Origin of the sequence: uncultured Sphingosinicella sp., from assembly GCF_963974575.1 — a bacterium.
Taxonomy (GTDB): domain Bacteria; phylum Pseudomonadota; class Alphaproteobacteria; order Sphingomonadales; family Sphingomonadaceae; genus Sphingosinicella.
Genome location: NZ_CAXBBQ010000005.1, coordinates 284,590 through 337,170, shown reverse-complemented (window position 1 = coordinate 337,170; position 52,581 = coordinate 284,590). Strand labels below are relative to the sequence as shown.

The window sequence follows — 52,581 nt, the reverse complement described above, 5'->3', positions numbered from 1 at the left end:
CCTCAACCTCGCCGCCGTCCGCCTATGGCTGAAGTCTTTTGTCAACGCGGCCTAATCTCCTCGACGCCGCTCGCGGCACATGAGGAAAATTCCCCGTTGCTCGCACCCGGCGAAGTTCTGGCCCAAGTCTTGGGCTCGGGCTCTGTACGTAGCCAACCCGAAGTCGCACGCTTTCGTCTCGTCGTTTCGGCACGGGGCGATAACGCCGCTCAAGCCGTCGCCACCCGCGATGCTGCGGTCCAAAGTCTGTTAAGCAAGCTGCGTGCTATCGGCGTGCCAGACTCCGCGATCAGCATTCAGCCCGAAGACATGGTGCGGATGGGATTTATAAGCAGTCCACCCGACTCAGATCAGGATGCGTTTGACGGCTCCGGCGTAGCAGCGTTGCTCGGCGCAAGGTCCAGGGGAAAGGTCGCGACCGTCGGGGTGCAAATTGAGCTGACCAAAATGTCTCATCTAGCGACCGTGCGCAAAATCGTGTTCGAGCAGGACGAGGTGGACACCCAACGCCCAACTCTGTCCCTTCTAGACGACACCGACGCTCGGCGATCAGCCATCGCCCAAGCCGTCGAGAAAGCCAAACAGGAAGCTGATGCTTATGCAAGTGCGCTCGGCCTGCGTGTCGTGCGAATCACGCGCGTCTTTAATCCGGACACGACCCCAGACCCTCAACTTTGGCCACAGATGATCGCCCTTATGAACGGCGGCAACCAAAATGAGGTTGTTACCTTCGCGCGCGTAGGGCTGGACGTTGTGCTCGCCCCTCGTTGAGCAGGGTTCAGCATCATCAATCCAATATGCCGCGTACGCTCTCTCGTGGTGCGACCGGAAACATCAGACACAGGCCAACTTTACAGCTGCTTCGCCCAATAATCGAACACGCGCTTCTGCAGCTTCGCCACATGCCGCCGCGCGTCCGGGCCTTCCCACACGCCCGTGTACCCTTCGGCCCCGCCCGCCACCCACCAGCCCTGCCCCGGCAGTCTGTCCGACTGGCGCACGACGAGCACTGCCATCTCCGGCTCGCCGCGCCCGCGCGCGTGGGCGTCCACATCGCCGAGGATTACGCACAGCGCGCGCATCTTGGGCCGCGAGAAGCTGTAGCCGAACGCCGCCAGCGCCTCCGCATAGGTCACGCTCTCCCGCGCGCGGGCATGGGCAAGCAGAAGCTCGCGGAGGTCCATCGGGTCGATCATCTCGCCTCGCACCTTGCCAAGTCGCCACGACAACCTAAATTGGTGTTATAGTCAAACGACACACTGGAACCCGCAATGCTGAACCTCATCTCCATCCTGATCGGCCTTGTCGCGCTGATCGTCGGCATCGTCGGGCTGTTTCCCTTCATCGGCATCATCAACTGGCTTGCCTTGCCGATCGCAGCGCTCGGCGCGGGCATCGGCGTCCTGTCGGACAGCAACGGCGGCCGCAACCTCAACATCTTCGTGCTGATTCTTGCGGCGGTTCGTCTTTCGATCGGCGGCGGCATCCTGTAACCCGGTTGCATGACGCAGGGCTGGCAATTCTGGATCGATCGCGGCGGCACGTTCACGGATATCGTCGCGCGCGCGCCCGATGGCACGCTGAAAACCGCAAAGCTGCTCTCCGAAAACCCGGAGCAATACGCCGACGCCGCCATCGAAGGCATCTCTCGCCTGCTCGGCCATGCGCCCGATGCAAATGTCGCGTCGGTGAAGATGGGCACCACCGTCGCCACCAACGCACTCCTCGAACGCAAGGGCGAGCCGACGCTGCTCGCGATCACGCGCGGCTTCGCGGATGCGCTTGCCATCGGCTATCAGGCCCGCCCGAAGCTGTTCACCCGCGCCATCGCCAAACCATCGCCGCTCTATGCGGAGGTGCTGGAGGTGGGCGAGCGCGTGGGCGCGGACGGCGAGATTGTCGAGCCCCTCGACGAGACGCAAGCCGCCGCAGGCTTCGCCGCCGCCCGCGCACGCGGCCTCACCGCCGTCGCCATCGTCCTGATGCACGGCTACCGCTTCCCGGACCATGAACGGCGCCTGAAAAACCTCGCGGAAGCCGCTGGTTTCACGCAGATTTCCGTTAGCCACGAGATCGCGCCGCTCATCAAGCTCGTCGGACGCGGCGATACCACCGTCGCCGATGCCTACCTCTCCCCGGCCCTGCGCCGCTACGTGCGGCAGGTGACGAGCAAGCTCGACCCCGGCACGCGCTTGATGTTCATGCAGTCGAGCGGAGGCCTTGCAGGCGAAGGCGCCTTCAGCGGTGCGAACGCGATCCTCTCCGGCCCGGCGGGCGGTATCGTCGGCATGGCAAAGACGGCCGGGGCCGCAGGCATAAGCCGCGTCGTCGGCTTCGACATGGGCGGCACCTCGACCGATGTCTCGCTCTACACCGGAAGCTTCGAGCGGACGCACGAAACGGTCGTCGCAGGCACACGCATCCGCGCGCCGATGCTCGCCATCCACACGGTCGCGGCGGGCGGCGGCTCGATCTGCCGTTTCGATGGCGCGCGGCTGCGCGTCGGCCCGGAATCGGCGGGCGCGAACCCCGGCCCGATGAGCTACCGGCGCGGCGGGCCGCTCACCATCACCGATTGCAACATCTACCTCGGCCGTATCCAGCCCGCGCACTTCCCGGCGATCTTCGGCCCCGGCGGCGATCAGCCGCTCGACCGCGACGCCGTCGTCCGCCACGTGGACGCTCTCGCAGCCGAGGTCTCCGCCGCCACCGGACACCCCATCACCGGCGCGGCACTCGCGGAAGGCTTCATCGCCATCGCGGTGGACGACATGGCCAAGGCCGTGCGCCAGATTTCCATCCAGCGCGGCCACAACGTCACCACCTGCACACTCTCCAGCTTCGGCGGCGCGGGCGGCCAGCACGCCTGCAAGGTCGCCGACGCGCTCGGCATCGGCCAAGTCTACGTGCACCCGCTCGCCGGGCTGCTCTCGGCGCTCGGCATGGGCCTCGCCGATCTCACCGCCTTGCGCGAACGCACGCTCGGCGCACCGCTGGATGAGGGCGTCGCCTCTGCGGAAGCCCTTGCCGACACGCTCGAAGCCGATGCCCGTGCCGCGCTCGCCGCGCAGGCAAACGACCTCGCGGGCGTTTCCGTCGCCCGCCGCGCGGAGCTTCGCTACGCCGGGGCCGACAGCGGCCTCTCCCTCCCGCTCGCCCCGCCCGAAGACATGCGTGCCGCCTTCGAGGCCGAGCACCGCGCCCGGTTCGGCTACGTGATGCCCGGCGGCGCGCTGGTGATCGAGGCGGTGAGCGTGGAAGCGGTCGGCCATTGGCCCGCGCCGCCGATCCGCGTGGAAAGCGCGTCGCACGCACCCTCCGCCTGCACGATGATCGTGGACGGCGCCTCCGTCGAAGCCCCCGTCCTCGCGCGCGGCGCCCTCGTGCCCGGCGAGGCGATAAACGGTCCCGCCGTCATCCTCGAAGACGGCGCCACCACCGTCATCGATGCAGGCTGGCGCGGCGAGGTGTCCCCCGGCGCCGAGCTCATCCTCCGCCGCGTCGTCCCCCTCCCCGCGCAGCGCGCGCTCGGCACCGACGCCGATCCGGTGATGGTCGAAATCTTCAACAACCGCTTCATGGCCATCGCCGAGGAAATGGGCATCGCGCTCCAGACCACCGCGCATTCGGTGAACATCAAAGAGCGCCTCGATTTCTCCTGCGCGCTCTTCGACCTCGCAGGCGGCCTCATCGCCAACGCGCCGCACATGCCCGTGCATCTCGGCTCGATGGGCGACAGCGTGCGCGCCGTCATCCGCGCGCACGGCGGCCGGATGCGCCCCGGAGACGCCTTCGCGCTCAACAACCCGATGAACGGCGGGACGCATTTGCCCGACGTCACCGTGGTCGCGCCCGTGTTCGCCCGCGCGGACGGCGGCGACATATTGTTCTATACCGCCGCGCGCGGCCATCAGGCCGATATCGGCGGCCTCACCCCCGGTTCGATGCCGCCGGACTCAAAGACGCTGGAGGATGAAGGCGTCCTCTTCGACAGCGAACTTCTCGTCTCGGCCGGTGCGTTTTGCGAAACAGAGACGCAGAAAACGCTCGCATCCGGCCCCTATCCGGCGCGAAATCCGGCCCAGAACATCGCCGATCTGAAGGCGCAGGTCGCCGCCTGCACGCGCGGCGGTGATGCGCTGCGCGCCATGATCGCCGAATTCGGCCTCGATACGGTGGAGGCGTACACGCGCCACGTGCAGGACAATGCCGAGGCGGCCGTGCGCCAGGCCATCGGCGCGCTGACGAACGGCCACTTCCGCTACGAAATGGATAATGGCGCAGCGGTCGAGGTCCGCGTCACCATCGACCATGCGAGCCGCGCGGCCACGGTCGATTTCACCGGCACGAGCGCGCAGTTCCCCGACAATTTCAACGCGCCGCTGTCGGTCTGCCGCGCCGCCGTGCTCTACGTGTTCCGCACGCTGGTCGACGACGACATCCCGATGAACGAGGGTTGCCTGCGCCCGATCACGCTCATCGTGCCCGAAGGCTCCATGCTCAATCCCGGGGCAGGCGCAGCCGTCGTCGCGGGCAACGTGGAAACCAGCCAGGTGATCTGCGACGCACTCTACGGCGCGCTCGGTGTCATGGCCGCCGCGCAGGGCACGATGAACAACCTCACCTTCGGCAATGCCCGGCATCAGTATTACGAAACGATCGCGGGCGGCTCCGGCGCCGGGCCGGACTTCGACGGCGCCGACGCCGTGCAGACGCACATGACCAACAGCCGCCTCACCGATCCCGAAGTGCTCGAGCTTCGTTTCCCGGTCCGCGTCGAAAACTTCGCCGTCCGGCGCGATTCTGGCGGCGCAGGCCGGCACAAGGGTGGCGACGGCGTTATCCGCCGCCTCGCATTCCTAGAACCGATGACCGTCAGTCTCCTCGCCAACCGCCGCCGCGTCGCGCCCTTCGGCCTCTCCGGCGGCGCGGATGCGAAACCCGGCGCAGGCCGCGTCATCCGCAAAAACGGCACGAGCGAGCCCCTCGCCGCTACCGCGCGCGCAGAGGTTCAGTCAGGCGATGCGGTTGAAATCGAAACCCCCGGCGGTGGAGGCTTCGGGCGCGTGTAGCGCACTCCGCTTCGCGAAGTGGATCGTCCTAAGCCGCGAGGCCGAGATACCCCAGTTGCGCGGCCTTGAAGATCGTCTGGCTGCGGTTCACCGCGTCCAGCTTCTCGCCCGCGTTCTGGATGTGGAAGCGCACCGTGGCGTGGCTCCGCGCGAGGATCAGGCTGATCTCCTTGTCGGTCTTGCCGACGGCCGCCCAGCGCAGGCACTCGACCTCGCGCTTGGTCAGCTGGCAGTCCATCGGCAGCCACTTGCGTGTCCGCATCAGCTTCACATAGCCTGCAAGGAAGCGGTGGACCCACACGCCCCATTCGTCGGCAAAATTTTCGTAGACCTCCGACAGGTCGCTCAGATTCCGCGCCGATCCGATGACCGCGACACCGATCTGGCCGAAAGGCAGGTGTACCGGGATCACCACGGCGGCATGGCACATCGCGCGTTTGTCGAAGTTCGAAAGGTCGATACCGTCGAGGTACGGGTTCGGCTGCTGTGTGCGGAAGCCCTCCTCGTTCGCCCAGAACGGCTCGCTTTCATAGCGGCACGCTCGAAGCAGCGGAGAGCTGAGCGCGACGCGGTGCTCGCTCCATTGCCGTTCCTCATCGCTTACGAAGCCGAAGACTTCTGAAGAGAGCGTGTTCCCCTCATCGTCCACCATCGGCCGCTTCGAGCAGATATTGTCGGTGATCGCGACGCGGAAGCTCGGCGCGTTGCGCTCCACCATGTCGCGCAGCGCCTCCGCAGCCGGACGAATATTATCCATGGTGCGCACCGAAACGCGTGCAATATCATCCTGCAACGTCACGTTTCTCTCCCCAGTATGGCCGCTCGATGCCGAGTCGGACTCATTTGAGCCATATTTCAACATGCCACGCACCGGGTGACAAGAGCGTGACGCATACTAAGTATCTGTCGGTTCAAGCCGGGTTCAGCCGTGCGGCTTTCAAGTAACGCTGCGGCAGGCGCCATTGATTTCGGGGACTCCCCGTCGCATGGTCTCTCCGAAGCCGTCAATGAAGCGGGAGATTAAGGTTGATGTTTCGTATGGGCCGGACCGGTTTTGCGGTGTTTTCGATGATGATCCTGGCAGCGACTGCGCACGCGCAGGACGCCAATGCCGATCTGGCGCCGGTGCCCGGAAGCGAGGCCGCCTACGGAACGATGTCTGCCGAAGTGCCGCCGTCCACCGCGCCGGTCGCCGCCGCTCCAGCGACTCCCCCACCTCCGCCCCCGTCCGAGCCCTCCGCGCAAAGCGGCCTGCCCACAGCCCCCGCCTCCACTGCAGCACCCGGTGCGGTGGGTGACGGCGACCTGCAGCCCGTGTTCAGCCAGAGCGAGGTGCTCAGCGCCGCCGAGAACGTCTTCGGGCGCGGCGCGGAAGGCCTCGCCCGCATGATCGAGACGGTTTTCAAGGATCTCGGCCAGCCCAACGCTTATATCGCCGGGCGCGAAGGCGGCGGCGCCATCGGCGTCGGTGTGCGCTATGGCGAGGGTAAGCTCTACCACAAGGTGGAAGGCGAAATGCCGATCTACTGGCGCGGGCCGTCCATCGGCTTCGATGTCGGCGCCGACGGCAGCAAGACATTCATTCTCATTTATAAGCTCTACGATACCGAGGAGCTGTTCCGCGCCTACCCCGCCGCGGAAGGCAAAGCCTACATCATCGGTGGCCTTTCCGCCCAGTATGTGCAGCGCGGCGACGTGGTGATCGTGCCCATCAAGCTGGGCGTGGGCTGGCGACTTGGCGTTAACGCCGGTTATCTGCGCTTTTCGAAGAAGAAGAGCTTTCTGCCCTTCTAGGCTGGATCAGATCGCGCCGCTGTCGACGAGTGCGATGTAGCGGTCCATCGCCTCGGCCGCCTCGTCGGACAGGTCGATGAAGCTCCGGCGTCCGTCCTCGGGATCGCTGCGCCGCGCCAGCATCCCGGCGTCGGTCATACCCTTGATCCAGCGGAGCGCCGTCGTCGTCGGCACCTCGGCGGCGATGCAGAGGCTGGAGACGCTGACCTGCTTGCCTTCCAGCCGAGCGGCGGCAAGGTCGAGCATGATATCCCAGGCCGGATCGGCGAAGAGTTCGGCCGGAAAGAACTGCTTGCGCACCTGCCGCTTGCGGATGATCTCCCGGATACTCCGCGCGGTTTCCGCAGCGCTGCGGTCCGTCACAGCCGCGGGCAGCACGGGTCCATCCTTCATGCTCGCAAGGCGCGCGAGCTGATCGGCAATACGGCTGACCTCATCGCTCAGCATACCGATCTGGACAAAGGCGTCCGGCCCTCTGTCATGGACACCCGCCGCGTACCCCTGCCCGATGTCGATGCGTTGAAGAATGCTCAAGATGTCCTCGGCCTCCAGCGGCCATACGGCCAGTTCGACACCTTCAATATCCATAATGGATATCGCGTCGTCCAACGCATCGTCGTCCAGAATGACTATAACTGGTGCAGTTTTGGATAGAATTCCGATGTCCGCCAAAGGCTGCCCCGTCCCGGCGACAAGACCGGCTTTCCCCGAAACGATCAGCGGCAGCTTTGCCAGCGGCGCCCCGAACAGCGAGGCGGGGTCGATCCGCGCATAGCTGATGCCGACAGCGTCGAGATTGGAACGGAGCGCGGTTTCCGCGATCGATGGCAGCGCCAACTGGAAACGGGGTGGTCCCGCCGCGGCAAAGGTTTCGGCCATACGCTTCCCATAACAGCACACGAGGCGCAGCGCGCGCCCGTCATATTTCCGAACCTGACCAGTGCCGCTGATATCAGTCGGAAGTGCGCAAGGAAATCGTGAATTGACCGGGCAGGTTCAGGGCTGCTTCGTCAGCGCCAGCCAATGCGTAAGCGCATTGCGAACGCGGTCGTTGTCCCTATCCCCGATCGCAGTCGCGGCACCGCGGAGCATCGCACCGTCCAATTTCAGCGCGAGATGCACGAAGTAGCTGTAGCGCCGAACATCGGGGTTCGGGATACGCGCGTTGAGGTCACCGTCGAAAAAGCCCCTCTCGAACCGAGCCTTGGAAACGAGCGTCGGCAACTGGTTGCCGAACGTGGCACGGATCAGCCCGTCATTCTGAAAGACGAGCTCGACCGGCATCTCCGTCTCGGGTGTCGACAACGTGCCTTTCCATGTTCCCACGAGAGCGGGCGTGGGCGAAAATGGCCGTGTTTCCGGTTCTGTCGGCACCGGCGAAGGCTTCCAACCCGGCAGCATGGTTGCGGCGATCTTGTCGGCGATGATGCGCGGCGCCGCGCTGCTGGAATTGGTGAGAACCACTATGGCGACGTTGCGATCGGGAAAAAGCTGCATGATCGTGGCGACACCTGCCATGCCGCCCGAATGCGAGACGACACGGTAACCGTCTTTTGTCCGCACGTTAAAACCAATGCCGTAACCACTTCCCTCCTCACGATCGGCCTGCGGATCGATCGGGCGGTGCATTTCATCGATCATCGCGGCGCCAAGGATCTGCTTTTGCCCCGGCAAACGGTTCTTGAGGTGGAACCCAGCGAAACGAACAAGATCGTGCGCGCTCGAAAAGACTGCCGAGCCGCCGGGATGGTCAAACGTATAGAAGGGGATTGGCTGTCCGTTTTGGTCGTAGCGCGTCGCCGTATACGGTTCGAGACCCGGCCCTATATCCACCGTCGTGCGGGTCAATCCAAGCGGCAGGAAAACCTCCCGACGCATGAAATCCGCATAGCTGCTGCCCGAAACGCGGCTGATGATATGGTCGAGGATGCCGAAGCCGAGATTGGAATACTGGTATCGCTCACCCGGCGCGCTTACCAAATTGGCATAACGCTGAATGGTTTCTCCCATCGGCGGACGGGCAACCGGTTCATCCTCGTAAAAAAACTGATAGTATAGAGGCAGGCCCGCTGTATGCCCCGCGATGCGCCGCACAGTCGCATCTCTCGCGTCGCCGACCCGAGCCGTCAGCTTCGCATTGCCGAGATAATCGTCAGCGGGACGATCGAGATCGATTTTCCCGCCCTTAACAAGCGTCATCAGCCCGGTGGCCGTAATCGGCTTCGAAATCGATGCGAGCGAATACATGGTGTGCGCATCCGCAGCGATCTGCTTTTCGCGATCAGCCCAGCCGAAGCCCTCCTCCCAGATAATCTTGCCGTCCTGCATTACCGCAACGGTAATGGAAGGCACGCCGCTCTCCACAATCTGCTCGCGTATGGCCGTGCGAACCGGATCGAAACGATCAGCGAAGGCAGGGCTCGTCGCGCAAAGCAACGCCAGCACGCCTATCAAGCGGCCCATCCGTACGAACCTCATCGCGCCCTCCCTCTCCCAATCCGGCCACATTTTCAATAATTGAAAATTCTGAAGAGAAAAGAGAAAAAGTCGCCGGCATCGCCTTTGGCGGCGAGGTGGGAAGCCTGGCGCTTCCCGCACGACGTGGCCGGCAAGGCTCGACAACACGCGTGCGCCCTTGAAGCCCGTCACTAAAAACGAGAGTCCCATCCTTTGGACATGAATTGGCAGGCGCGCCTGGGCTGAAAAACGAAAAAGGCGCCCATCCCTGGACGCCTCCCGCTCGCTAAATCCTTTAAAGCGTCAGCGACTGCGAAGCCGGCGCCGGATCAGGCCAAGCCCAACAATTCCAAGACCGAGCAGCGCCAGCACTTCCGGCTCCGGGATGTTGACCGGCGGCTCTTCAATTTTCGGGTTGAAGCGCTTCACGATCGAGTAATGCGAAACACCATGTGAAGTGCTCTTACCCGGCAGGTCGAACGGCGGATCGGTAAACGGCGTCGTCCAATTGCCCGACGCGAATTCCTCGTTGAAGAGGAATGCAGTCAGATGCGTTCCGGCGCCGCTCTTGAACACGAGAATGTAATCGTAGGCTGCGAAATCGATACCGGCGACATTGAACGCCCCCGCTCCGCCGACCCCGGAATCAATCTGCCCCTGACTGTTGCCGACCCAATCGCTGTAGCCGAAGAAGCCGGACGTATTGATGTTGGCAAGGCTGGCAACAGTGCTTTGCGAGGTCGCGTTATCGTACTGGCAAGCTGCCGCGGCACTGTTGCTGCCATTGAACAGCTTGGCGGTGCCGTCCGCAACGAAGCTGGACGGACACGTGATGAGCGCCGCCTGAGCCGGCGCGCTGAACGCCGTCACGGCGCCGAACGCGACAACAGTCGATAAATAGGTTTTCATTCCCCATTTGGAGCACAACACCGCTTAAAAAAGCGTCAAGGACAACATCAAAGCCCCGCCCTGCCCTGCCTCTATCCTTTGTGGTCTTGGGAAATTCCAGGGGGGTGCCGGAACAAGAAAATCCGTTGGTCGGGGAGACAGGATGTGAATCCAACAAGCCCCTTGACACAGAAATCGCAACGAGTCGCGCTTTTTCAAAGGCTTATAGTGACACCTGCTACACGACTTGCTACAGAACTTGCTACAGAGCAAGAGGGCGTAGGCATGATTTCGCGGCACCTGTTTCAGCGTGGGAAAAGAGGAACATGGCACGTGCGAATTGCTGTCCCACGCCAGAGGCAGACCCTTGGAGGTCCACGCGAGCGCATCAAGTCACTTGGCACGACCGATCGCCAGCTTGCCGAGCGCCGCGCCCTCCCCATCATCGCGGCGTGGCGAGCAGAATGGGACGCAGGCGACCGAGTGGACGCACCGACGACCACCGCGATCACGAAGCACACGCCTACGCCTTCCATGCTCCTGATGAACAAGGGGCTTCGCCGCAAGGCTCGCCAGCTGGCGCGCAGCGTGAACGCACTCACGATCACCACCGATCAGCTGGGCCGCGAACTCGACGGCTATGCAGGCGTTCCCTTCGGCATCGTCGAAGAGGATGAGACCGGCGCGGAAATCCTCGCGTTCGACGAGACGCAGGGTTCGTCTAACGTCACCTCTTCGATCTACGCGGTGCGCTTCGGCGCGGACACATTCCACGGCATCCAGACCGCACCGATCAGCGTGCGGGATCTTGGCGAAGTCGATGATAAGCCCGCCCTTCGAACCCGCATCGAATGGTACAGCGGCATGGTCATCAAGCACCCCCGCGCAGCCGCACGCCTCAAGGGTGTTCGCGCCATCTAACCGATACTCGGTGCCCGCGTGCCACGTGGCGCGGGCACGAGGCATCGCCGGAGCGTTCCTCACTCCGGCGTGCGGGCAAGTCAGTAAGTGCCCGTGGGAAACATAACACTGACTGCCGGTGGTGGCCCTCCTAGCCGCGTGACCGGCCTTCATTCCCAAGGCTGGATCAATGTCAGACGAAACCGAAGACGATACCTACGAATACGAAGTCCTCGCCGCGATCGTCGGCGAAAACAGCTACATCAGCGTGGAGGATGCAGGCGAGCTTGCCGAGCAACGCCTTACGTCCGCCGCTTGGGCCGCCGCCGACGCCACCACGTGCGCGCGTGCGCTGATCCACGCGACCGCCCTACTCGACCGCATGAAGTGGCTAGGCCAGCCTGCCACCGAAGCACAGTCGCTGGCATGGCCACGCACCGGCGTCATCCCGAACGATCGCAGCCTGCGAACACTCAGCCTCTTTGCAACACCGACCACACCATCGGCGCTTGCCATCGCAACCGCCGAACTTGCCTTCCACATGCTCGCCAATCCCGAGCCCGCCGACCTCCGCGTGCAGATGCGCCAGATCGGCCCGGCGATGGAAATGTATTTCCCCGACACCCCCGACGAAATCCCCGTGCATGTCCGCCGCCTCATTGAGCCGTACCTCCGCACCCCAAGCGCCTACACGGCGGAGGTGCTGCTATGAGCGCCGATAACGAAATCGACCGCATCGCCGAAGTCGCCGAAAGCGACCTGCTAGCGGTCATCCTGCCGATCTATGAAAACGCCCTCGCGGCGATCGATGCCCAGACCATTGAAGCGGTCCTGAACAACTTCGAAGACGCCGAACACACGAGCGCGCAGCTTTCCGCCGCCCTTGGCTTCTATAACGAAGACTTCGAGCCGCTGCGCGAGCTCATCCTCGACGAAGACAGCCCCACAAGCCCAATCGGTGGCCTCGCCGAACTCTTCGCCGGTGTCGCCATCCTCGCGGCCGCAATGTTCGGCAGCGCCTTCCTCGACAATCACCCCCTGTTCCGCGCAGGCCGCGCCGAATATGCGCGTGATGCCATCCGCCGCCTGTATGCCGATGACTCCACGTTCATGCGCGATGCGATCGACCGCGCGGTCAACTCATCCGGCACCACCACCGCCATCGCACGCCAACTCCGGCGATCAGTCGGCCTCACCACCACGCAGGCCAAGCAACTCGATACAATGCGCCGCTTCCTGCATGACGAGATCGCGGCGGGCACCACGCGACTAAACGGCCAAGCACGCCTTGATGCCGTAAGCGCCCGCGTCCAGCGCCTACGCGGCCACGTCACAGCACCGCAGCGCCAAATGATATTTGCGGCCCTCACGAACCCCGGCAAGTTCACACCCGATCACGCCGACGCACTGCTAGACCGCCACGCGACCGCCCTACGCAAGCACCGCATGAAGGTTGCCGCCGCCATGCACACGCACACCGCAACCGAAGGCGGCAAACTGATCGGCTGGCAAATCGCCGAAGCCCTTGGCGCGGTCCCCGTAGGCACAAAGCGGTTCTGGCGCACCGCTGCCGACGAACGAGTCCGCCATGCCCACGCGCAGGTTCCCCGCATGAACGCATCCGGCGTTGCCCTGAACGAACCGTTCGACACACCCCTAGGCCTCGTGATGATCCCGCCGCTTGAAATCAATTGCCGTTGCCGCGTGTATGTCAGGAAGCCGCAGACATGAGCGCAAGCACCTCCCGCCGCCATATCACCACCGATGACGAACCGAACGCCGACGACCTTGCACCCGAACAGCGACTGTTCCGCGCGGTCATCTGCGAAGCCGTCCGCGATGCGATCGGCGTCCCTACCGAACGTCCAGAGGGCCGCGACCTTGCCAAGCAGCGTGCCCGCACATGGTTTGAACGCGGCGGCGCTGACTTCCGCACCGTATGCGAAGCCGCTGGCCTAAACCCCGATCACGTCCGCACCGAAATGCTCGCATTCTTCTCAGGACAGCGCCCCGTCACGCGCGACCTGTTCCCGAAAAGCAGCCTGTTCCGCAAGCACCGAAACCAGCACACAAGGAAGAAGCCCGCCAATGACGAATGAACACACACCGGCGTTCGAGCTCGTCGTCGCGGGCCGCAAGATCGATCAGCGCACCATGCCCGCGCGCAGGTTCAAGGTACTCGGCAGCGAACTCACAACGCAGCTAGGCCGCGAACCGACCGCCGCCGAACGCATCATGCTTATGAGCGCGGCGACCTTATCGATGCTGCTTGAGCAGGAAACTGCGGACCTGCTTGAAGGGAAAGCAGTGGACCACGAGAACCACCGCAAGAACGTCGCGGCTATGCGTCAGCTGCTTATTCAACTCGGCATGGCGAAGAAGAGCCGCGACATTACGAAGTCAGATGCAACCCCCGGCGATGCGTTCGGGGCTGCTATCATTGAGGCGAATACCAACGGAATTTAGAATGGCACGTCATCCTCATCATTGTCAGCGGGAGCGGGAGCGGGAGCGGCGCTTTCATTCACCGAAGAGCTCTCTAGTTTTCCTATCAAATCAACTGGAATAGTCACACCAGAACTTTTCAAGGACAATACTACATCCGCGTACCGATCTATCCTGTAATCATCTTCTCTTAACATGTCGAAAAAATCTGTTATATCATCGCCATCTATCCAAAGAATCTTTATTCCTTCAATAAAAAACTTCAATATTCTTGGAATTTTTGCCGCATCATAGATTTGATCGTTCTTCGATATTCTATTTAAAACATCCTGAACGTATCTGTCTCGACGAGAAATCATAAAAGGAATAATGAGTTTATCAAAATTATCTTCAGCACCTCTATATGAAGAAGATTCAGACATTACATCCAAGCATACAGGCCAAAATGCCTCATGTGCGCGCCGATTTAGTATACGATTTTTTACAAGATTTGAGCATCTTTTAAATTTATAGACGCCCTCTTTTTGAAACTCTTCTAACAATATACAGTCAAATACTTCGGTATTTTGACCATTTTCTTCATCGAAATTACGTATAAGCGTCACCATTCGTTCATGTGCGGCAGGTGACAATTTCGCTTGTATGTCTGGAAACTCACGGCACCATAAAAAAGCATTGGCCAAGAGTTTCGACGGCGCAGAGTCAATCAATTGACTTGCAAATTGCGAAAAATGCTCATTCCATAACGTTGGGGAATGATCTGCTACGGCCCTACAAATCGCCAATAGAGGCTGCGATGGCCAGCCTTCAGGTAGCTCCTTAAATACGGCCTTTAATACCACGTCTCCGAAATTCTTAATGGAACTCTCGCGCAGCTTGCTTAGATATCTAGAATTAACAAACCGAATAACGCCAGCGCGATCTTTCGGAAACAAATCTCCTTTAATATCCTCATTTAACCTTGATAATATTGCGTTACCCTGAGTTGGGAACTGACATAAAATAATTTTTATTGCTTCAACTATATACAATCTTACGAGCTCGGGTTTTGGAGAAAATAACGCCCCACCCTCCGTAAAGGTTGGATGGGCACAGTAATTTCTATCCTCTTTAAGTCTCGTTAAGTGAATTTCTTCAATTGCATTAATAAATTGAAATTTATCTCTAGCATATTTTATTAAATTTGATTCTATTTCTAATAGCTTTGTCTTATTATTATTTCTTACGTTATTATCAAAAGCGTATATAAATTCACGTGCCTGAGCATCGCCGTCCTCAGATAGCTCCCGTATTTTTTCAAGAATGTCATATGTGACAGCAACCCACGTCGCGACAATCGAAGCTTTTAGACTGCCAGCCCTATACGCCAGTATCGCCTCGTCTATATACTTTCGCGAATAGGGGTTGCGAACACTCAGACGAAGGACGTCGAGATCAACGAGCGCATGTTCCATGCCTGTTTAGTACAACGCATTACGTAATAGAAACAATCACGCGGCACAAAAAATAACCATGCCCGCACGTCCGCCGCGCTCGAAACCCGCAAGCCACCGAACACGCCACCGCCACACTCCGGCGTTCCGATCGCCACACCCTAGCCAAATCCCACAATATAGGACCATTTCGGTCCTATATAACCTCCCAAGCTGTATCGAAAACGGTCCTTATAGATACCCCTATAGATACTGTATCGAAATATAGCCCTTGCACCCTTTATATACACCCGATATAACGATACACACTTTCGATACAGGGGATTCGCAAATGGCCCGCACTTTCGCTTACTGCCGTGTCAGCACCGGCGATCAGACTACAGACAATCAGGTGCGGGAGATTGAGGCAGCTGGCTTCAAGGTCGAAGCCAAGCGCATCATTGCGGAAACCGTGTCAGGGTCCACCCCGGCGATGGAACGCAAGGGCTTCGCGAAGCTGATCGATCGCCTTGAAAGCGGTGACGTGCTGATCGTGACGAAGCTGGACCGCTTGGGGCGCAACGCAATGGACGTGCGGGCAACGGTCGAGACGCTGGCTAAGGAAGGCGTGCGCGTGCATTGTCTAGCCCTTGGCGGCGTGGACCTAACCAGCGCGGCGGGCAAGATGACAATGGGCGTTATCGCTGCCGTGGCGGAGTTCGAGCGCGACCTACTTATAGAGCGCACGCAAGCGGGCCTGAGCCGCGCCAAGGCCCAAGGCAAGGCACTCGGCAGGCCATCAGCCCTTACCGATGAACAGCAGCGTGCAGTGCTCGCCAAGCGCAATGAGGGCGTATCCTTGGGCACGCTGGCGAAAGAGTATGGTGTGTCACGCGCGGCGATCCAGCGCATCGAGCGCAGGGCCGCATAGGCACCACCCGGCAGGGGGACCCCCACCCCCTCCCCCAGGTGGTCAAGGTTATGAGCACAACAAACAAAAATGATTTTTCATTTTCGATTTGGAAAATTCATTCTGAAAATCATTTCGCGCAAAGCGCTGATGAACGATCAAGCAGCGTTAAGACGACACGCCGCGATGCATCTGGCGGGATTGTCGGATGCGGCGAGCGATCGTGCGCGCGGCGTGTTTTGGGAAGCCAAGGCAAAGCAACCGTGAAGTGCAATGCAAGCATTGACCTTCGATCTTTATCTATATCCATTGATGATCGACCAAGTGGGAGGCGAGTTATGACCCATATATAGAAGTCAAGAAGAAACGTACAAACGAATCACCTTGTATTCGCAACGAAATCGAGTCCGAACTTCATTCGGAAGTCAAGCGACCTCGTTTCGAAACGCAGGCGGACGCGGCCCCCACCCTCTCCGGATTTGGATTACGCTCTCATCGGGCCACTTGCTATTAAATCATTGCGATGACGTAATAGCGTTTTGGGGGAGAGAAACATGCTCATTCGAAACTATGGTTTGTTTTGGAGCCGCGACAAGGTGTGGTGGGGCACCGGCGGCAAAGGAAAAGCTGGTTCTTTGCTAGGCATAAAGAGTGGATCAAAGAAGACCCAACCTGTCGATTTCCGCGAGCAGCGCGGCGTTTACGTACTTTACGACTCCAATTTTCGCATCATGTACGTTGGTCAAGCGGGCGGGGCCGCAACACAATGTCTGTTTCAGCGTCTCAGAAACCACAAAAACGACCATTTAGCGGAGAGGTGGCAGCTCTTTAGCTGGTTCGGGACACGTGCCGTTCTGGGCGATGCACTCGACGAGCAAAACAATATTGCACCGAAGCTATCGGAAGCCCTTAACCACATTGAGGCGATATTGCTTGCCGCTGCGGAGCCACCGTTAAATCTTCAACGGGGACGGTTCGGCAAAGCGGTTCCACAGTATATTCAATGCCCTCCTCCAACGTGAGGCACCTACCGCCCCCGGTATGGCTCGCAAGCCACGCCGTCGCCGTCACGATCCAACGCTGGCCTATAACCCGGCTCACCTATGCGTAGCGGCGCAACGCCCGCCGCACGGGCATCGGCGCAATAACGATAGTACGCGCCGGGCTGCGGTGTGTTCGCACGCATGATGCCTTGCGAGACCGCCACGTCTTTCGCGACAGCACCAGCGAACGCCCCTGCCCTCGCAAGAGTGCCTGACTCATGCAGTCCTAGAGCCGAGCCCAACACCACACCCGCAAGCCCGGCACCACCAAGCACCTTGACGGCGAACAAGCCTGCACCTCGGCGTTTCTTCGACCGCGCGTACTCGCCCAGAACGATCGGCTTAGTGCGAAAGGGTTTCTTGAAGCCCATGCCGCGCTTGTATGGTGGCATGGGTAAAGCAAAGCTTGAAAAGCTACCTGTTGACCCAAGCAGCATTGCTCTGGAAAGTCACGCTGTAGATTTCAGATAGGATCACTCGTTGGCCACAAAACCATTCGCTTTCGTTCTGATGCCCTTTGAGGATCAATTTAACGACATATACCACTTAGGCATTAAAGCCGTTGCAACGGAATGCGAAGTAGTCGCAGAGCGCGTGGATGAACAGAGCTTTTCAGAAACAATACTTGAACGTATTTATAGGCAAATCGAAAGTGCAGATTTTATCATTGCGGATATGACGGGTAGAAATCCCAATGTATTCTATGAAGTAGGCTACGCTCACGCGCGAGGTAAGATTTGCACCCTCCTAACACAATCTGCTGACGACATTCCTTTTGATCTAAAACACCACCGACACATAGTTTACAATGGATCTATTCAATCTCTGAAAACAAAACTTAAATTTGAAATAGAATGGCTAAAAGAGGAACTAGAAAAGCAAAACACCAACCCGTTCACTATAGAATTAAACCGAGCACGCGGAGAGTTGATTAAAAAAGACTACTTGGCACATGCAGAAATAGAACTTATTTTTGACATTCATAACAAAACTAAGAAAAAATCCCCGGAAATTGAAGCGATATATTTACATACAAGCAAGGATTGGACATTCAAGCAATCCGCTGATGAATGCCCTTCAGCGCCTCGCGAAGGTGGCAGCGCCGGAATCAGGCATTTTATAAAATCTCCCGTTCCCCGTCTGGCTTCCGGCGCATGGGCACAAGTCAAATTAAAAGGTGAAAAGCTCGTGTGGACAAGATGGAGTGGCGAAGAAATAAAAGAAAAATATCCCATGTCCGGGTTTATATCTCTAGAGATTTACACTTCATCAGGCGTGTTTAGGGAACAAATGAATCTAAACCTCGAAATTGAAGAGGTACCGTTTTAGCTATTCTTAACTTAGAAAAATTTAATGGGTGGCTGTAACGCCACCCACGACCGATCTAATAATCATCTTTCCACCCCTCCGCCTCTAAGCGCGCATAGATCGCATCGGCTTCGTCGTGGTGGTCGGCCCATTCAAGCATCAAGGCGATGGTCGGCAGGGTGCGGTGCAACTCTTCGATAGTGGGCATGTGTCATATCTCCTACCGCGCGATTGCGGCGGGGACGACTCATAGAGCGATGGGTGCGGTGTGTGTCAAACACCATGCACCCTCTTTAATGTTGGGCGCGGCCACCTATGTAAGCGTCTAACAATAAAGGATATCTCCATGTCGATGGCAGTCATTCTGACGAATGAGCAACGTGAAATTGTGGAAAAATGCGGTAAGTTCGCACAGAAATTTACCGAGAATCCCGCCTTACTTGGCAGTGTGTCAGCAATCGATCACGCGCGCGCATTAATCGAAGAGGCATACGCCGCTAAAATTCCTGAGCAGGCAACAAGTGGGCTTCGTATTTACGTGGCTATGCACGAACAAAACCTCATGGCTCCCGAACATCTTCGGCAATTTAAACCGCTTCCCTGACATAATTACAATAACGCCAGCTGCCGCGCCCCCTCCGGCGTGAAGCAGGCACGCGCCATGCGTGCCGCCTCGACCGCGTTACGGTAGTGGACCGTTCGAAAGCGTTCCGCCTCATCGAAGCTCACCGGCGACCAATCATCGCCGGGATAGACGTTCTCAAAGATCGCGCGCGCAGCCGCACGCAAAGCGGTGTCGTGGTGCATCGTCGTACCTCAGCACTTAAAGAATCAATGCGAGGATAAATGTTCTTATTTTGTTCTTCAAGAACAGAGCGCACGATGCGGCGCGGCTCGCCTCAATTCCGTTCATATTTGCTACAGAGGCCGCTACAGAACTTGCTACAGAGCACTCTCTAAAAACCGCAGAAATCAGCCATTTTTAAGATGTGGTCGGGGAGACAGGATTCGAACCTGCGACCCTCTGCTCCCAAAGCAGATGCGCTACCAGGCTGCGCTACTCCCCGACGCCGGGAACCGTCCATGGCCGGACGGCTCCCGTGCGTCAAGGATTTACCAGATGCGGATGCGCTGGTCTTCGGGCAGATAAAGCTTCTCGCCCGATTTTACATTGAAGGTCGGATACCAAGCATCGAGATTACGCACGGCGGTTGGCCGCCAGTTGCCGGGCGTATGGGGATCCGTCGCGAGCTGCTGCCGAAGCTGGGCGTCGCGGTACTTCTGCCTCCAGATCTGCGAGTAGCCGAGGAAGAATCGCTGATCGCCGGTGAAGCCGCCGACCACGGGTGCGGGCTTCCCGCCAAGCGATGCCTTATAGGCGTCGTAGGCGACGGTGAGGCCCGCGATGTCGGCGATGTTCTCGCCCAGCGTCAGTTCGCCATTGATGTGCGCGCCGGGAAGCGGCTCGTAGGCACCGTACTGCGCCACAACCTGATCGGTATAGACCTTGAAGCGCTTCACGTCCTCGGGGGTCCACCAGTCGGCGAGCTTTCCGGTCGGATCATACTTGCGGCCCTGATCATCGAAATGGTGCGTGATCTCGTGGCCGATCACCGCGCCGATCGCACCGTAGTTGACCGCCGGGTCAGCGTTCGGATCGAAGAACGGCGGCTGCAGGATGGCCGCGGGGAACACCACCTCGTTCATCGTCGGGTTCGCATAGGCGTTCACCGTCTGGGGCGTCATGAACCACTCGTCGCGGTCGATGGGTTTGCCCAGCTTGGCAAGGTTTCTGTCATATTCGAACGCAGCCGCGCGCTTCGCATTGCCAAAGGCGTCGCCAGGTTCGATTTCGAGCGCAGAATAATCGATCCACTTCGTCGGATAGCCGATCTTCGGCTTGAACGCGGCAAGTTTGGCGCGCGCCTTCACCTTCGTCTCGGGTGTCATCCACGATAGGTTCGCAATGCGCGCGTCCATCGCTGCGATGAGGTTGCGGACGAGCGCATCCGCCTGCGCCTTTGCCTCCGGCGTGAAGTATTTGGCGACGTAGAGTTCCCCCACCGCCTCACCGAGCGCGCTGTTCACGGAATCGACGCCCCGCTTCCAGCGGGGTTGGATTTCCGGGGTTCCCGACAACGTGGTGCCCTCGAACGCGAAGTTCTCGTCCACGAACGCCTTGGGCAGGAGCGGCGCGGCATCCTTCAGCGTCTTGAAGGCAAGCCAGTCGCGAAGCGTGGCCATGTCGGCTTCGCCCATGATCTTGGCCATGCCCGCAAAACTGCTCGGCTGGCTGACGATGAATTCGCTCTGGCTACCGAGACCTGCCGCGGCGAAGAAGGCGTTCCAGTCGAAGCCGGGCGCTTTCGCAGCGAAGTCGGCCTTCAGCCACTTGTTGTAGGCCTTGTCGGAATCGCGGCTGTCGACGACGGTCCAATGCACGTCGGCAAACTTGTGTTCGAGCTCATAGATCGCAGCGGCCTTTTTCGCCGCTTGATCAGCCGAAACGCCGGAAAGCACGAACATCCGCGCGATGTGCGCCTTGTACTTGTCGCGCGCCTCCACGTACGCCGGATTGTCGACGAGGTAATAGTCGCGGTCGGGAAGCCCGATGCCGCCCTGATAGAAGACCGGCACGTAGCGGTCCGGCGCCTTCTCATCCTGATTGATGTAGTAGAGGAATGGCGACGGGCCGTAGCTGCGCAGCGCTTCGCCGAGCGCGGCCGCAAACGCCGTCTTCGAGTTGATACCGGCAACCGCATCCAACTCGGCCTGCACCGGCGTGATCCCCTTGGCTTCGATCGCCGCCTCGTCGAGGAAGCTCGCGTAGTAGTCGCCGACCTTCTGGCCCACCGAGCCCTTGCCGGCATGGCCGGCGGCGGCACTTTCGATGATGGTCCGCGTCCGTTCCTGGCTGAGATCGCGCAGCTTGGTGAACATGCCGTAGTTCGAACGGTCGGCGGGGATCTCAAGGTTCCGCAGGTAGGTGCCGCCCGCAAAGCCGATGAAGTCGTCGCCGGCTGCGATGTTGCGGTCCATGCCCGCCTCGTCGAAGCCCCAGCTGCCGATTTCCGGCTTGTCGGCGGCAAACGCAGGCGCGGCAAGGAGCGCTGCTGCAGACGCAGCACACAGAAAAATAGTCTTCATAATTGGCAGTCCCTGAAACAGATGAGCATACCGGAAGCCTACTCGCCGCGCGCGCATGCGTGGCTCAACCCTTCGATGAACAGCCGACTCCGTTATACAAACGTTCAACTGTAGCGCTGCTCCAGCCATGGATCGCCGACATTGTGATAGCCGCGCACTTCCCAGAAGCCTGGCGTGTCTTCGACCGTGAAGCTGATGCGCTTCAGCCATTTCGGGCTTTTCCAGAAATAATAGCGCGGGATCACCAGCCGGGCTGGCCCCCCGTGTTCGCGACTGATCGGCGCGCCATCGTGCGTGTGCGCGACGAGGCAGTCCTCTTCGAGGAAATGCGCATATTCGACGTTCGTCGTGTAGCCGTCGTAACTGGTGAAGAGCACGTGCTTCACCCCGCCGAGCGGCTTCACCACATCGGCAATGTGACGTGTCGACACGCCGTTCCAGCGATTGTCGTAGCGAGACCACTGCGTCACGCAGTGGATGTCGGAGACGTCCTCCACCTGCGGCTGTGCGAGGAACGCGTCCCAATCCCACGTCACGGGGTTCTCGACGGCACCGTCGATGACAAGCTGCCAGTCGGTTTTCGGCACATCGGGCTGGATGCCGAGATCGAGCACCGGCCAGTTTTCGACGAGCCGCTGCCCCGGAGGCAGGCGATCGATGCCGTGTTCGGCGGTCTTGCCCGTCAGCAGGCGACCGGCACGCGCCCACGCCTTCTTGGTTTCAACCAGCTTTTCCCGGAACCCGCCCATCACCGTCTCCCGTCCGCCGCGCGTCCCGCTTCCGGCGGGCTTCCATCCGCTGGTGAATCCACAGGCGCCATATACCATGAATGCCGAGGTAGCCGATCACCGCGCCGAACGTCGCGATGACGAACAGGCCGATCGCAAGCGGCAGCGGCGCGTTGGTGACCACGACCATCAGGTCCTCGGCCCAGTGATCAGCCGTCATGTTCGCAAGTAACCCGCCGTCCTGCCGGTTCAGCATCCATGCGCCGATCTGGTACGCCCCGATGGCGATGAAGGGTGTGGTCAGCGGATTCGAGATGAAGGTGACAAACGCCGCAACGGGCAAGTTCGCGCGGCACGGCACGGCGAAGAGTGCCGCTGCGGGCGCCTGCGCGAAGGGGATTGAGAGCCCGAAGAACATGCCGAGCGCCACGCCCCGCGCCACCGACTTACGGTTGAAATGCCAGATGACCGGATTTCCGATGGTATTGGCGAACGGCCGAATCCAGCGGTTTTCCAGCATCGCCTCTCGTGAGGGGCGCTTTTCCTTCAGCCACTTGATGAGCCGCATTCAAAAACCCTAACCGCGATCCCGGAGGATACGCGCCTGATCGCGCTTCCAGTCCCGGTCACGCTCTGTCGCCCGCTTGTCGTGGAGCTTCTTGCCTTTGGCGAGCGCCAGTTCGACCTTCGCACGACCCCGTTCGTTGAAATATATGGAGAGCGGCACCAATGTCATCCCTTGCCGGGCGACGGCACCGTGCAGCTTGGCGATTTCGCGGCTGTGCAGCAGCAGCTTGCGGGGGCGCCGCGGCTCATGATTGAAGCGGTTCCCGTGGCTGAATTCGGGGATATTGGCGTTGATCAGCCACACTTCTTCCCCGTTCACCTCGGCATAGGACTCCGCGATCGTACCCTCGCCGAAGCGCAGCGACTTCACCTCGGTGCCGGTCAGCGCGATACCGGCCTCGAAGACGTCTTCTATCGCATATTCGTAGCGGGCCTTGCGGTTTTCAGCGACGGTCTTGACCTTGCTGAAGCTGCCAGCCCGTTGCGGGCGCACCATCAGCCGATCCCGGCATGGGCCATCGCAGCATCCACAATGCGCCGCGCGGCCTCTCCGGCCGGAACCATCGGCAAACGCAGCTCTTCGCGCAGCTTGCCGAGCTTCGAAAGCGCATATTTCGCGGGGCCGGGGCTTGCGTCCGAGAAGAGACCCACGTGCAACGGAAAAAGCCGGTCCTGAAGCGCAAGCGCATCGTTCCAGCGGTTTTCGCGGCAGGCGGTCTGGAACTCGGCGCACAGGCGCGGGGCGACGTTCGCCGTCACCGAGATGCAGCCCTGCCCGCCCGAAGCCATGATGCCGAGCGTCATGTCGTCGTTGCCCGAAAGCTGGATGAAGTCCGTGCCGCAGGAAAGGCGCTGCTCTGAAATGCGCTGAAGCACACCCGTCGCATCCTTGACGCCGACAATGTTCGGAATCTCGGAAAGCCGCTTCATCGTTGCGGGCGCGATGTCGACGACGCTGCGTCCGGGGATGTTGTAGAGGATGATCGGCAGGCTGGTCGCCTCGGCCACCGCCTTGAAGTGCTGATAGAGGCCTTCCTGATTGGGCCTGTTGTAATAGGGGCTGACAACGAGCGCCGCATCAGCCCCCGCCTTCTCGGCATGGCGGACGTGCGAAACCGCGCACGCCGTGTCGTTGGAGCCGCAGCCCGCGATCACCGGCACGCGGCCGGCGGCGGCTTTGATGCAGGCGGCGGTCACGGCATTGTGCTCGTCGATCGTCATCGTGGCCGATTCGCCGGTGGTGCCGCAGGGCACAAGGCCGGTGCTGCCTTCGGCGATCTGCCAGTCGACAAATGCCTCGAAGGTCGCAAAATCCACCGACCCGTCGCGGAACGGGGTGACAAGTGCCGGAATGGAACCGTAGAATCTCGCTGTCATGCTACTCTCGCCCGTTGCCTCCTCGCGCGCCGCTACTGCACTCTTGCACGCGTCGTTCGCAGTCGGCCTGTTTGTGGCGTCATAGGAGGCTCGGAAAGTCTGTGTCCAGTGTTACCAGCGTTCTTCTGCGATTTGCCCTGCTTTCGGCGGCTGCGCTTGCCGCGCCGCCCGCTGCCGCCCAGTCTCGTGCCGACGCGGATGCGTTGAAAGCGGGGCTGGAAGCGCAGGCCCGCCGCGAGTTCCGCCCCGTCTCCGCAATGGGCGTCAGCGGCTCGCCGACCGCGCAGAAGCTGCTGCTGTGGGACCGTCTGCGGCGCCCGGAATACACGGCCACGTTCTCTGAATTTTCGGAGTTCCTGCGCGCCAACGCAGACTGGCCGGGCGCCGACGATCTGCGCCGCCGCGCCGAGGGCACGATCACCGATACGACGCCGATGGCCGCACGCCTCTCCTTCTTCCGCGTGCTGCCGCCGCTTTCGGGCATCGGCCGCTTCCGCCACGCCGAAGCCCTGATGGCGGCAGGCATGACCAACGCCGCCAATACCGAAGCGAAGCAGGCGTGGCGCATGGGCGGCATCGGTCCAGCGCTTGAAAACCAGTTCCTCGCGGCGTTCGGCGGCATCCTCAGCCGCGACGATCACGTTTTCCGCATGGATCGGCTGCTCTGGCAGGGCGATCTTGCGACCGCGACGCGGATGCTGACCTTCCTGGCAGGGAGCGACCGCACGCTTGCAGAAGCGCGCATTGCGCTCCAGCGGGCAACGGCCGCGAGGGGCGCGGCCGCGGCACCTGCGGCGGTGGACGCCAACCTCGCGATCAGCAAGCTCGGCACCGGCTTCGAAAACAACCCGGGCCTCATCGCCGACCGCAGCGCCTTCCTGCGCGCCAGCGGCAACAGCCTTGCCGCGCGCCAGCTTCTTGCGCGTGCAGAGATCGCGCCCGGCAGCGCGGGAGACCGCAACGCCTGGATGGTCGAGGTTTTGGCGGCGGCGCGAGGCGCGGTGAACGACAATCAGAACAGCCTCGCCTTCGAGATCGCCCATAATCACGGCGGCTTCGCCTTCGACCGCCCGCTGACCAGCTACAGCGCGGCCGAGCGCGACACCTTCACCAGCCTTGAATGGCTGGCGGGGTGGACAGCGCTCCACAAGCTGAACCGCGCACGCGAAGCCGTCCGCCACTTCGAGAACTTCGCCGCCGCCGCGGCGTTCGCGGGCACACGCTCACGCGGGCATTACTGGGCGGGACGCGCGGCTGAAGCGGCGGGACTCACCATAGACGCCAACCGTAATCTCGAAACCGCGGCGCGCTTCCCCCTCACCTTCTATGGCCAACTCGCCGCCGAGCGGCTGAACCGCCCACTCTCGATTCCAACGGCGGCTGATCCCGTCGTGCCGACACCCGAGCGTCAGGCGTTCGCAGCGGACGACCGCGTCGCGGCTGCCCGCCTGCTCGGCATGGCGGGCGACCGGGGGAAACAGACACTGTTCCTGAAAACGCTTGCAGACGGGGCGAAGACGTCGGCGCGCGAATTCCTCGTCAGCGAGCTGGCGCAGCAGCTCGGCCGCGCCGATTATGCGCTGATCGCGAGCCGCGGCGAACTGGTAGACGGACCGCCCGCGATCCTGCGTTTCGCTTACCCGCAGCTGCCCGTCGGCGGCGTGCTGACGAGCAACTGGACGATGATCCACGCGATCACCCGCCAGGAAAGCCGCTTTGATCCTACCGCCGTCAGCCGCGCCGGCGCGCGCGGCCTGATGCAGCTGATGCCCGGTACAGCGCGCGAGACCGCGGGCAAGATGGGCACGAGCTATCGCCCCGAGGCGCTCACTGGGGATCCGAACTACAACGTCCAGCTCGGATCGACCTACTACCTCAATCTCGTCGATCAGTGGGGCGGCAACCACATGCTCGCGATCGCCTCCTACAACGCCGGTGCGGGCAACGTGCGGAAGTGGATCGCCGCGAACGGCGACCCCCGACTGCCAAGCGTCGATGCCGTGCGCTGGATGGAGGAAATCCCGTTTACCGAAACGCGCGGCTACGTGCGCGCTGTGCTGGAAAATGCCGTGGTTTACGACCGCCTCAATCCGACGCGCGCGGGGCAGCCCTCCACCAACACGCTCTCGGCGTGGATGGGCAAGAACCGTCCCGGTTGAGCCGATGGCCGATACCCCCAACTACATTACGCCAGCAGGCATGAAGGCGCTCATCGAGGCGCACCGCGCGCTCTTCGAGGTCGAGCGCCCGAAGATCGTCGAAATCGTCTCGTGGGCGGCTGGGAACGGCGACCGCTCTGAAAACGGTGACTATCTCTACGGACGCAAGCGGCTGCGCGAGATCGACCGTGAGCTGACCCGCATTTCGAAGCGGCTGAAAAATGCCCGCGTCGTCGATCCGGCGAAGCAGCCCGACAAGTCGCGGGTGTTCTTCGGCGCCACCGTCACCGTCGCCGATGAAGACGACCGGCAGCGCACGATCACGATCGTGGGCGAGGATGAGACGGACACGCCGCGCGGACACATTTCCTGGCGCGCGCCGCTCGCCACCGCGCTGAAGGGCGCGGCGATCGGAGACCTCAGAAGCGTCCGCCTGCCGGGGGGGCTGCAGGAGCTTGAGGTCGTCGCGATCGCCTACCCTCAATAGTTGAAGCTGTAGCGGTACTCGTCGCGCAGCTCTTCAACACCGAACCGGATCTCCCTGTCGTTCAGATAACCGTCGCGATCACGGTCTGCGAGCCGGGCGAACTCGCGGTTGGCGCGCCGGGCCTCGTCCTTCGAAAGCTGGCCGTTGCGGTTGCGATCGAAGTTCCACATCACCCAGTGCTTCGCAGCCGGATCTTGCCTGAGCCAGGGATCGAGCACCGCCCAGCCGCTGCCGTACTGCGAGCCATAAAAGCCGTAGCCGGGGCGATACCACGAGCCATAGTCGTATTGGCCGTAGTAGCGGTTATCGAACGAGAAATAGCTCTGGCCCCACCAGTGCGGACGGTAACGATAGTTGGGGCTGGGGCGCACGATCACGACCGGGCGTCGATTGTGGTCGCGCCAGCGGTCGCGATCCCTGTCGTGATTGCGGTCCTTGTCCCGCCAGCGATCACGATCACGATCGCGGTCCCAATCCTTGTTGCGCTCGCGCCAATCCTCTTTGCGATCGCGGTTGCGATCCCAGTTGCGGTTGTCGTTCCGGTCGCGGTTCTTGTCCCAATCACGGCGGTCACCCTCTCGGCCGTCACGGTCGCGGTTGTTCCAGTCACGGCCCCGATTGCGGTCGTTATCACCGTAGCGCTGGTTCTCGCGGCCGATCACCCCATTCATGCGCTTCTGCACAGCCTCCGCCTGCCGCGTTTCCAAACGCGATTGGCGGGGTTCGGGTGTTTCGGTCCGGCGAACCTGAGGGCGTTCTTGGCTACGTTCCGGCGGGGCGACCCGCTGCGGCCTTGCCTCCGGCGCACGCTGCGCCTCGCGATTGACCTGCATTCCGCGTTCGCGCTGCGGGCGAGGTCCGTCGCGGTCACGGTCCTGCGCCATCGCCGGACCGGCGAGGATCGCCGCAACCAGCGTACCCGCCAACAAACCTGTCTTATAAACACGCATTTTGAGCACTCCTGACCCAAGTGTCATGGAGATTGCGACTCGTTCGTTGAACCGCGGCTGAAGGCCGGTGTTAGCCGAGGTTCAGCTTCTTGCCGAACGCGGCCTTCGCCAGCGTCACGATATCGGGCGAAAGCGCCGGGGGCGAAAGGTCGAGCCCGTCTGCAAGCCGATCCGCCACGAGGTTCAGCGCCGTGATGCGCGCCGTCTTCTTGTGCTCGCCGTCGATGATCGTCCACGGCGCATGGGCCGTGTGCGTACGGACAAACATGTCTTCGGCCGCTTCGACATAGGCATCTCGCTTCATCCGGTTGCGGAAGTCCTCGGCCGACACTTTCCAGCGCTTCTCGGGCGTCTCCAGCCGCTCGACCAGTCGCTTGTCCTGTTCCTTCTGGGTCACCGTGAAGAACAGCTTGATGATGATGGTGCCATCATCGGCGAGCGTCTTCTCGAAGGCGTTGATCTCGTCGTAGGCGCGGCGCCATTCGGCTTCGGTTGCGAAACCTTCGACTCGTTCCACGAGTACGCGCCCGTACCAGGTGCGATCGAAGATGTTCACTTCGCCCTGCGCCGGCAGCTTCTGCCAGAAGCGCCAGAGATAGTGGTGTGCCTTTTCTTCGGTGTCCGGCGCCTTGATCGGCTGCACATCGAAGAATCGCGGGTCCCACGGCGCGGTCAACCGCTGGATGAAGCCGCCCTTGCCCGCTGCGTCCAGACCTTCGACGGCGACGATAGCGCGGCGGCTGCGGCCTATGCAGCTCGCCTGCACCGCCGCGAGCCGCTCCTGAACCGTCTTCAGCGCCGCCTCATAGTCCCCGTTCGAGACTTTTTCGAACTTCGGCAGGCGGTGCAGCGACGGCGCTTTCATCGGCTTACCCCGCCTTCGGCTTCGGCAGGTCGAGCTTGATCGAAAGCTCCTTCAACTGCCGATCGGAGACGCTGGCCGGGGCGTTCATCATCAGATCCTCGGCCTTCTGGTTCATCGGGAACAGCACCACCTCGCGAAGGTTCGGCTCGTCGGCCAGCAGCATGACGATGCGGTCCACGCCCGGCGCGGAACCGCCGTGCGGCGGCGCGCCGAACTTGAAGGCGTTGATCATGCCCGAGAAGTTCGTGTCGACCTGTTCCTGGCTGTAACCGGCGATCTCGAACGCCTTGTACATGATCTCGGGCTTGTGGTTCCGGATCGCGCCCGAAGACAGCTCGATACCGTTGCAGACGATGTCGTACTGCCACGCGAGGATTTCGAGCGGGTTCTTGGTCTCCAGCGCCTCAAGCTCGCCCTGCGGCATCGAGAACGGGTTGTGCGAGAAGATGACCTGCTTGGCCTCCTCGTCGTACTCGAACATCGGAAAATCGACGATCCAGCAGAACTTGAAGGCGCCTTCTTCGATAAGGCCGAGATCTTCGCCCACCTTGGTCCGCGCCTTGCCCGCGAGCTTCGCCGCATCGGCTTCCTTGCCGGCCGCGAAGAACACGCCGTCGTCGGGGCCGAGGCCAAGCGCCGCGATCAGCTTCGCGGTCGCCTCCTCACCGTGGTTCTTGGCGATCGGGCCTGCAGGCACGCCGTCCTTGATGTTGATGTAGCCGAGCCCCGCGAAACCTTCGCTCCGCGCCCAGTCGTTCATGTCGTCGAAGAACTTCCGGCTACGCTCGCCCGCCTTCGGCGCAGGGATGGCGCGCACGAAGTTTCCACCTTCCACCATCTTCGCGAAGATGCCGAACCCCGAACCCCTGAAGTGCTCGGTTACATCGACTATTTCGATCGGGTTCCGAAGGTCCGGCTTGTCGTTGCCATACTTCAGCATCGACTCGCGGTAAGGAATGCGCGGAAACGAACCCGCCGGCGTCACCGACTTCCCGTTCGCGAACTCCTCGAACACCCCCGCGAGCACAGGCTCGATCGCGTTGAACACGTCGTCCTGCGTCACGAAGCTCATCTCGAAGTCGAGTTGATAGAACTCGCCCGGGCTCCGGTCGGCGCGGGCGTCCTCATCGCGGAAGCACGGCGCGATCTGGAAATAACGGTCGAAGCCAGCGACCATCAGCAGCTGCTTGAACATCTGCGGCGCCTGCGGCAGCGCATAGAATTTGCCCGGGTGCATCCGGCTCGGCACCAGAAAGTCACGCGCACCCTCGGGCGACGAAGCGGTCAGGATCGGCGTCTGGAACTCGGTGAAGCCCTGATCGATCATGCGGCGACGCAGCGAAGCGATCACGTTCGAGCGCAGCACGATGTTGCGGTGCAGACGGTCGCGGCGCAGGTCGAGATAGCGGTACTTGAGGCGGATGTCCTCCGGGTACTCGGTGTCGCCCGCAACCGGCATCGGCAGCTCGGAGGCGGCGGACTGCACCGTCACGTCCGCTGCCCACAGCTCGATCTCGCCGGTCGGCAGGTTGGGGTTCACAGTCGCGTCCGAACGCGCCACGACCTTGCCGGTCACGGTCAGCACGCTTTCGGCCCGCGCGCCGTCCAGCACCGAAAATGCCGGGGAATCCGTATCGCACACCACCTGCGTCAGCCCATAATGGTCGCGAAGGTCGACGAACAGCAGCCCGCCGTGATCCCGCTTCCGGTGGACCCAGCCTGAGATGCGGGCGGTATTGCCCACGTCGGCCTTGCGGAGGGCGCTGCATTGGTGCGTGCGATAAACGTGCATTCTCACTCGATTCCGGTGTTTGTGGCGGGCCAGACACATACCCGCACACTTGTTTGTCAAGGCGCTGGCATGGAAGCGCCGACCGCCCTAATAGAACCGTCCATGAAAATCCATCCGCTGATTACCGATACCGAAACGCTCGCTGCCTTCTGTGCCCGCCTCGCCGCCGCTGACTATGTCGCCGTCGACACCGAGTTTATGCGCGAGAACACGTACTGGGCCGACCTCTGCCTGATCCAGCTGGCCTCGCCCGACGAGGCCGCCGCTGTCGACCCCAAGGCAAGCGGGCTCGATCTCGCGCCGATGCTCGACCTTCTCGTGGAGGCCGATGTCCTGAAGATCTTCCATGCCGGCGGTCAGGATATCGAGATCATCCACAACATGACGGGCAAGACCCCCTCACCCGTGTTCGACACGCAGGTGGCGGCGATGGCGCTCGGCATGGGCGAACAGGTCAGCTACATCAACCTCGTCGCCTCGTTCACCGGCGCCAATCTAGACAAGGGCGCCCGCTTCACGGATTGGGCACGCCGTCCGCTCGACAAGCGCCAGCTTGATTACGCCATCGGCGACGTCACGCATCTCATCGAGCTTTTCCCGAAGCTGCTCGGCCGCCTGAAGAAAACCGGGCGCGGCGATTGGCTCGACGAGGAAATGGCCCGGCTGACGACGCCAGAGAACTACGTCAACGACCCCTGGACCGCCTGGCAGCGCATCCGCCTGCCGAGCCGGAAAGCAGAAGCGCTCGGCCGCCTGAAGGCGCTCGCCGCGTGGCGCGAGCTGGAAGCGCAGCGCCGCGACCTGCCGCGCGGGCGTATCGTGAAGGACGAAACGCTCGCCGACCTCGCCGCACATCCGCCAGGCGATCAGGAGGCGCTCGGCCGTGTTCGGGGGCTTTCGAAGACTTGGACGACGAACGACATGGGTGCGCGGCTGATGGAGGCGCTGGAAGCCGCCGTGCCTCTGCCCGAGAGCGAAATGCCCGAACGCGACGCGGGCAAGCCGCGCCTCGGGTCAGACTCCGTTCTTGTCGCCGACCTCCTGAAGCTTCTTCTGAAAATTCGCTGCAAAGAGGCTGATGTCGCGCCGAAACTTATCGGCAAGGCGGACCATCTCGAAGCTCTTGCCGCAGGCGTCCGCGAGGGGTTGCCGCTGCTGAATGGCTGGCGTTACGAGGTCTTCGGCCGCGATGCGCTCGCCCTCGTCGAAGGCCGCCTCAGCTTTGCCGTACAGAACGGCAAGCTGCGCATGACTGGGATCGACTAGCCCCTCTCCACGTCGAAGACCGCGACAAGACCCATCGCCGCCGCGAGCGCTTCGTGGCGCCGGGCCACAGCCTCGGCGTAGAGCGGCTGGTAACGTGGTGTCAGTGTCAGAACAAGGCGACCGCCATCGCGGTACACACGGCTCTTTTCGAGCGGCCGTGCCGTCCCCGCCGTCAGCCGCTGGCCAAGCCTCAGTGCGAGTCCCCACTTGAAGGCGCGCGTCAGCTCCTCGCGCGCCGCGAGTCGCGGAAGGTCCGCGATCGCGGGATCGTTCATCGAACCGCCGTAAGCCGCGAACAGTGCCGCGCCAAGCAGCGCGCGCTCACGCCCGTCGATCCCGACCCAGTTGCCGTGCAGTGCCAGCTCTAGGCCCCGCTCCGCGCGAAAGTCCGGGTGCGCGCGCCATGCCGTGTCAGCAAGCACGCAGGCGACGAGACGCAGCCGGGTATGGTCCGGCATCTCTGGCGCGAACATGCCGTTCATCCATTCCATCAGCGCTTCGGCATGGAGCGGAAAACGACCCTGAATCGCGGCTTCCTGCTTCGCGGCGGAGACGAGAGGGTCTTCCTTCTGAATGTCCTTCGGCAGGTCCGCGTAAAGGATGCCTTCGCGAATGCCATAGGACGAGGCGATGACGCCGCTGCTGCCAAGCCGCTTCACCACAGCGCGCAGCAGCAGCGCAGCACCCGGAAGCTGCGGGATACGCGCCGAGGAGAGGCGCGGAATCCCCCGCAGGCGCTTGGGGCTGAGATTGGGCAGCGCGCGCGCCATGTGATCGATCGCGGCGACATCCATCGCATACTGATGAACGACCGGTAGCGGATAATCGGTGAGGTGCATGTGAAGCTGCGCCAGCGCACGCCATGAGCCGCCGACCATATAGAAGGGAAGCCCCTTCCCCTGTCCTGCCCACTTCACCTCGGCGAGCGCCTTCTTCACCAACCCCGCCAGCGAGCGCCCGCTCACCTTGCGTGCGGCATCGAGCTTCAGTGCGCCGATCGGCAGCGAAAGATGACTGTGCGGCTTCCCTTTCTTCACGCGGACGAGTTCCAGGCTGCCGCCGCCGAGGTCGCCAACCACACCATCCGCGTTCGGGATACCGGCGATCACGCCATAAGCGGCAAGCCTTGCCTCCTCCGCACCGCTCAATATGCGTACGTCGAGCGCGCAGCGCTTCTTCGCCATTTCAAGGAAGGCATCGCGGTTCTTGGCATCGCGTACCGCCGCCGTCGCGAAGGCATGAAGGCGATCGACATTCATGTCATCGCACAGCAGGCGAAAGCGTGTGAGCGCGGCGCGCGCGATTTCCAGGCCCTCTGGCGTGATCGCGCCGGTATCGGCGACACCCCGGCCGAGCCCGGCCATCACCTTTTCGTTGAACAGAACCAACGGCGTCCGCCGGTCGCCGCGAAACGCAACAAGGCGAATCGAGTTGGAGCCGATGTCGACAACGGCACTGACAGGAATATCCCCGGCCCGGCGGCGGTCCTTCGTCGTGCTCAGCGCCATTCGCTTGCCCCTGTCGCCACACCCGGTTGCCGTAATGCGCCCGGCAATAACGGCTGGCTTCACATGAGTCTATTCGGCGGCGGCTGCCGGAAGGCCTGTATCCGTGTCAGACAGGTAGAGCCGGGGCACCGGGGCAGCCGCCTTGATGGCTGCTCCGCGACCCGAAAGCGAAGGATTCGTCATGAAATAGCGGTGCAGGTTGAACGATTCCCCGGGCGAGGCGATGCGCTCATATGTCCCATCCGGGTGCAGTTCCCATGACTGCTCCGTGTCCTTGAGGTTCGCGAGCATCACCTGATCGAGGATCTGCGCGTGCACCGTGGGGTTCTCGATCGGCACGAGCAGTTCGACGCGGCGATCGAAATTGCGCGGCATCCAGTCCGCCGAAGAGGTGAAGAGCCGCGCCTTGCGCGAAGGCAACGCGCTGCCGTTCGCAAAGGCGACGATGCGGCTGTGTTCGAGAAAACGCCCGATGATGGAGCGGACGCGAATATTCTCCGAAAGCCCGCGTACGCCGGGGCGCAGGCAGCAGATACCGCGGATCACGAGCTCGATCGGCACGCCTGCCGCGCTCGCCTCGTAAAGCTTGTCGATGATCGCTGGGTCGACGAGCGAGTTCATCTTTGCCCAGATGCCGCTCGGTTGCCCGGCTTCGGCATTGGCGATTTCCGCGTCGATGAGCGCGGTGAGCTTCTGGCGCATCCCCGAGGGCGAAATGGTCATCGCCTCAAGTGCGCGCGGCTCCACGTAGCTCGTCACGTAGTTGAAAATCTGCGCGGCGTCGCGGCCGAGCTTCGGGTCCGCCGTGAAGAAGCTAAGGTCAGTGTAGATCCGGGCCGTCACCGGGTGATAATTGCCCGTGCCGAGGTGGCAGTAGGTGCGAAGGCTGCCGTTTTCGCGCCGCACGACGAGTGAGATCTTGGCGTGCGTCTTCCAGTCGATGAAGCCGTAGACGACTTGCACGCCCGCGCGTTCCAGCGCCGCGGCCCAGACGAGGTTCTGCTCCTCGTCGAAACGCGCCTTGAGCTCGACGACGGCCGTGACGGACTTGCCCGCTTCCGCCGCATCGACGAGCGCGCGTACCACGGCGGACTGCTTGCCCGCGCGATAGAGTGTCTGCTTGATCGCGACCACGTCCGGGTCTGCCGCAGCCTGCCGCAGGAAGGCGAGCACGACGTCGAAGCTCTCGTAAGGGTGATGGACGACGATGTCCTTGGCGCGGATCGCGGCGAAGCAATCGCCACCGTATTCACGGATGCGCTCCGGGAAGCGCGGCGTGTAGGGCTCGAACTTGAGGTCGGGGCGGTCTTCCTCGACGAGCTGGGCGAGGTCGGCGATGCCGATGATGCCGGTCACCGGCGTCACATCCCTGTTGTCGATGTGGAGCGCCTGCTGCACCATCTGGTGAAGGCGCGGCGGCGTCCCCTCCTCGATTTTCAGACGGATGACGCGGCCCCGGCGGCGGCGCTTGATTGCGGTCTGGAAGAAGCGGACGAGGTCTTCGGCTTCTTCCTCGACCTCGATGTCGCTGTCACGGATCACGCGGAAGACGCCGTCACCCATGATTTTGAAGTTCGGGAACAGGTCGTCCGCGAAGATGCGAACAACGTTCTCAAGCGCAATGTAGCGCGCCTGCGGCCCCGGAAGGCGGACGAAGCGGGCAAGCGGTGCCGGGATCATCACCAGCGCAAGCAGCTCCTCGCCGTCCGATTCGCGCTTCAGCTCCATGGTGAGCGCTAGGCCGCGGTTTGGGATGAACGGGAACGGATGCGCCGGATCGATCGCTTGCGGCGTCAGCACCGGGAATATCTGCTCGCGGAAATAGGTTTCGAGCCAGCGCTCGTCCTCGGGGGACAGTTCAGGGCCTTTGAGAACGTGGAAACCGACGGCGGCAAGCTCGATGGAAAGCGCGCGCCACACGTTCTGCTGCTGCCGCATCAGCGCGTCCGCGCGCTCCGTGACGGCGACAAGCTGCTGCGCGGGCGTCACGCCGTCGGGGCTGCGAAGCTCGACGCCCTCCTCCACTTGCCCGTGCAGGCCCGCCACGCGAACCATGTAGAACTCGTCGAGATTCGCGCCAGAGATGGACAGGAAGCGCAGGCGCTCCAGCAGCGGATGGTGTACGTTTTCCGCCTCTTCGAGCACGCGGGCGTTGAAGGCCAGCCACGAGAGCTCGCGGTTGAAATAACGCGCGTTGGTGTTCCCGATGTTCTTGAAGCTATTCCGTCTCGCCACGCTCTTGTCCGTCCGTCGTATCACCCAATCGCAGCGCCTCGCGCACCAGCGGCACGGTCACGGCGCGCTGCCCCGCCAGAGCGGCGGCATCGATCGCGGCGACAGCGGATGCGGCGGCGGCAAAGCTGCGTTCAATCCTTTGTATCATATACTCTATGACAATTGGTGAAACGCGCAGGCCACGTTCACGAAAAGATTTTGCAACGATTTCGGCAAGCAGCGCATCGTCGGGGGCATCGATATGGATGATCCCCGCCGCGCCGAGGCGAGAGGCAAGATCGGGCAGTCGCACACGCCATTCACCGGGCGGCGTCCGCGCCGCCACAAGTAGCGCGGGACCATTTGCCTGCGCGGCGTTCCACGCATGAAACATCGCGTCTTCGTCACGACCGGCCGCGTCGGCATCATCGAAAATGTGCACGGCGCCGGGATACCGCCCCGCAAATAGCCGCAACAGGTGGCTCTTGCCTGAGCCTTCGGGCCCCACGACGATCAGCGTGTGCGATGGCCAGTCCGGCCAGCGGTCGAGCATCGCGACCGCTGCGGCATTCGCTTCCGAGATGTAGAAATCCGCCTCCCCGTCGGCCGACCGGTATTCGAGCGGCAGCGCAAACTGGCTCATGCGGAGACGGTCACGTCCTCTGGCGGCGGCTCGTCGTCAAGAAAAAGTGGGCTTTTCAGATATTCGCCGAGCAGCCAGCGCATGACGACGCCGAGAACCGCGGCGACCGGCACGGCAAGGAACACGCCGAGGATGCCAAGCAGTTCCCCGCCCGCGAACACGGCGAACAGCACCCACAGCGGATGCAGCCCGATGCGGTTGCCGATGAGGTTCGGCGTCAGCACCATGCTTTCGAGGATCTGCCCCACGAAGAAGATGCCGACGATAAGGCCGAGGTGCAGCACGTCCGGCCCCCACTGGCCGAGACCGACGAGAAGCCCGAGACCGACCGAGACGACGACACCAAGATACGGCACGAAGCCGAGCACGCCCGCAAGCGTGCCGAGCACAAGCGCGTAGTTGAGGCCGATCAGGCTCCAGCCCACCGAATAGAAGATCGCGAGTGACAGGCAGACCAGCGACTGCCCCCGCATGAACCCCGCGAGCGCGGCATCCGATTCGCCGAGCAAACGCCGGATCGTCTCCGCATAGCGTGACGGCCACCACGCGTTGATGCGCGTCGTCAGCCCATCGTAGTCGCGCAGGGCATAGAAGGCGACGACGGGCATCATCACGAACAGCGCGAGCAGATTGAAAACCGCAAGGCCGCCGCTAAGAATGCCGCTCGCAAGCGTGCTGAGCCATGCCGCCGCGCGGTGCATCAGGTCGTTGCTGAGCGTTTCAAGTCCCACGACATCCCCTACAGCATTGGAAAGCCGCTCAATCAAAGGCTCCAGCGATTGAACCAGTTGCGGCAGGTTCTGCACAAGTTGCTGGAACTGCGCGACGACAAGCGGCGCCATCGCCAGGATCAGCAGTGCAAAAACACCGAAAAAGCCTACCAGGAGGAGCATCGCCGCCGCCCAGCGCGGCACGCCGCGCCGCTCCAGCCTGTCCGCGACCGGATCGAGCAGATAGGCGATGACGAGTCCGGCGACAAACGGCCCGAGCACGCCGCGCGTCGCATAGGCGAACCACAGGATGATCGCCGCGACGAGCATCCAGCGGATCGGAATGCGCCGCCGACCGCCGAGGACGGCGCCCTCGCTCACCGTTCGTTCTCCGAGGGCATCAGATCGCGCGGTCCACCGCTTTCGGTAACGGCATCGTCGGCAACCGGCAGCGACGGCAGCGTGACCACCGGGCGCGGTAGCGGCGCCTCGCCCTCCGCGCGGCGGCGAAGCAGGCTGCCATCGAGACGCCAACCGCGCTGGTCGAGCGCATAGCGGAGCATCGCGTGATCGACCGCATGATTGATACGAATCTGCGACATGCCGCCGATCGAAAGCCCGAGTAGCGTGACACCATCCACCTCGGGCACACCGCCGAGCGCGCCCTCGATCGCATTCCAGCTCGCCGCATCGGGCGTCGCGACGCTGACGGTCGTTCCCATCGAACCCATCGATTCCGCTGGATCGAGCATCGGCGAGACCGAAACCGGCTCCAGCGCCAACGTCAACGTCGGGTCGGCGCGCAGCACACCGGACTGGAGCGCGCGCGCATAAGCGGAATCGATCCGGCGCACCGCAGTGTCGAGCATCGCATCGAGTTCGCCCGCCGCCCCCGCACGCAGGCGGAACCGCGTCAGAACCGCTGAATCCGGCCCATGCCGCGCAAGGAACGTGCCGACGATAGGCCCGCCCGGATAGGTACGGTCGAGCCAGGCCTCAGCGACCAGAACGTTCTCGGCGCCATAGCGCGACAGGATCGAGCGCCAGAGGCCGCGATTGTCGCGCCGCGCCTGCCACCCGGTGAGCAGCAATGCGTCGGACGCGTTGCCGCCCGCGCGCACATAGGAAATCGGGCTCGAATCCGTTCCGAAGCGCGACCATGCCTGCAGCCACGGCGAACGCCCCTCGTAAACGGAGGTCACACCGCCGTCCGCGAGCACGGGCAGCAGCAGCATCGGCGCGGATTGCAGCACACGCGCATTCGCGGGCAAACGCTCCCCAGCCCGAACACGATCGAACACCACGCCAAGCTTGCCGACGTAGCGCTTGTCCGAAAAATGCTCGCTCTGAACCTCGACGCCGCTCACCATCCCCTCGATCGCGCTGTCGGGGAGCTTGGGCGCGCCCGAGGATGCGACGCCCGTCATCCGCGCATAAAGCTGCGGCCACGCCTGCCGCGCCGCCTCGCGAAACGCGGCGACGCGCGCCGCTTCAGCCGAGCCGGCCACCACGTCGACATCAATGTCACTGACGAGGAATGCGCTCCCCCCGGCTGCGGGGGCTTCTGCGGGTGGTTCCGGGCGATCGCCGTCCTGCGCCAACAGCGGCACAGCGACAGCCACCGCGAGCGCCGCGAGTGCGGCCGCCATCCATCCGTTGAGCTTGCGTTTGAAGGTCACGGCGCCTCTATGCCAAACGCGGCGCGAATTGGGAGTCGAATATTTCTCGCTTCGGCGCTATGGCCGCGCGATGACCACGGGAAAATCGTACAGCTACGCCGACGCAGGCGTCTCCATCGCCGCCGGAAACACCTTCGTGAAGGCGATCTCTTCGCTGGTGAAGGCGACCGCACGTCCCGGCGCGGACGCTGAGATTGGCGGCTTCGGCGCGTTCTTCGATCCGAAGGCCGCCGGGTTCAATGACCCGCTGCTGGTTGCGGCAACCGACGGCGTCGGCACCAAGCTGAAACTCGCCATCGACACGGGACGCCACGACACGGTCGGCATCGATCTCGTCGCCATGTGCGTGAACGACCTCGTCGTACAGGGCGCAGAGCCGCTGTTTTTCCTCGATTATTTCGCAACCGGCAAGCTGGAGCAAGGCGTTGCCTCCGCGGTCGTCGCAGGGATAGCCGAAGGCTGCCGCATCGCGGGCTGCGCGCTCATCGGCGGCGAGACCGCCGAGATGCCGGGCATGTACGGCGCGGGCGACTATGATCTCGCAGGCTTTTCGGTCGGCGCCGTCGAGCGCGGCCAGCAGTTGACCGGCGAACGTGTCGCGCAGGGCGATGTTCTGCTCGGCATCGCGTCCTCGGGCTTCCATTCGAACGGCTATTCGCTCGTCCGCCGCATCGTTGCGGACAAAGGCCACAAGCTCGACGCCCCTGCCCCGTTCGATACATCGCGCACGCTCGGCGAAGCGCTGCTCGCGCCGACACGCATCTATGTGAAGCCGCTGCTCCCGGAAATCCGTGCAGGTCGCATCAAGGCGCTCGCGCATATCACCGGCGGCGGGCTCCTTGAAAACGTGCCGCGCGTGCTGCCGAAGGGCGCGCACGCCCGCATCGATACGGGTGCATGGATGCTTCCGCCCGCGTTTGCGTGGCTCCAGCATGAAGGCAACATAGCCGCCGGAGAGATGGCGCGTACGTTCAACTGCGGCATCGGCATGGTCGCCGTGGTGGCATCGGGCGACGTCGAGGCGACGCTCGGCGCACTCGCCGCCGCAGGGGAAACCGCATACGTGATCGGTGCCATTGATGCGGGTGACACCGGCTGCACGGTGGTCGGCGACGCCGAAACCTGGGGCAGTCGCGAGGCTTGGGAAGCCGTGCATGTCGCCTAAACTCCGCGTCGGGGTGATGATCTCCGGCCGCGGCAGCAACATGGCTTCGATCCTTGCCGCCGCCGAGGCGCCGGACTGCCCTTACGAGGTGGTGCTTGTCGCATCCAACAACCCGGAGGCCGCTGGCCTCGCCTTCGCTAACGCGCGCGGCGTGGCCGTTTGGGCGCACGATCATCGCGGCATGAAGCGCGCCGAGTTCGACCGGTTGATCGATGCGGCGCTGCGTGCCGCGAACGTCGAGATGATTGCGCTTGCAGGCTACATGCGGCTGCTCTCGTCCGAATTCGTCGAAGGCTGGCAGGGCCGAATCCTCAACATCCACCCCTCGCTGCTCCCCAAATACAAGGGGCTCGATACGCACGCCCGGGCAATCGAGGCCGGCGATGCCGAGGCCGGCTGCTCGGTGCACGTCGTGACGCCAGAGCTGGATGATGGGCCTGTGGTGGCGCAGGTACGCGTTCCCATACTTGCGGGGGACACGCCGGAAACGCTTGCGGAGCGTGTGCTGAAAGAGGAACATCGCCTGTATCCTGCAGCGCTTGCGAAGTGTGCCGCCGATGTCCTCAAATCCCGAAGCCCTGCTTGAAAAGGTCCGCGCGCGGGCGCTCGCTCTGCCCGCCGCCGTCGAAAAGCTCTCGCACGGCGCGCCCGGCTTTTACGTCGAAAAGGGCAAGTTCTTCGCCTATCTCAGCGACAATCACCATGGCTGCGGCATCACCGCGCTGCTGGTGAAGACCAGAGGCCTTGAAGAATAGGCGATGCTGATCGAGGCCAACCCTGCCCTCTATTACCGCCCGCCCTATCTCGGCCCTTACGGTTGGATCGGCATCCGCCTCGACCAGGGCGAGCCGGATTGGGAACATGTAAACGACTGGCTCGTGAAAAGCTGGCGGATGTCTGCGCCAAGAAAGCTCGCCGATGTCTTCTGACGTACCCGAAATTCCTGAAACGCATGCGGAGAAGGCCGCCGAAACGGCGCGTATCCGTCGGCGCTGGCTTTCGCTCGGCGAAACCGTGGCGGTCATTGCCGTCGTGATCTCGGCGCTGACGCTGTGGAACAACTACGACGAACGCAAATCGGCGGAGGCCGAGCGGCGTGCAGAAAAAGCCGTCTCCCGGCCGAAATCAATCGGGTTGATCGCAACCGATGCAGGCGGCGCGGGCCTTGCGTTCAAAGCGGCGGACTGCGCGCTGCAAAGCACCGACATCCGCTTCCCAAGCGCGCTTGGAGTCGAGCCCGAAAGCACCGTTCTCGATCATCGCATCGAAGCGGACTGGTTCGAAAGCGCGCTCCTGAAAGCGGTGGACAAGGCCGCGCGCGACGGGCGTCTGCCGGTCATGATCGCCAGCCGCTGCGAAGCAGCCGATGGCCCGCGCACCGAAACCGCGATTTACGACATCGTGTACCACATCGAGCCGCGCGTCATTCTGGGCCGCACGGTCAAGCTTCGCGGGCTGGTACGCCGCGAAAGCGTGGCGGGCGACACTGCCGCCGCCCGCCTCGACAAACTCTGGAATCCTTAGCCGACGATTTCTTCGGGCTTGAAGAAGAAGTCGATCTCGATCTTCGCGTTTTCAAGGCTGTCGGAGCCGTGCACCGTGTTCGCCTCGATCGATTCCGCGAGCGCCTTGCGGATGGTGCCTTCATCGGCATTCGCCGGGTTCGTGGCGCCCATCACTTCGCGGTTCTTCGCGACGGCGTCCTCGCCTTCGAGAACCTGCACGACGACGGGGCCCGAGGTCATGAACGCGACGAGATCGCCGAAGAACGGACGCTCGCGGTGCACGCCGTAGAAACCTTCGGCCTGCTCCTTCGTCATGTGGATGCGCTTCGAAGCGACGACGCGGAGGCCCGCTTCCTCAAGCATCTTGGTGACGGCGCCCGTGAGGTTGCGACGCGTCGCGTCGGGCTTGATGATCGAAAAGGTACGCTGCAGCGCCATGACAGGTCTCCAGATGGGGCGTGGTGTATGAATTCAGGAAGTCGCGCGCCCAATATCCGGGCGCGGGTCCGATTGCAAGCCGCGCGAGGTCCCCGCCACGGCCCGGCGCATCAAAGCCCGGCAATGGCTTTCGGCATCAGTTCCGTTTTGGAGCGCTGCAGGCGGGTGCGTCGCCGGTCCAGTCCGCCCCGTCCTCGAACGGCATCATCGACGAAGGCCTCTCCGCGCCAGCCTGCCGCGAAACAGATTCCTGATACACGCGAGAAACGTTGTTGTTGAATGTGGGAATCGCGTCTGTCGCCAACTTGGCATCAGCAGCACTGATCTCCGGAACATCGATGTGGCTGCTCATGACCGTGCGAACCACATTATTCACCATTCCCGATGCCCGCCAATAGCGCGTGCCACCAAGATAGAGGTTCATCGGATCGGCATAGTAAGTCCAGCGCCATTTCGGGCCTGACACCGGAAGACGGATACTCGTCGCGTAGCATTGATAGCGCGGAAAGTTGGTGAGCCACGGCGCGCTTTGGTCCTGCTCACGTGGACGCCGCCGCACCTCCGGCGCATAGAAACCGGCCCCCGGGATATCGAGGGTGCGGCCCCGCGCCTCATCGCCCTCCCATTCCGGGCGTCCCTCGCCCTCTAACGTAAGGACAAGCATCGCGCGCCTTTCATCATAGCGCCACGAAACCTCACTCGGCTCGGCCCATCGGACCTGCTGCCGCCAGTAGCTGCGAACAGCACGTTCCGCGTCTTCGGCCGACAGCGCGGCGAGCCGCATACGTGTTGCGAACGCCTCGTCCTGGCGCATCACATGCTGGGCGCGCACACTTGCTGGACTCGCAAACCCCTTGCTCGCATCGATATCCAGAACGGTGATCGCCTGCGGGCGCGCGAACGCTGTCGGGGCCACGGCTTCGAGCGCGCCACCGCCGGATCTGACTGGAAGTGCCCAGCGGAAAATCGGTGGGGGCAGCGTGTCGAGGTAGCGGTCCCCAAGCCGTGTACCGTCGAGCCAGTAAGTCTCGCCGTCGATCTTCGCGCGAACGACGACATGGTTGAACACATCGGGCCTCGGCAACCATAGGTCGGACCCATCGCCGCCGTTTATATCGACGAGCACCGGCTCGGCCTCGATCTTAAGTTCACGCAACAGCGCGAGCAGCATCGCGGTCTTCGCCTTGCAGTCGCCGAATCGGCGCTGCCACGTCTCATCCGCAGACACGGGGCGAAAGTTTCCGCCATCGAGCCCGACGTAAACGTATCGGATATGGTCCTGCACCAGGCGCAGCGCGGCTTCGGCGCGTTCAGTCGCGGTTTTCGCGCTGCCAGCGATCTTCGCTACCTCTGCGTGCAGGGCCGATGTGCCGGAAAGTGCTGCAGCACTGTCATATAATGGGAAAAAGTGCCGCGATACATCCTCCCAGCCCCCGAAACTCGAATATTCGACTACGCGTCGGACGTTGTAGCGCACGGGGGCGCCCTCGTTGATGATCGAACTGGTTGGGCTGCGCAGTTCATACATAAGGACGCTCTGTCCATCCGCCTTAGTTGGCAAGGTCTGCGGTAGGTCACGTGTCGCCCGCCATGAAAGCGCCTGCCCCTCCGGCCAGCTCATTCGAAGGCGGAACGCCCCCGGTGTCGCTTGAACCGGAAGCTGGACGGCGCCGAAAACGCGCTCGCCGAGCGTCGGATCGCGTCGAAGAATGGTCGATGCAAACTCGAGCGTATCCCCAACGCGCAAGCCGGGGACCTGCAGCATCGCCGTTAGATAGCCATCGAGGATCGACTGCTCGAGCCCACCCTCGCGCTGAATGACCTGGAACTTCTGGTCCTTGAGCAAATCGGTCACCTGACCGTCACGAACGATGCGGAGGTGATGCACCGTCGCCTTTCCGCTCGAAGGCGCCCAGACGACGGAGACATTCCCTGCAGGCAGTGCCTCCGGCGTCAGGAGTTTCATCCGGTAAGCGAAGTACATCTCCTGGCCCGCAGGACCGATCCGCACTTGGTGATCCATGAAATCCACCCGGACCGGCGCTTCCGGAGGCAAAGCACCGTCGGCGGGGAGCGGCGGAGCCAGCACCCAATTGCCAGGCGGCGCATAGTTAACGTGCGGCGCCTTGGGAGCCGCAAGGGCACTCCCCGTGCCGAGAAGCACCGCGAACGTTGTAAGCCATCGCAACACGCCTTACCCCCTTCAATTTGACCCCCGCCTGCCAATACGCAGCCCCAGCCTTACTGATATTGCAAACGAAAACGTCTCACACCTCCGGCGCGGGCAATGGCCGCCTGAACATCGGCCCGCGCTTTCAATTCGGGCAGTTTCGCATAAGGTCCTTTGAACAGGGGGCCGACGGGCGGCGGGTCGTAGTCGCTGAACTGCAGCAAGGCATCCACGTGCTGGTCGGGACTGTCGAGGCGGCGTATCAAAACCGCAGCCGCAGCATCCATGTCGCCCGCGCACAGCGGCAAGGTCATGGCCGCAGAAGGGCTGTCCTTCTCGTGCGAAGCGGCATAGGCGAGATCAGACTTGGCTGGTTCGGCTCGCCCCACCGCCAGCAGTGCACAGCCCCGTACAAGTCGCAGCACCATTTCACCGTAAGGAGCGATGTCGTGCTTACCATCGTCAAAAACGGAGACCGTCTCCAACGCTTCCACGGGCTTTCCCAATTCAAGCAGAAGGTGGCCAAGATTAAGCGCCTGGCTAACATTCACCCCCCCGCGCTCTGAAATCGCGCCGGCCTTGCGCATTGCCGAGATAGCCTCATCATCGTGGCCGAGCATGGCATAAGTCTTGGAGAGGCTATCCCACCACCAGTTCCGAAAGTCATCGAGATCAGTGAAAGTCACTGCGTGGACACGGTCCGGATGCGCGGCTTCAAGCGTCGCAAGCGCCTCTTCCGGACGGCCCAGTTGGCGCAGATAGTTTGCCAGCTCCAGCACGGCCTCCATCGAACCAGGATGAGCGGCAGCGATATCACGCATCTGTGCCAATCGCGCTTCCACGACAGCGCGGGCATCGAAACCGGGCTTGACCAATGCGCGCAGTCGCCGATCAACGCTTGCATCGATCAGATGCTGTGGCTCCACGACCCGCTCCAAAAGCGCAGTCGCCTGCGCCGTTTTTCCCTGTTCCGCCAACAATTCGGCATAGCTCAGCTTGAAGTTGTCGCCGGTCAAGAAGACATCAACAGGCCGATAATCTCCGTCGGTGAGGACGTGGAGGACGCGCGCCCGAAGCGACGTGTCTCCGTGATCCCGGAGCGTCCGATTCAACCGGGAAAGCCATTCAATTTTCAGCGTGTTGAGCGCGGCACGGTTCGCGCGCGCCATGGTTTCTAGCGTTTCGGCTACTGCGTCATAACGCTTATCATTCATTTCTGATGCGAAACGATTATGCCAGATGTATTCGCTCGCACCTGAGAGGCGCGTCCCTTCCAGCGCATATCGATACTTTGCAGCCTTGTCTTTCGCTTCCGCCGCGCACCACGTCGCAAATTCGAACACGCTTAGCCGTTTTTCTTCCGAGAGTGCCACGAAGGCCTTCTCTCGCACGACTTCGCCCAGCACGGCGAGGCTCGGCGCGCAGCTGTCCTGTTCTGCTCTGTCCGTTGCATACCGTAGGCGCTCGACCAGCGAAGCTTCGTCCGCAAGGGCCGTTCCCGCCGTAAAGGCAATAAGAAGGCCTGAAAGGGCAATGTCTTTGAAATGCACGCGCAGCCTCGCTCCCATCCTTTTCGAACGAGACACATTAGCGCAAGTACCAAACGAGAAAAGCTTTAGAACTATAGTAGAGAATTCGTCTGTTTCTCAAAAACAACGACACCTACTGACCGCGCCTACCCTGCCTTCTGCCAGCCCCCCTTGTCTCCCTGGGTCCAGTAAACCGGCTGAACACCCTCGCGCGCCTTCAGGGCCCGCCAGTGCGCACGCGCCGCGGCGAGCGAGTCTTCGTCGTTGCCGTCGAAGAGATAGAGGACGCGCGCGAACGATGCCGGGTCGCCGGGCAGCTTACCGCCCACCGAGATCAAAAGATCGGCACCGTTCGCGGGGGCGAAATCGTCGGTAAGCAGGATCGGCTGCAGGACCGGATTGTCGCGCCCGTGGGGCAGGAAGCTCCCAGGGTCGTAGGTCCACAAGTGACTATCCAGCGCATCGAGCTCGCCCCCGTCCGCTGAATGGACGAGCACGCGGTGGCCGGCCTCAACCGCCTTGCCCGCAAGGACGGGCACGACGTCGAACGGCCGCGACCGCGTGCAGTGATAGAAGCCGACCGGGGTAAGCGCCTCGCTCACGCCTCCAGCGTATCCTCGACGAAGCGGTCGAGCAGGCGCACGCCGTATCCGGTTGCACCCTTCTCCCACGTCGCGCCGGCCTTCGCGGACCACGCCATGCCCGCAATGTCGAGATGCGCCCATTTTACGCCGTCGTTCACGAAGCGGCCGATGAACTGCGCCGCCGTGATCGACCCCGCATCGCGCGAACCCACGTTCTTCATGTCGGCGATCGGCGAGTCGATCATCTTGTCGTAGGCACTGCCGAGCGGGAATCGCCACAACTTGTCGCCCGTCGCGATGCCCGCGCTGACGAGTTGCTTCGCAAGCTCGTCGCTGTTCGAGAAGATGCCCGCATATTCATGACCGAGGCTGATGATGATCGCGCCGGTCAGCGTCGCGAGATCAACGATGACCTCCGGGTTGAAACGCTTCTGCACCCATGTGATCGCGTCGCAGAGCACCAGGCGGCCTTCGGCGTCGGTGTTGATCACCTCGACCGTCTGGCCCGACATCGTCGTCACGACGTCACCCGGCCGCTGGGCGTTGCCGTCCGGCATGTTCTCCACAAGGCCGCAGATGCCGACGACGCGCGCCTTGGCGCGGCGGAGCGCAAGCGCCTTCATCGCGCCTGCAACAGCGCCCGCGCCGCCCATGTCCCACTTCATGTCTTCCATGCCAGCGGCTGGCTTGATCGAGATGCCGCCAGTGTCGAAAGTGACGCCCTTGCCGACGAAGACGGTGGACGTCTTCGCCTTCCCGCCGGTGCCGTCCCACTCCATCACGAGCAGCCGCGGCGGCTTCGCCGAGCCCTGCGCGACGCCGAGCAGCGCGCCCATGCCGGCTGCCCGCATCTCGCTTTCGTCCAGTACCTCGATCTTGATCCCGAGGTCGGCGAGCGGACGGCAGCGCTCCACGAAGCTCTCGGGGTAGATGACGTTGCCCGGCTCGGCGACGAGGCTGCGGGTGAAGCCGACAGCTTCGACGAGCGGTTCCAGCCGCGCCCATTCCTGCCCTGCACTGCCGGCATTGGCGATGGCGATCTCGGCAAGCGTCGGCTTCTGCTTCTCGGGCAGCTTGGTGCGGTACTTGTCGAACCGCCACGCGCGGAGGGAGGCGCCGAGCGCTAGATGCGCGGCCGCCTTGGGCGTATCGAGCGCGAGATCGCTGAGCCCGCCGAAATCGACCGTGGCCTTCGTTTCGCCCGAGGTCAGCAGCCGCGCGGCGATGGCGCCGCCGATCCGCTCGAACACAGCGGCGTCAGCATGACCGGGTTTGCCGGTGCCGACCACGAGGACGCGCGAGGCATCGGTGCCCGAAGGTGCCAGCAGCTCCACGATCTGCGCGGCGTCACCTTCGAACCGCGCCGTCTTCACGGCATTGGCGACCGCGCCGCCGAGCGCCGCATCCAGCGCCTGCGCCGCCCCCGACAGCACCGCGTCCTTCGCCGCGAAAACCACAAGGGCAGTGCCCGGCGTGTGCGACGTAACCCCGAACTCGATGCGCATCGGATGAACTCTCCTGGATGAAAAAACGATCGGGGGCGTTCTAGCCGCCCGGCGGGCGGACCGCAATTCACGGCGTATCGAAGCGCGCGCCTTGCCGCCGCGGGTGCGGCGCGGGTAAGAGGCGCTATCTGCCTGTCCGGGGAGCGCTTTCTTGTCCCGTTGTCTTGCCGCCTTTCTGCTCTCCACCGCGCTCGCGGGATTTGCCGCGCCTGCGTTGGCGCAGACGGACGCTGCCGCCGTGGATGCCGGCCCAGCGCTGAAACCCGGCGACGCGATCGAGTTCGCCGCAGATACGATGGAATACGACGACGACACGCAGTTGGTGACGGCGCGCGGCAATGTCGTGGTCACACGAGACGGCTACCGCCTCACCGCGAACGAGGTCGAATACGACCGCAAGACCGGCAAGGTCGAGGCGCGCGGCGCGGTGAAGGTGATCGACCCCGATGGCAACGAGGCCTTCGGCGAGCGGGTTGAACTAGACGAAACACTCCGCGACGGTGCGGTTGAGAACATCCTGCTCGTGCTTCGGGATGGAGGGCGGCTTGCCGCCCACGATGGTCGGCGCGAGGCCGGGCGCACCACGGTGAATCGTGCGGTGTATTCACCTTGCGACATCATCGGCGTGGACGGCTGCCCCAAGGAGCCACTTTGGCAGGTGAAGGCGCTGCGCGTGCGCCATGATCCCGATCGCAAACGTGTCTACTACAAGGATGCGAGCCTCGAATTCCTCGGCATCCCGATCTTCTACACGCCGAGCCTGTCGCACCCGGACGGGCCGGGCCGCAATGCGACGGGCATCCTCGTCCCGTCCGTCACCATCGACCGCTCGCTCGGCGTCTCGGTCGAGCTGCCTTATTTTCTGAGCTTTTCCGACCATAACGACCTCACCATCGCGCCGATCGTCTACACAGAGGTCAATCCGGCGCTTTCGGTCGAATACCGGCACCAGACCGCGTCCGGTCCCCTGCGTTTCGGCGGTATCGGCACCTATTCGTCGGAGCTCGACTTCCCCGACCCCGCAGGGACAGGTATTCCGAACAAGCAGTTCCGCGGCTATGTCTTCGGTAACGGCCGCCTCCAGCACAGTCGCAACTGGCGTTCGACGTTCGGCCTTCGCCTCGCCACCGACGACACGTTCCTGCGCCGCTACGACATCTCGCGCGACGACACGCTGCGGAACTTCTACCAGCTCGAGCGCTTCGGCGTGGAAAGCTACTTCGCGATCGAAGGCTGGGCCTTCCAGGGTCTGCGGCAGGCAGACATCGCGGGTCTCACGCCGATCGCGCTGCCGCTAATGAACTACATGTGGTCGCCAAGCGAAACGGTCGGCGGCGGCCGGCTGAAGCTGGCGGCCGACACGGCGGCGATCACGCGCACCGACGGCATGGACACCCAGCGTGCCTCGGCCTCCGCCGAGTGGAAGCGCAGTGCGATCACACCGTGGGGACAGCGCGTGACGGCGACAGCCCTCGTTCGCGGCGATATCTACCACGCCACCGACAGCGCCTTTGCCGAGCTTCCGATCTACGCCGGGCGCAACGGCTGGGAAGGCCGCATCCTGCCCGCCGCCGCGCTCGACATCGAATGGCCCCTCGCCGGCCCCGCCTTCGGCGGCACGCAAACACTGACGCCGCGTGTGCAATTCTCCGTCTCGCCGAGCGACGTGAACGACGACATTCCGAACGAGGATTCGCGCGCCGTCGACCTCGACGACACCAACCTCTTCGATTTGAACCGCTTTCCCGGCGCAGACCGCTGGGAAGGCGGGCGGCGCATGACGTACGGCGCCACATGGCGGCTCGATCGCCCGCGCTGGCATATCGAGAGCGAGTTCGGCCAGAGCTACCGCTTCGACAACGCGCCCGGCGCATTTCCGCAAGGCACAGGCCTTTCCGGCAACTTCTCCGACTTCGTCGGCCGCAACACGCTGCGTATCGGCAGCGGTTTCGACGTGACGCACCGCTTCCGGCTCGACAAGACGAGCCTGAGGCTACGCCGCAACGAGATCGACGTGACCGTCGGCAACAAGCGCACCTATGCGACCATCGGCTATGTGAAGCTCGATCGCGACATCAATATCGAGGATCTGGAGGATCGCGAGGAGGTGCGCGCGGGCGGCCGTATCAGCTTCGCGCGCTACTGGTCGGTGATCGGTTCGGTGATCGTCGACCTGACTTCGCGCGCGGAGGATCCGCTCAACACCTCGGACGGGTTCGAGATGGTTCGCCACCGGCTCGGTATCGCCTATCAGGACGAGTGCTTCGAGTTCGGCGTCACGTGGCGACGCGACTATGTGGAAGACCGCGACTTCCGGCGCGGCAACGCCTTCCTCTTCTCGATCAGTCTCAAGAACCTTGGCCGCTAATCCGCGGTTCAGCCGCGGGAGACTAGCCCTCACGGTAAGCGTAAACGATACGCTGACATTCATCTCAGCGCGTGCTAGGCGGCATGACCTGAGAGGCTACAAGACCGCTCCGGCGCTGCCGGGACGGGGGAGAGATTGATGAGGTTTTCGACGCTGCGCTGGCTTGCTGCCAGTGTCGCAGTTCTTGCTGCAGGGTCAACGTTGGCCCAGAATTCCCCGCTCGCCGGCCTCTCCGATCCCGATATCGAGATCCTCGGTCAGCCTGTCGACCCGACGATCCGAAAGGCGACCGCAATCGTCAACGGCGACGTCATCACCGATACCGACATCGACCAGCGCCTCAATCTGGTGCTTGCCGCGAACCAGGGGCAGATTTCCGATGACGAGCGCACGCGCCTGCGGCTTCAGGTCGTGCGCAACCTGATCGATGAAAAGCTCCAGATTCAGGAAGCCACCGCACAGGAAGTGACGATCGCGCAGGAGGAAATCAGCCAGGCATTCACGCGCGTCGCCTCCAACTTCCGTATGAGCAGCGACCAGTTCGACGAGTTCCTGAAGACGCGCGGCACGTCACAGAATTCGCTGAAGCAGCAGATTCATGCCGAACTCGCGTGGAGCCGCCTGCTACGGCGCAAAGTCGAACCGTTCGTAAACGTCGGCGACGACGAGGTGCAGGCGCTGATCGACCGGCTGAACGCCGCGAAGGGCACCGAGGAATTTCGCATCGCCGAGATCTTCCTGACCGCCACCACCGAAAACGCGGAACAGGTGCGCGAGAACGCGCAGCGGATCGTCGATCAGGTGCGGCAGGGCGGTTCGTTCGTCGCTTATGCCCGGCAATTCTCCGAAGCTTCGACCGCAGCCGTCGGCGGCGATCTCGGCTGGGTGCGTCCGGCGCAGCTTTCGCCCGAACTCGCACCGGTGGTCGAGAGCCTGCCGCGCGGCGACGTCTCCAACCCCATCCAGATCCCCGGCGGCTTCGCGATCATCGCGCTTGTCGACAAGCGGCAGGTGCTCGCAGCCGATCCCAAGGACGCGGTTCTCGCAGTCAAGCAGATCACGGTGCCGCTCGCGGCCGATGCGACGCAGCAGCAGGCGGCCGGACTCGTGCAGCGTCTGCAGGCCGGCACGCAGAGCATGGGCGGCTGCGGCGGCGCCGAAGCCCTGGCCGAGAGTTTCGGCGGCAATGTCGTCGCCAACGATCAGGTCCGCCTCGGCGATCTGCCGCCGCAGCTTCAGCAGATCATGGAACCGATGCAGATCGGCCAGAGCACGCCGCCCTTCGGCACCCGCGAAGACGGTATCCGCGTGCTCGTGCTCTGCGGCCGCGAAGACCCGCCCGCCGCAGGCGCGCCCTCGTTCGACCAGCTCTACGCGCAGATGGAAGAGAGCAAGGTCGCCATGGCGGCCCGCCGCTACCTGCGCGACCTTCGCCGCGATGCCGTTATCGACTACCGGTGATCAGGGCGCGATGATTCCACCGATTGCCGTTACGCTTGGCGACCCCGCGGGGATCGGCCCGGAAATCATCGGGCGGTGCTGGGAACAACGCGAAGCGCTTGGGCTTCCGCCCTTCTTCGGCGTGGGCAACCGCGATTCGCTGGCCTGTGTGTGGAAAGGCCCGGTCTGCCAGATCGAACATCCCGACGACGTCGGCGCCTGCTGCGACGCGCTGCCGCTCATCGAGGTGGCCGACAGCGAAGTGGTCGAACCCGGCAAGCCGACACTGATCGGTGCGCGCTGCGCGCTTGATGCGCTGGAGATCGCCACCGGCCTCACCCGCAGCGGCGCGGCGGGCGCGCTGGCGACGGGGCCGGTTTCCAAGGCGCAGCTTCAGGCGATCGGCTTTACGCATCCGGGGCAAACGGAATTCGTGGGCGAGCGCTGCGGCGTGTTCGCGGCGAATCTTGCGATGATGCTCGTCGGCCCGACGCTGCGCACTGTGCCCGTCACCATCCACGTGGCGCTCGCCGACGTGCCGCAGCGGCTGACCACCGACCTTATCGTCAGCCGCGGACGCGCAGCCGCGAAAGGATTGACGCGGAATTTCGGCATCGAAAACCCGCGCATCGCGGTTGCCGGCCTCAATCCTCATGCGGGGGAAAGCGGGCTTCTGGGACGCGAGGAGATCGACGTGATCGCCCCCGCAATCGCGGAATTGCAAGCCGAGGGCATCGACGCGTTCGGGCCGCTTTCCGCCGACGCAATGTTCCACGAACACGCCCGCAAGGCCTATGACGCCGCGCTCTGCATGTATCACGATCAGGCGCTCGTGCCGCTCAAGACCCTGCACTTCGACGAGGGCGTGAACCTGACGCTCGGCCTGCCGATCGTCCGCACCGCGCCGGACCACGGCACCGCCTTCAACATCGCCGGCAAGGGAATCGCGAGCCACCGCGCGATGGCGGCGGCGATCAGGACGGCGTACGAATGCGCCGCGCACCGCGCGATTGACTGACACACTGCCGCCCGGCCTCGCCGCGCTGCCGCCGCTGCGCGAGGTGATCGCGCGGCACGGCCTCTCGGCGAAAAAGGCGTTCGGACAAAATTTTCTGTTCGATTCCAATCTTCTCGACAAGATCGCGCGCGTTCCGGGGCCGCTCTCGGGCGCACGCGTTTACGAGGTAGGGCCCGGACCTGGCGGTCTGACACGAGCGCTGCTCCGCGCGGGCGCCGAGGTGACAGCCGTGGAGATGGACAGCCGCTGCCTTCCCGCGCTTACCGAACTCGGCGAGGCCGCAGCGGGGCGTCTCACCGTTATCGAAAACGACGCCATGCGGATCGACGAACCGGGCGTCCTCGGCGGCCCGGCGCACATCGTCGCAAACCTGCCCTATAACGTCGGCACCGCGCTTCTCATCCGCTGGCTTACCGCTGATCCGTGGCCGCCGTGGTGGCTGAGCCTCAGCCTCATGTTCCAGAAAGAGGTCGCCGAACGCATCGTCGCGGCGCCCGATACCGACGCCTACGGGCGCCTTTCGGTCCTCGCGCAGTGG

At 62.8% G+C, this 52,581-nt stretch carries 50 protein-coding genes, 1 tRNA gene and 1 pseudogene (1 of these 52 only partly in view); 24 read left to right on the top strand and 28 right to left on the bottom strand.

Features of this window, described 5'->3' with window-relative positions; translation table 11 throughout:
- Positions 1–771 (top strand): SIMPL domain-containing protein (locus AAC014_RS11825; RefSeq protein WP_339708693.1); only part of this gene is annotated, 771 nt, incomplete at its 5' end.
- Positions 772–851: 80 nt separating this feature from the next.
- Here AAC014_RS11825 and AAC014_RS11820 read toward each other — a convergent pair.
- Positions 852–1,196: a ribose-phosphate pyrophosphokinase gene (locus tag AAC014_RS11820; protein ID WP_339708691.1), complete on the bottom strand. Its 345-nt coding sequence runs from the start codon at positions 1,194–1,196 to the stop codon at positions 852–854.
- A gap of 75 nt (positions 1,197–1,271) precedes the next feature.
- Between AAC014_RS11820 and AAC014_RS11815 the strand changes: the two genes are divergently transcribed.
- Together AAC014_RS11815 and AAC014_RS11810 are read left to right on the top strand one after the other, a co-directional pair.
- The gene (locus AAC014_RS11815; protein WP_293778301.1) at positions 1,272–1,493 is read left to right on the top strand and encodes a hypothetical protein; all 222 of its coding nucleotides are present in this window, start codon (positions 1,272–1,274) and stop codon (positions 1,491–1,493) included.
- A 9-nt stretch (positions 1,494–1,502) separates the two neighbouring features.
- Positions 1,503–5,072, top strand: a complete 3,570-nt coding sequence (locus AAC014_RS11810; RefSeq protein WP_339708688.1) for a hydantoinase B/oxoprolinase family protein — start codon at positions 1,503–1,505, stop codon at positions 5,070–5,072.
- Positions 5,073–5,100: 28 nt separating this feature from the next.
- On the opposite strand, the gene AAC014_RS11805 is transcribed toward AAC014_RS11810, so the two are convergent.
- The gene (locus tag AAC014_RS11805; protein ID WP_339708686.1) at positions 5,101–5,871 is read right to left on the bottom strand and encodes a helix-turn-helix transcriptional regulator; all 771 of its coding nucleotides are present in this window, start codon (positions 5,869–5,871) and stop codon (positions 5,101–5,103) included.
- A 230-nt stretch (positions 5,872–6,101) separates the two neighbouring features.
- On the opposite strand from AAC014_RS11805, the gene AAC014_RS11800 reads away from it, so the two are divergent.
- Positions 6,102–6,866 (top strand): DUF1134 domain-containing protein, encoded by a 765-nt coding sequence (locus AAC014_RS11800; protein ID WP_339708684.1) that lies wholly within the window; start codon positions 6,102–6,104, stop codon positions 6,864–6,866.
- Positions 6,867–6,872: 6 nt separating this feature from the next.
- Here the strand turns inward: AAC014_RS11800 and AAC014_RS11795 are convergent, their stop codons facing one another.
- The 3 genes from AAC014_RS11795 to AAC014_RS11785 all read right to left on the bottom strand — a co-directional run bounded on the left by AAC014_RS11795 (position 6,873) and on the right by AAC014_RS11785 (position 10,193).
- Positions 6,873–7,745 (bottom strand): hypothetical protein, encoded by an 873-nt coding sequence (locus AAC014_RS11795; RefSeq protein ID WP_339708682.1) that lies wholly within the window; start codon positions 7,743–7,745, stop codon positions 6,873–6,875.
- A gap of 117 nt (positions 7,746–7,862) precedes the next feature.
- Positions 7,863–9,344, bottom strand: coding sequence for a serine hydrolase domain-containing protein (locus AAC014_RS11790; protein WP_339708680.1), 1,482 nt, complete (start codon positions 9,342–9,344; stop codon positions 7,863–7,865).
- A 282-nt stretch (positions 9,345–9,626) separates the two neighbouring features.
- Positions 9,627–10,193: a PEP-CTERM sorting domain-containing protein gene (locus AAC014_RS11785; RefSeq protein WP_339708678.1), complete on the bottom strand. Its 567-nt coding sequence runs from the start codon at positions 10,191–10,193 to the stop codon at positions 9,627–9,629.
- Positions 10,194–10,496: 303 nt separating this feature from the next.
- On the opposite strand from AAC014_RS11785, the gene AAC014_RS11780 reads away from it, so the two are divergent.
- From AAC014_RS11780 to AAC014_RS11760, 5 genes are all read left to right on the top strand, one after another.
- Positions 10,497–11,132, top strand: a complete 636-nt coding sequence (locus tag AAC014_RS11780) for a major capsid protein (protein WP_339708676.1) — start codon at positions 10,497–10,499, stop codon at positions 11,130–11,132.
- 169 nt (positions 11,133–11,301) lie between these two features.
- Positions 11,302–11,823, top strand: a complete 522-nt coding sequence (locus tag AAC014_RS11775) for a DnaT-like ssDNA-binding protein (RefSeq protein WP_339708674.1) — start codon at positions 11,302–11,304, stop codon at positions 11,821–11,823.
- Positions 11,820–12,842: a hypothetical protein gene (locus AAC014_RS11770; RefSeq protein ID WP_339708672.1), complete on the top strand. Its 1,023-nt coding sequence runs from the start codon at positions 11,820–11,822 to the stop codon at positions 12,840–12,842. The genes AAC014_RS11775 and AAC014_RS11770 overlap by 4 nt, the downstream gene beginning before the upstream one ends.
- Positions 12,839–13,210 carry a hypothetical protein gene (locus AAC014_RS11765; RefSeq protein WP_339708670.1) on the top strand — a complete coding sequence of 124 codons (372 nt, stop codon included), beginning with the start codon at positions 12,839–12,841 and terminating at the stop codon, positions 13,208–13,210. The genes AAC014_RS11770 and AAC014_RS11765 overlap by 4 nt, the downstream gene beginning before the upstream one ends.
- Entirely contained in the window at positions 13,200–13,577 is a 378-nt protein-coding gene (locus tag AAC014_RS11760) for a hypothetical protein (RefSeq protein WP_339708668.1), read from the top strand. Before AAC014_RS11765 ends, AAC014_RS11760 begins: the two co-directional genes overlap by 11 nt.
- Here AAC014_RS11760 and AAC014_RS11755 read toward each other — a convergent pair.
- On the bottom strand, positions 13,574–15,010 hold the full coding sequence (locus AAC014_RS11755) for a hypothetical protein (protein WP_339708666.1): 1,437 nt from the start codon (positions 15,008–15,010) through the stop codon (positions 13,574–13,576). The two genes, AAC014_RS11760 and AAC014_RS11755, sit on opposite strands and share 4 nt — an antisense overlap.
- A 310-nt stretch (positions 15,011–15,320) precedes the next feature.
- On the opposite strand from AAC014_RS11755, the gene AAC014_RS11750 reads away from it, so the two are divergent.
- The 3 genes from AAC014_RS11750 to AAC014_RS11740 all read left to right on the top strand — a co-directional run bounded on the left by AAC014_RS11750 (position 15,321) and on the right by AAC014_RS11740 (position 16,900).
- Positions 15,321–15,899 (top strand): recombinase family protein, encoded by a 579-nt coding sequence (locus AAC014_RS11750; RefSeq protein WP_339708664.1) that lies wholly within the window; start codon positions 15,321–15,323, stop codon positions 15,897–15,899.
- Positions 15,900–15,968: 69 nt separating this feature from the next.
- The gene (locus AAC014_RS11745) at positions 15,969–16,145 is read left to right on the top strand and encodes a hypothetical protein (RefSeq protein WP_339708662.1); all 177 of its coding nucleotides are present in this window, start codon (positions 15,969–15,971) and stop codon (positions 16,143–16,145) included.
- A 287-nt stretch (positions 16,146–16,432) separates the two neighbouring features.
- Positions 16,433–16,900 (top strand): GIY-YIG nuclease family protein, encoded by a 468-nt coding sequence (locus tag AAC014_RS11740; RefSeq protein WP_339708660.1) that lies wholly within the window; start codon positions 16,433–16,435, stop codon positions 16,898–16,900.
- Between the two features lie 5 nt (positions 16,901–16,905).
- Here AAC014_RS11740 and AAC014_RS11735 read toward each other — a convergent pair whose 3' ends face one another.
- Complete coding sequence (locus AAC014_RS11735) at positions 16,906–17,064, bottom strand: excalibur calcium-binding domain-containing protein (RefSeq protein ID WP_339708717.1); 159 nt, start codon at positions 17,062–17,064, stop codon at positions 16,906–16,908.
- Positions 17,065–17,401: 337 nt separating this feature from the next.
- Here AAC014_RS11735 and AAC014_RS11730 point away from each other — a divergent pair, with 337 nt between their 5' ends.
- Positions 17,402–18,250 (top strand): hypothetical protein, encoded by an 849-nt coding sequence (locus AAC014_RS11730; protein ID WP_339708658.1) that lies wholly within the window; start codon positions 17,402–17,404, stop codon positions 18,248–18,250.
- A 55-nt stretch (positions 18,251–18,305) separates the two neighbouring features.
- Here the strand turns inward: AAC014_RS11730 and AAC014_RS11725 are convergent, their stop codons facing one another.
- A complete protein-coding gene (locus AAC014_RS11725; RefSeq protein WP_339708656.1) occupies positions 18,306–18,437 on the bottom strand; it encodes a hypothetical protein in 132 nt (43 codons plus the stop codon).
- 138 nt (positions 18,438–18,575) lie between these two features.
- Between AAC014_RS11725 and AAC014_RS11720 the strand changes: the two genes are divergently transcribed.
- Positions 18,576–18,833 (top strand): hypothetical protein, encoded by a 258-nt coding sequence (locus AAC014_RS11720; protein WP_339708654.1) that lies wholly within the window; start codon positions 18,576–18,578, stop codon positions 18,831–18,833.
- A 5-nt stretch (positions 18,834–18,838) separates the two neighbouring features.
- On the opposite strand, the gene AAC014_RS11715 is transcribed toward AAC014_RS11720, so the two are convergent.
- From AAC014_RS11715 to dapA, 7 genes are all read right to left on the bottom strand, one after another.
- Positions 18,839–19,036: a hypothetical protein gene (locus tag AAC014_RS11715; RefSeq protein ID WP_339708652.1), complete on the bottom strand. Its 198-nt coding sequence runs from the start codon at positions 19,034–19,036 to the stop codon at positions 18,839–18,841.
- Between the two features lie 183 nt (positions 19,037–19,219).
- A tRNA-Pro gene (locus AAC014_RS11710) sits at positions 19,220–19,296 on the bottom strand.
- Positions 19,297–19,342: 46 nt separating this feature from the next.
- The gene (locus tag AAC014_RS11705; protein WP_339708650.1) at positions 19,343–21,376 is read right to left on the bottom strand and encodes a M13-type metalloendopeptidase; all 2,034 of its coding nucleotides are present in this window, start codon (positions 21,374–21,376) and stop codon (positions 19,343–19,345) included.
- A gap of 104 nt (positions 21,377–21,480) precedes the next feature.
- Positions 21,481–22,125 carry a sulfite oxidase-like oxidoreductase gene (locus AAC014_RS11700; RefSeq protein ID WP_339708648.1) on the bottom strand — a complete coding sequence of 215 codons (645 nt, stop codon included), beginning with the start codon at positions 22,123–22,125 and terminating at the stop codon, positions 21,481–21,483.
- Positions 22,097–22,672: a DUF2062 domain-containing protein gene (locus tag AAC014_RS11695; RefSeq protein ID WP_339708646.1), complete on the bottom strand. Its 576-nt coding sequence runs from the start codon at positions 22,670–22,672 to the stop codon at positions 22,097–22,099. The genes AAC014_RS11700 and AAC014_RS11695 overlap by 29 nt, the downstream gene beginning before the upstream one ends.
- Positions 22,673–22,681: 9 nt before the next feature.
- Complete coding sequence (gene smpB, locus AAC014_RS11690) at positions 22,682–23,167, bottom strand: SsrA-binding protein SmpB (protein WP_293778240.1); 486 nt, start codon at positions 23,165–23,167, stop codon at positions 22,682–22,684.
- Entirely contained in the window at positions 23,167–24,048 is an 882-nt protein-coding gene (dapA, locus tag AAC014_RS11685; protein WP_339708641.1) for a 4-hydroxy-tetrahydrodipicolinate synthase, read from the bottom strand. The genes smpB and dapA overlap by 1 nt, the downstream gene beginning before the upstream one ends.
- 101 nt (positions 24,049–24,149) lie before the next feature.
- Here dapA and AAC014_RS11680 point away from each other — a divergent pair, with 101 nt between their 5' ends.
- A complete protein-coding gene (locus AAC014_RS11680) occupies positions 24,150–26,207 on the top strand; it encodes a lytic transglycosylase domain-containing protein (RefSeq protein ID WP_339708639.1) in 2,058 nt (685 codons plus the stop codon).
- A 4-nt stretch (positions 26,208–26,211) separates the two neighbouring features.
- A complete protein-coding gene (greB, locus tag AAC014_RS11675; RefSeq protein ID WP_339708637.1) occupies positions 26,212–26,694 on the top strand; it encodes a transcription elongation factor GreB in 483 nt (160 codons plus the stop codon).
- On the opposite strand, the gene AAC014_RS11670 is transcribed toward greB, so the two are convergent.
- The 3 genes from AAC014_RS11670 to aspS form a co-directional block, all read right to left on the bottom strand.
- Positions 26,688–27,644, bottom strand: a complete 957-nt coding sequence (locus AAC014_RS11670) for a hypothetical protein (RefSeq protein ID WP_339708635.1) — start codon at positions 27,642–27,644, stop codon at positions 26,688–26,690. The genes greB and AAC014_RS11670 overlap by 7 nt on opposite strands.
- A 70-nt stretch (positions 27,645–27,714) precedes the next feature.
- Positions 27,715–28,509, bottom strand: a complete 795-nt coding sequence (locus AAC014_RS11665; protein ID WP_339708633.1) for a polyphosphate kinase — start codon at positions 28,507–28,509, stop codon at positions 27,715–27,717.
- A gap of 4 nt (positions 28,510–28,513) precedes the next feature.
- Complete coding sequence (gene aspS / locus AAC014_RS11660; RefSeq protein ID WP_339708631.1) at positions 28,514–30,301, bottom strand: aspartate--tRNA ligase; 1,788 nt, start codon at positions 30,299–30,301, stop codon at positions 28,514–28,516.
- 102 nt (positions 30,302–30,403) lie between these two features.
- Between aspS and rnd the strand changes: the two genes are divergently transcribed.
- Positions 30,404–31,567, top strand: coding sequence for a ribonuclease D (rnd, locus tag AAC014_RS11655; protein ID WP_339708629.1), 1,164 nt, complete (start codon positions 30,404–30,406; stop codon positions 31,565–31,567).
- Here rnd and AAC014_RS11650 read toward each other — a convergent pair.
- The 5 genes from AAC014_RS11650 to AAC014_RS11630 all read right to left on the bottom strand — a co-directional run bounded on the left by AAC014_RS11650 (position 31,564) and on the right by AAC014_RS11630 (position 38,321).
- The gene (locus AAC014_RS11650) at positions 31,564–33,075 is read right to left on the bottom strand and encodes a Ppx/GppA family phosphatase (RefSeq protein WP_339708627.1); all 1,512 of its coding nucleotides are present in this window, start codon (positions 33,073–33,075) and stop codon (positions 31,564–31,566) included. The genes rnd and AAC014_RS11650 overlap by 4 nt on opposite strands.
- Before the next feature lie 69 nt (positions 33,076–33,144).
- Positions 33,145–35,310: an RNA degradosome polyphosphate kinase gene (locus AAC014_RS11645; protein WP_339708625.1), complete on the bottom strand. Its 2,166-nt coding sequence runs from the start codon at positions 35,308–35,310 to the stop codon at positions 33,145–33,147.
- On the bottom strand, positions 35,294–35,932 hold the full coding sequence (locus tag AAC014_RS11640) for a chromosomal replication initiator DnaA (RefSeq protein WP_339708623.1): 639 nt from the start codon (positions 35,930–35,932) through the stop codon (positions 35,294–35,296). The genes AAC014_RS11645 and AAC014_RS11640 overlap by 17 nt, the downstream gene beginning before the upstream one ends.
- Complete coding sequence (locus tag AAC014_RS11635) at positions 35,929–37,023, bottom strand: AI-2E family transporter (RefSeq protein WP_339708621.1); 1,095 nt, start codon at positions 37,021–37,023, stop codon at positions 35,929–35,931. Before AAC014_RS11635 ends, AAC014_RS11640 begins: the two co-directional genes overlap by 4 nt.
- Positions 37,020–38,321 carry a heavy-metal-associated domain-containing protein gene (locus AAC014_RS11630; protein WP_339708619.1) on the bottom strand — a complete coding sequence of 434 codons (1,302 nt, stop codon included), beginning with the start codon at positions 38,319–38,321 and terminating at the stop codon, positions 37,020–37,022. The genes AAC014_RS11635 and AAC014_RS11630 overlap by 4 nt, the downstream gene beginning before the upstream one ends.
- Before the next feature lie 70 nt (positions 38,322–38,391).
- Here AAC014_RS11630 and purM point away from each other — a divergent pair, with 70 nt between their 5' ends.
- The 3 genes and pseudogenes from purM to AAC014_RS11615 all read left to right on the top strand — a co-directional run bounded on the left by purM (position 38,392) and on the right by AAC014_RS11615 (position 41,010).
- A complete protein-coding gene (purM, locus tag AAC014_RS11625; protein WP_339708715.1) occupies positions 38,392–39,486 on the top strand; it encodes a phosphoribosylformylglycinamidine cyclo-ligase in 1,095 nt (364 codons plus the stop codon).
- Positions 39,476–40,415, top strand: a pseudogene (gene purN, locus AAC014_RS11620) (phosphoribosylglycinamide formyltransferase). Before purM ends, purN begins: the two are co-directional and overlap by 11 nt.
- Positions 40,405–41,010, top strand: coding sequence for a hypothetical protein (locus tag AAC014_RS11615; RefSeq protein WP_339708617.1), 606 nt, complete (start codon positions 40,405–40,407; stop codon positions 41,008–41,010). Before purN ends, AAC014_RS11615 begins: the two are co-directional and overlap by 11 nt.
- Here AAC014_RS11615 and ndk read toward each other — a convergent pair.
- The 5 genes from ndk to AAC014_RS11590 form a co-directional block, all read right to left on the bottom strand.
- On the bottom strand, positions 41,007–41,429 hold the full coding sequence (ndk, locus tag AAC014_RS11610; RefSeq protein ID WP_121052901.1) for a nucleoside-diphosphate kinase: 423 nt from the start codon (positions 41,427–41,429) through the stop codon (positions 41,007–41,009). The two genes, AAC014_RS11615 and ndk, sit on opposite strands and share 4 nt — an antisense overlap.
- Positions 41,430–41,565: 136 nt before the next feature.
- Positions 41,566–43,620, bottom strand: a complete 2,055-nt coding sequence (locus tag AAC014_RS11605; RefSeq protein WP_339708613.1) for a DUF3857 domain-containing protein — start codon at positions 43,618–43,620, stop codon at positions 41,566–41,568.
- 50 nt (positions 43,621–43,670) lie between these two features.
- On the bottom strand, positions 43,671–45,149 hold the full coding sequence (locus tag AAC014_RS11600) for a hypothetical protein (protein WP_339708611.1): 1,479 nt from the start codon (positions 45,147–45,149) through the stop codon (positions 43,671–43,673).
- Between the two features lie 125 nt (positions 45,150–45,274).
- Positions 45,275–45,730, bottom strand: coding sequence for a DNA polymerase III subunit chi (locus AAC014_RS11595; RefSeq protein ID WP_339708609.1), 456 nt, complete (start codon positions 45,728–45,730; stop codon positions 45,275–45,277).
- Complete coding sequence (locus AAC014_RS11590; RefSeq protein WP_339708607.1) at positions 45,727–47,217, bottom strand: leucyl aminopeptidase; 1,491 nt, start codon at positions 47,215–47,217, stop codon at positions 45,727–45,729. Before AAC014_RS11590 ends, AAC014_RS11595 begins: the two co-directional genes overlap by 4 nt.
- A gap of 151 nt (positions 47,218–47,368) precedes the next feature.
- Between AAC014_RS11590 and lptD the strand changes: the two genes are divergently transcribed.
- The 4 genes from lptD to rsmA all read left to right on the top strand — a co-directional run.
- Positions 47,369–49,585 carry an LPS assembly protein LptD gene (gene lptD, locus AAC014_RS11585; RefSeq protein ID WP_339708605.1) on the top strand — a complete coding sequence of 739 codons (2,217 nt, stop codon included), beginning with the start codon at positions 47,369–47,371 and terminating at the stop codon, positions 49,583–49,585.
- A gap of 138 nt (positions 49,586–49,723) precedes the next feature.
- Positions 49,724–51,046 carry a peptidylprolyl isomerase gene (locus AAC014_RS11580; protein ID WP_339708603.1) on the top strand — a complete coding sequence of 441 codons (1,323 nt, stop codon included), beginning with the start codon at positions 49,724–49,726 and terminating at the stop codon, positions 51,044–51,046.
- Positions 51,047–51,056: 10 nt separating this feature from the next.
- Positions 51,057–52,043, top strand: a complete 987-nt coding sequence (pdxA, locus tag AAC014_RS11575) for a 4-hydroxythreonine-4-phosphate dehydrogenase PdxA (RefSeq protein ID WP_339708601.1) — start codon at positions 51,057–51,059, stop codon at positions 52,041–52,043.
- Positions 52,036–52,581: the 5' portion of a 16S rRNA (adenine(1518)-N(6)/adenine(1519)-N(6))-dimethyltransferase RsmA gene (gene rsmA, locus AAC014_RS11570; protein ID WP_339708599.1), read on the top strand. 303 nt of this gene lie beyond the right edge of the window; the window shows 546 of its 849 coding nt (coding positions 1–546); it begins with the start codon at positions 52,036–52,038; the stop codon falls past the right edge of the window. The genes pdxA and rsmA overlap by 8 nt, the downstream gene beginning before the upstream one ends.

Excerpts from the sequence above, each read along its gene's own strand:
- AAC014_RS11615 (WP_339708617.1), top strand. The coding sequence starts at position 40,405 with ATGTCTTCTGACGTACCCGAAATTCCTGAAACGCATGCGGAGAAGGCC.
- AAC014_RS11720 (WP_339708654.1), top strand. The coding sequence starts at position 18,576 with ATGTCGATGGCAGTCATTCTGACGAATGAGCAACGTGAAATTGTGGAA.
- AAC014_RS11790 (WP_339708680.1), bottom strand. The coding sequence starts at position 9,344 with ATGAGGTTCGTACGGATGGGCCGCTTGATAGGCGTGCTGGCGTTGCTT.
- smpB (WP_293778240.1), bottom strand. The coding sequence starts at position 23,167 with ATGGTGCGCCCGCAACGGGCTGGCAGCTTCAGCAAGGTCAAGACCGTC.
- purM (WP_339708715.1), top strand. The coding sequence starts at position 38,392 with ATGACCACGGGAAAATCGTACAGCTACGCCGACGCAGGCGTCTCCATC.
- AAC014_RS11745 (WP_339708662.1), top strand. The coding sequence starts at position 15,969 with ATGATTTTTCATTTTCGATTTGGAAAATTCATTCTGAAAATCATTTCG.
- AAC014_RS11820 (WP_339708691.1), bottom strand. The coding sequence starts at position 1,196 with ATGATCGACCCGATGGACCTCCGCGAGCTTCTGCTTGCCCATGCCCGC.
- AAC014_RS11700 (WP_339708648.1), bottom strand. The coding sequence starts at position 22,125 with ATGGGCGGGTTCCGGGAAAAGCTGGTTGAAACCAAGAAGGCGTGGGCG.
- pdxA (WP_339708601.1), top strand. The coding sequence starts at position 51,057 with ATGATTCCACCGATTGCCGTTACGCTTGGCGACCCCGCGGGGATCGGC.
- aspS (WP_339708631.1), bottom strand. The coding sequence starts at position 30,301 with ATGCACGTTTATCGCACGCACCAATGCAGCGCCCTCCGCAAGGCCGAC.
- AAC014_RS11780 (WP_339708676.1), top strand. The coding sequence starts at position 10,497 with ATGATTTCGCGGCACCTGTTTCAGCGTGGGAAAAGAGGAACATGGCAC.
- AAC014_RS11590 (WP_339708607.1), bottom strand. The coding sequence starts at position 47,217 with ATGCGCATCGAGTTCGGGGTTACGTCGCACACGCCGGGCACTGCCCTT.
- AAC014_RS11755 (WP_339708666.1), bottom strand. The coding sequence starts at position 15,010 with ATGGAACATGCGCTCGTTGATCTCGACGTCCTTCGTCTGAGTGTTCGC.
- AAC014_RS11815 (WP_293778301.1), top strand. The coding sequence starts at position 1,272 with ATGCTGAACCTCATCTCCATCCTGATCGGCCTTGTCGCGCTGATCGTC.
- AAC014_RS11740 (WP_339708660.1), top strand. The coding sequence starts at position 16,433 with ATGCTCATTCGAAACTATGGTTTGTTTTGGAGCCGCGACAAGGTGTGG.
- AAC014_RS11735 (WP_339708717.1), bottom strand. The coding sequence starts at position 17,064 with ATGCGTGCGAACACACCGCAGCCCGGCGCGTACTATCGTTATTGCGCC.
- AAC014_RS11770 (WP_339708672.1), top strand. The coding sequence starts at position 11,820 with ATGAGCGCCGATAACGAAATCGACCGCATCGCCGAAGTCGCCGAAAGC.
- ndk (WP_121052901.1), bottom strand. The coding sequence starts at position 41,429 with ATGGCGCTGCAGCGTACCTTTTCGATCATCAAGCCCGACGCGACGCGT.
- AAC014_RS11795 (WP_339708682.1), bottom strand. The coding sequence starts at position 7,745 with ATGGCCGAAACCTTTGCCGCGGCGGGACCACCCCGTTTCCAGTTGGCG.
- AAC014_RS11640 (WP_339708623.1), bottom strand. The coding sequence starts at position 35,932 with ATGAGCCAGTTTGCGCTGCCGCTCGAATACCGGTCGGCCGACGGGGAG.
- greB (WP_339708637.1), top strand. The coding sequence starts at position 26,212 with ATGGCCGATACCCCCAACTACATTACGCCAGCAGGCATGAAGGCGCTC.
- rnd (WP_339708629.1), top strand. The coding sequence starts at position 30,404 with ATGAAAATCCATCCGCTGATTACCGATACCGAAACGCTCGCTGCCTTC.
- AAC014_RS11715 (WP_339708652.1), bottom strand. The coding sequence starts at position 19,036 with ATGCACCACGACACCGCTTTGCGTGCGGCTGCGCGCGCGATCTTTGAG.
- AAC014_RS11650 (WP_339708627.1), bottom strand. The coding sequence starts at position 33,075 with ATGGCGCTGAGCACGACGAAGGACCGCCGCCGGGCCGGGGATATTCCT.
- AAC014_RS11695 (WP_339708646.1), bottom strand. The coding sequence starts at position 22,672 with ATGCGGCTCATCAAGTGGCTGAAGGAAAAGCGCCCCTCACGAGAGGCG.
- AAC014_RS11800 (WP_339708684.1), top strand. The coding sequence starts at position 6,102 with ATGTTTCGTATGGGCCGGACCGGTTTTGCGGTGTTTTCGATGATGATC.
- AAC014_RS11765 (WP_339708670.1), top strand. The coding sequence starts at position 12,839 with ATGAGCGCAAGCACCTCCCGCCGCCATATCACCACCGATGACGAACCG.
- AAC014_RS11580 (WP_339708603.1), top strand. The coding sequence starts at position 49,724 with ATGAGGTTTTCGACGCTGCGCTGGCTTGCTGCCAGTGTCGCAGTTCTT.
- AAC014_RS11705 (WP_339708650.1), bottom strand. The coding sequence starts at position 21,376 with ATGAAGACTATTTTTCTGTGTGCTGCGTCTGCAGCAGCGCTCCTTGCC.
- AAC014_RS11750 (WP_339708664.1), top strand. The coding sequence starts at position 15,321 with ATGGCCCGCACTTTCGCTTACTGCCGTGTCAGCACCGGCGATCAGACT.
- AAC014_RS11665 (WP_339708633.1), bottom strand. The coding sequence starts at position 28,509 with ATGAAAGCGCCGTCGCTGCACCGCCTGCCGAAGTTCGAAAAAGTCTCG.
- AAC014_RS11775 (WP_339708674.1), top strand. The coding sequence starts at position 11,302 with ATGTCAGACGAAACCGAAGACGATACCTACGAATACGAAGTCCTCGCC.
- AAC014_RS11810 (WP_339708688.1), top strand. The coding sequence starts at position 1,503 with ATGACGCAGGGCTGGCAATTCTGGATCGATCGCGGCGGCACGTTCACG.
- AAC014_RS11725 (WP_339708656.1), bottom strand. The coding sequence starts at position 18,437 with ATGCCCACTATCGAAGAGTTGCACCGCACCCTGCCGACCATCGCCTTG.
- dapA (WP_339708641.1), bottom strand. The coding sequence starts at position 24,048 with ATGACAGCGAGATTCTACGGTTCCATTCCGGCACTTGTCACCCCGTTC.
- AAC014_RS11760 (WP_339708668.1), top strand. The coding sequence starts at position 13,200 with ATGACGAATGAACACACACCGGCGTTCGAGCTCGTCGTCGCGGGCCGC.
- AAC014_RS11670 (WP_339708635.1), bottom strand. The coding sequence starts at position 27,644 with ATGCGTGTTTATAAGACAGGTTTGTTGGCGGGTACGCTGGTTGCGGCG.